At 52.9% G+C, this 57,671-nt stretch carries 43 protein-coding genes, 1 other RNA gene and 2 pseudogenes (2 of these 46 cut by a window edge); 20 read left to right on the top strand and 26 right to left on the bottom strand.

From position 1 onward, the window contains the following. Positions 1-19 carry the 5' end (the start) of a stress response membrane protein YncL gene (gene yncL / locus IEX01_RS12005; protein WP_071788503.1) on the bottom strand. 74 nt of this gene lie to the left of the window's left edge, so 19 of the gene's 93 nt are visible here — the first part of the coding sequence; it begins with the start codon at positions 17-19; its stop codon lies off the left edge, out of view. A gap of 331 nt (positions 20-350) precedes the next feature. Between yncL and IEX01_RS12010 the strand changes: the two are divergent. Then, positions 351-2,176 (top strand): annotated as a pseudogene (locus IEX01_RS12010) (glycoside hydrolase family 15 protein). Between the two features lie 36 nt (positions 2,177-2,212). On the opposite strand, the gene IEX01_RS12015 reads toward IEX01_RS12010, so the two are convergent. After that, on the bottom strand, positions 2,213-4,180 hold the full coding sequence (locus IEX01_RS12015) for a PhoX family protein (protein WP_188723902.1): 1,968 nt from the start codon (positions 4,178-4,180) through the stop codon (positions 2,213-2,215). Between the two features lie 392 nt (positions 4,181-4,572). Between IEX01_RS12015 and IEX01_RS12020 the strand changes: the two genes are divergently transcribed. Next, positions 4,573-5,103: a type IV secretion protein Rhs gene (locus tag IEX01_RS12020; RefSeq protein WP_188723903.1), complete on the top strand. Its 531-nt coding sequence runs from the start codon at positions 4,573-4,575 to the stop codon at positions 5,101-5,103. A 2-nt stretch (positions 5,104-5,105) separates the two neighbouring features. Further along, complete coding sequence (locus tag IEX01_RS12025; RefSeq protein WP_188723904.1) at positions 5,106-5,546, top strand: putative T6SS immunity periplasmic lipoprotein; 441 nt, start codon at positions 5,106-5,108, stop codon at positions 5,544-5,546. Between the two features lie 49 nt (positions 5,547-5,595). Here IEX01_RS12025 and IEX01_RS12030 read toward each other — a convergent pair whose 3' ends face one another. Beyond that, positions 5,596-5,922, bottom strand: coding sequence for a hypothetical protein (locus IEX01_RS12030; protein ID WP_188723905.1), 327 nt, complete (start codon positions 5,920-5,922; stop codon positions 5,596-5,598). A gap of 511 nt (positions 5,923-6,433) precedes the next feature. Here IEX01_RS12030 and IEX01_RS12035 point away from each other — a divergent pair. Then, the gene (locus tag IEX01_RS12035) at positions 6,434-6,910 is read left to right on the top strand and encodes a GNAT family N-acetyltransferase (protein ID WP_188723906.1); all 477 of its coding nucleotides are present in this window, start codon (positions 6,434-6,436) and stop codon (positions 6,908-6,910) included. 64 nt (positions 6,911-6,974) lie between these two features. Here the strand turns inward: IEX01_RS12035 and IEX01_RS12040 are convergent, their stop codons facing one another. From IEX01_RS12040 to IEX01_RS12060, 5 genes are all read right to left on the bottom strand, one after another. Continuing rightward, positions 6,975-7,514: a hypothetical protein gene (locus IEX01_RS12040; protein WP_308423947.1), complete on the bottom strand. Its 540-nt coding sequence runs from the start codon at positions 7,512-7,514 to the stop codon at positions 6,975-6,977. 406 nt (positions 7,515-7,920) lie between these two features. Next, positions 7,921-8,832, bottom strand: a complete 912-nt coding sequence (locus IEX01_RS12045) for a hypothetical protein (protein WP_188723907.1) — start codon at positions 8,830-8,832, stop codon at positions 7,921-7,923. Positions 8,833-8,877: 45 nt separating this feature from the next. Further along, the gene (locus IEX01_RS12050; RefSeq protein WP_188723908.1) at positions 8,878-12,729 is read right to left on the bottom strand and encodes a hypothetical protein; all 3,852 of its coding nucleotides are present in this window, start codon (positions 12,727-12,729) and stop codon (positions 8,878-8,880) included. A gap of 435 nt (positions 12,730-13,164) precedes the next feature. Continuing rightward, positions 13,165-16,479 (bottom strand): NERD domain-containing protein, encoded by a 3,315-nt coding sequence (locus IEX01_RS12055; RefSeq protein WP_188723909.1) that lies wholly within the window; start codon positions 16,477-16,479, stop codon positions 13,165-13,167. Continuing rightward, the gene (locus IEX01_RS12060; RefSeq protein WP_188723910.1) at positions 16,476-17,264 is read right to left on the bottom strand and encodes an AbiJ-NTD4 domain-containing protein; all 789 of its coding nucleotides are present in this window, start codon (positions 17,262-17,264) and stop codon (positions 16,476-16,478) included. The genes IEX01_RS12055 and IEX01_RS12060 overlap by 4 nt, the downstream gene beginning before the upstream one ends. A 521-nt stretch (positions 17,265-17,785) precedes the next feature. Here IEX01_RS12060 and IEX01_RS12065 point away from each other — a divergent pair. Both IEX01_RS12065 and IEX01_RS12070 read left to right on the top strand, forming a co-directional pair. Further along, complete coding sequence (locus IEX01_RS12065; RefSeq protein ID WP_188723911.1) at positions 17,786-18,640, top strand: hypothetical protein; 855 nt, start codon at positions 17,786-17,788, stop codon at positions 18,638-18,640. Further along, positions 18,633-21,923, top strand: a complete 3,291-nt coding sequence (locus IEX01_RS12070; RefSeq protein WP_188723912.1) for a DEAD/DEAH box helicase — start codon at positions 18,633-18,635, stop codon at positions 21,921-21,923. Before IEX01_RS12065 ends, IEX01_RS12070 begins: the two co-directional genes overlap by 8 nt. Positions 21,924-22,320: 397 nt before the next feature. Here IEX01_RS12070 and IEX01_RS12075 read toward each other — a convergent pair whose 3' ends face one another. The 8 genes from IEX01_RS12075 to IEX01_RS12110 form a co-directional block, all read right to left on the bottom strand. Further along, on the bottom strand, positions 22,321-23,685 hold the full coding sequence (locus tag IEX01_RS12075; RefSeq protein WP_308423948.1) for an integrase domain-containing protein: 1,365 nt from the start codon (positions 23,683-23,685) through the stop codon (positions 22,321-22,323). Beyond that, positions 23,682-23,903 carry a ParE family toxin-like protein gene (locus tag IEX01_RS12080; protein ID WP_188723913.1) on the bottom strand — a complete coding sequence of 74 codons (222 nt, stop codon included), beginning with the start codon at positions 23,901-23,903 and terminating at the stop codon, positions 23,682-23,684. Before IEX01_RS12080 ends, IEX01_RS12075 begins: the two co-directional genes overlap by 4 nt. After that, complete coding sequence (locus IEX01_RS12085) at positions 23,900-24,259, bottom strand: hypothetical protein (protein WP_188723914.1); 360 nt, start codon at positions 24,257-24,259, stop codon at positions 23,900-23,902. Before IEX01_RS12085 ends, IEX01_RS12080 begins: the two co-directional genes overlap by 4 nt. Next, positions 24,260-24,484, bottom strand: a complete 225-nt coding sequence (locus tag IEX01_RS12090) for a hypothetical protein (RefSeq protein WP_024557625.1) — start codon at positions 24,482-24,484, stop codon at positions 24,260-24,262. It abuts the gene before it with no gap. 175 nt (positions 24,485-24,659) lie between these two features. Continuing rightward, positions 24,660-24,845 carry a hypothetical protein gene (locus tag IEX01_RS12095; protein WP_188723915.1) on the bottom strand — a complete coding sequence of 62 codons (186 nt, stop codon included), beginning with the start codon at positions 24,843-24,845 and terminating at the stop codon, positions 24,660-24,662. Next, a complete protein-coding gene (locus IEX01_RS12100) occupies positions 24,845-25,039 on the bottom strand; it encodes a hypothetical protein (RefSeq protein ID WP_188723916.1) in 195 nt (64 codons plus the stop codon). The genes IEX01_RS12095 and IEX01_RS12100 overlap by 1 nt, the downstream gene beginning before the upstream one ends. Further along, on the bottom strand, positions 25,029-25,334 hold the full coding sequence (locus IEX01_RS12105) for a hypothetical protein (protein WP_188723917.1): 306 nt from the start codon (positions 25,332-25,334) through the stop codon (positions 25,029-25,031). Before IEX01_RS12105 ends, IEX01_RS12100 begins: the two co-directional genes overlap by 11 nt. A gap of 174 nt (positions 25,335-25,508) precedes the next feature. After that, positions 25,509-26,141, bottom strand: coding sequence for a LexA family protein (locus IEX01_RS12110; protein ID WP_188723918.1), 633 nt, complete (start codon positions 26,139-26,141; stop codon positions 25,509-25,511). 105 nt (positions 26,142-26,246) lie between these two features. Here IEX01_RS12110 and IEX01_RS12115 point away from each other — a divergent pair, with 105 nt between their 5' ends. From IEX01_RS12115 to IEX01_RS12130, 5 genes and pseudogenes are all read left to right on the top strand, one after another. Continuing rightward, positions 26,247-26,441, top strand: coding sequence for a helix-turn-helix transcriptional regulator (locus IEX01_RS12115; RefSeq protein ID WP_308423949.1), 195 nt, complete (start codon positions 26,247-26,249; stop codon positions 26,439-26,441). Continuing rightward, positions 26,431-26,730: a hypothetical protein gene (locus IEX01_RS21570; protein WP_229701841.1), complete on the top strand. Its 300-nt coding sequence runs from the start codon at positions 26,431-26,433 to the stop codon at positions 26,728-26,730. The genes IEX01_RS12115 and IEX01_RS21570 overlap by 11 nt, the downstream gene beginning before the upstream one ends. Before the next feature lie 476 nt (positions 26,731-27,206). After that, on the top strand, positions 27,207-28,769 hold the full coding sequence (locus tag IEX01_RS12120) for a DEAD/DEAH box helicase (RefSeq protein WP_505675362.1): 1,563 nt from the start codon (positions 27,207-27,209) through the stop codon (positions 28,767-28,769). Then, positions 28,766-29,734: a toprim domain-containing protein gene (locus IEX01_RS12125; RefSeq protein ID WP_188723921.1), complete on the top strand. Its 969-nt coding sequence runs from the start codon at positions 28,766-28,768 to the stop codon at positions 29,732-29,734. Before IEX01_RS12120 ends, IEX01_RS12125 begins: the two co-directional genes overlap by 4 nt. Beyond that, positions 29,734-29,988: pseudogene (locus IEX01_RS12130) on the top strand (helix-turn-helix domain-containing protein); the annotation flags it as partial. The gene IEX01_RS12125 and the pseudogene IEX01_RS12130, both read left to right, overlap by 1 nt. Positions 29,989-30,256: 268 nt before the next feature. On the opposite strand, the gene IEX01_RS12135 reads toward IEX01_RS12130, so the two are convergent. From IEX01_RS12135 to IEX01_RS12145, 3 genes are read right to left on the bottom strand one after another with little or no spacing between them, the layout of a single operon-like run. Further along, on the bottom strand, positions 30,257-31,687 hold the full coding sequence (locus tag IEX01_RS12135; RefSeq protein ID WP_105532156.1) for a glucosyltransferase domain-containing protein: 1,431 nt from the start codon (positions 31,685-31,687) through the stop codon (positions 30,257-30,259). 1 nt (position 31,688) lies between these two features. Continuing rightward, positions 31,689-32,600: a glycosyltransferase family 2 protein gene (locus IEX01_RS12140; RefSeq protein ID WP_171964950.1), complete on the bottom strand. Its 912-nt coding sequence runs from the start codon at positions 32,598-32,600 to the stop codon at positions 31,689-31,691. Next, the gene (locus tag IEX01_RS12145) at positions 32,597-32,959 is read right to left on the bottom strand and encodes a GtrA family protein (RefSeq protein ID WP_188723169.1); all 363 of its coding nucleotides are present in this window, start codon (positions 32,957-32,959) and stop codon (positions 32,597-32,599) included. Before IEX01_RS12145 ends, IEX01_RS12140 begins: the two co-directional genes overlap by 4 nt. A gap of 755 nt (positions 32,960-33,714) precedes the next feature. Here IEX01_RS12145 and IEX01_RS12150 point away from each other — a divergent pair. Both IEX01_RS12150 and IEX01_RS12155 read left to right on the top strand, forming a co-directional pair. After that, positions 33,715-35,451 (top strand): FliC/FljB family flagellin, encoded by a 1,737-nt coding sequence (locus IEX01_RS12150; protein WP_188723922.1) that lies wholly within the window; start codon positions 33,715-33,717, stop codon positions 35,449-35,451. 89 nt (positions 35,452-35,540) lie between these two features. Beyond that, positions 35,541-36,071, top strand: a complete 531-nt coding sequence (locus IEX01_RS12155) for a phase 1 flagellin transcriptional repressor (RefSeq protein ID WP_188723923.1) — start codon at positions 35,541-35,543, stop codon at positions 36,069-36,071. A gap of 241 nt (positions 36,072-36,312) precedes the next feature. Here the strand turns inward: IEX01_RS12155 and IEX01_RS12160 are convergent, their stop codons facing one another. The 3 genes from IEX01_RS12160 to ssrA form a co-directional block, all read right to left on the bottom strand. After that, positions 36,313-36,588, bottom strand: a complete 276-nt coding sequence (locus tag IEX01_RS12160) for a hypothetical protein (RefSeq protein WP_188723924.1) — start codon at positions 36,586-36,588, stop codon at positions 36,313-36,315. After that, a complete protein-coding gene (locus IEX01_RS12165) occupies positions 36,585-36,824 on the bottom strand; it encodes a DinI family protein (RefSeq protein ID WP_188723925.1) in 240 nt (79 codons plus the stop codon). Before IEX01_RS12165 ends, IEX01_RS12160 begins: the two co-directional genes overlap by 4 nt. A gap of 259 nt (positions 36,825-37,083) precedes the next feature. Beyond that, positions 37,084-37,411: a transfer-messenger RNA gene (ssrA, locus tag IEX01_RS12170) on the bottom strand. A gap of 115 nt (positions 37,412-37,526) precedes the next feature. On the opposite strand from ssrA, the gene IEX01_RS12175 reads away from it, so the two are divergent. The 4 genes from IEX01_RS12175 to IEX01_RS12190 all read left to right on the top strand — a co-directional run bounded on the left by IEX01_RS12175 (position 37,527) and on the right by IEX01_RS12190 (position 52,052). Further along, on the top strand, positions 37,527-47,264 hold the full coding sequence (locus IEX01_RS12175; protein ID WP_229701842.1) for an Ig-like domain-containing protein: 9,738 nt from the start codon (positions 37,527-37,529) through the stop codon (positions 47,262-47,264). A 149-nt stretch (positions 47,265-47,413) separates the two neighbouring features. Next, complete coding sequence (locus IEX01_RS12180; protein ID WP_229701848.1) at positions 47,414-48,712, top strand: TolC family outer membrane protein; 1,299 nt, start codon at positions 47,414-47,416, stop codon at positions 48,710-48,712. 25 nt (positions 48,713-48,737) lie between these two features. Further along, the gene (locus IEX01_RS12185) at positions 48,738-50,873 is read left to right on the top strand and encodes a type I secretion system permease/ATPase (protein WP_188723927.1); all 2,136 of its coding nucleotides are present in this window, start codon (positions 48,738-48,740) and stop codon (positions 50,871-50,873) included. A gap of 9 nt (positions 50,874-50,882) precedes the next feature. After that, on the top strand, positions 50,883-52,052 hold the full coding sequence (locus IEX01_RS12190) for an HlyD family type I secretion periplasmic adaptor subunit (protein ID WP_188723928.1): 1,170 nt from the start codon (positions 50,883-50,885) through the stop codon (positions 52,050-52,052). 277 nt (positions 52,053-52,329) lie between these two features. Here the strand turns inward: IEX01_RS12190 and smpB are convergent, their stop codons facing one another. Next, positions 52,330-52,812, bottom strand: a complete 483-nt coding sequence (gene smpB, locus IEX01_RS12195) for an SsrA-binding protein SmpB (protein WP_024559497.1) — start codon at positions 52,810-52,812, stop codon at positions 52,330-52,332. Positions 52,813-52,962: 150 nt separating this feature from the next. Between smpB and IEX01_RS12200 the strand changes: the two genes are divergently transcribed. Then, positions 52,963-53,400 carry a type II toxin-antitoxin system RatA family toxin gene (locus tag IEX01_RS12200; protein ID WP_024559496.1) on the top strand — a complete coding sequence of 146 codons (438 nt, stop codon included), beginning with the start codon at positions 52,963-52,965 and terminating at the stop codon, positions 53,398-53,400. Next, positions 53,390-53,689 (top strand): RnfH family protein, encoded by a 300-nt coding sequence (locus IEX01_RS12205; protein WP_188723929.1) that lies wholly within the window; start codon positions 53,390-53,392, stop codon positions 53,687-53,689. The genes IEX01_RS12200 and IEX01_RS12205 overlap by 11 nt, the downstream gene beginning before the upstream one ends. A 152-nt stretch (positions 53,690-53,841) precedes the next feature. Here the strand turns inward: IEX01_RS12205 and bamE are convergent, their stop codons facing one another. The 3 genes from bamE to nadK all read right to left on the bottom strand — a co-directional run bounded on the left by bamE (position 53,842) and on the right by nadK (position 57,055). Further along, complete coding sequence (gene bamE, locus IEX01_RS12210) at positions 53,842-54,186, bottom strand: outer membrane protein assembly factor BamE (RefSeq protein ID WP_024554293.1); 345 nt, start codon at positions 54,184-54,186, stop codon at positions 53,842-53,844. Positions 54,187-54,428: 242 nt separating this feature from the next. Further along, positions 54,429-56,090, bottom strand: a complete 1,662-nt coding sequence (gene recN / locus IEX01_RS12215) for a DNA repair protein RecN (protein WP_188723930.1) — start codon at positions 56,088-56,090, stop codon at positions 54,429-54,431. An 86-nt stretch (positions 56,091-56,176) separates the two neighbouring features. Next, positions 56,177-57,055, bottom strand: coding sequence for an NAD(+) kinase (gene nadK / locus IEX01_RS12220; RefSeq protein WP_024559493.1), 879 nt, complete (start codon positions 57,053-57,055; stop codon positions 56,177-56,179). Between the two features lie 122 nt (positions 57,056-57,177). Here nadK and grpE point away from each other — a divergent pair, with 122 nt between their 5' ends. Continuing rightward, a protein-coding gene (grpE, locus tag IEX01_RS12225; RefSeq protein WP_024559492.1) for a nucleotide exchange factor GrpE crosses the window boundary here: on the top strand, positions 57,178-57,671 show its 5' portion. It continues 94 nt past the right edge of the window; 494 of the gene's 588 nt are visible here — the first part of the coding sequence; its start codon is at positions 57,178-57,180; its stop codon lies beyond the right edge, outside the window.

The following is a 57,671-nucleotide window of genomic DNA, read 5'->3' on the forward strand; positions in this document are numbered from 1 at the left end:
TTTTGCTGGAGACGTTCATTTTGCGAACCTGTAACAAATAAAGGTGAATGTAAAAATGCGATAAAAGATAAACGATCAAAAAGTCAGCCAATAACTACCACCAAAGGTAGTTGAAACCGCACAAGATGCAAAAAAATTAGCAGGATAATTAACTGACATCATTAATATTGTAAAAAAGCTAATTTTTACAGCAGGTTATTTCGATTCCTCCCCGCCAGGGCGGTTCCCGCTTTTTCTCTACCTCAGTGATAGCGATCACAGATGTACTATGCTGAAAACGTACCGCTTCACTGTCTTTCCACTGTCTGAAGGACAACGGATTACTTTTGTCACCAGGGAACCCGTCACACGTGAAAAATAAAACCTATCGATCTCCCGCCAGAGAAGACGGCTACGCTGAGCTTGGCGATTACGCCGCGATTGGCGAGGGCCGCTCGGTCGCCTTAATCGCCCCGGATGGCGCCATCGACTGGTGGTGCGTGCCTGACCTGGATTCACCGCCGCTGTTTGACCGTATCCTGGATGCAAACCTGGGCGGTTTTTTTAAGCTGGCGCCGGAAGAGGAGTGGGAGATGTCCCGCAGCTACCGCGACGACAGCAACGTGCTGGAAACGCGCTATACCACCGCCTCCGGCGAAGTGCTGATCACCGAGTCGATTAACAGCACCTTCGCCGGGCGTTTACCGTGGAGCGAGCTGGCGCGTCGGGTTGAAGGAATAAAAGGCGAAGTGCGGCTGCGCCTTGAGATGAAACTCGGCACCCAGGCGGAGAAACTCTCGCCGTGGCTCGACAGGGTGCAAAAGAAGCCTGTTTTTCACGCAGGCGACCTGATGGTGATGCCGCGCTTTTCCGATGAGGTAGTTATCGACCGCAGCGACGATGAAGGCCTTGTCGCTACGCTCACCACGTCGCCCGGCTCGCGCGCCGTGGTGGGGCTGGTGGCGACGGAAAAAGAGCCGCTGGCGGTACCGCCCGTCGGGAAAATCGACCAGCGCATCGAGACCAGCCATGCCCCTGGTGCGACTGGGTCAACAACCTCACCTGGGAAGGGCCGTTTCCAGAACATATTAAACGCTCTGCGCTGGCGCTGAAGTTTCTCTGGTACGCGCCGACCGGGGCGCTGGCCGCCTCCGCCACCTGTTCGCTGCCGGAAGGCCTCGGTAAGGAAAAAAACTACGACTACCGCTACGCCTGGGTGCGCGACGCCTGCTTGATCATTAAATCGTTCGTTTACCTCGGCGCGCTGGAGGACTGTAAAGCCGCGTTCTCGTGGCTCACCTCCACCATCATCCGCCACGACGCCGAGCTGCGCGCCTGCTACACATTGCAGGGCGATTTTGTGCCCGCAGAGCGCTACCCGGAGCTGGAGGGCTACCGGGGCTCGAAGCCGGTGCGGGTCGGCAACAACGCCCGCACCCAGCAGCAGCTCAGCATGTATGGCGATCTCCTCGCCACCGCCCGGCTCTTTATTGAGGTCGGCCACGTGCTGGATCTCGCCACATCGCGCCTGCTGGGCCACCTGGCGAACCGCTGCGCGGACTCCTGGCGCCAACGCGATTCCGGCATCTGGGAACTGCCCGAAGAGCAGCACTACACCCATTCGAAAATGGCCTGCTGGCTGGCGCTTGACCAGGCGGTGGCACTGGCGGAAGGCGGGCACATCGAGCCGACGTGGAAAGGGCGCTGGGAGCGCGAGCGCGACCGCATCCGCGATTGGGTGGAGGAGCACTGCTGGAGCGAGTCCCGCCAGGCTTATACTTTTTACCCGGGCAGCGAGCGGCTCGACGCCGCCATTACGCTCACGCATTACTATGGCAGCCGGGTCAACCGCAAGCGCATGCTCGCCACGCTGGAGGCGATTTATCAGGAGCTGGGCCACAACAGCCCGATGCTCTACCGCTATTCCGGTGTGGAAGTGGAAGAGAGCACCTTCGTCGCCTGCGCTTTCTGGCGCGTCGAGGCGCTGGCGGAGCTGAAAAAAACCGGGCAGGCGCAGAAAGATATGCAGGAGATCCTGGACACCCTCTGCAACACCGGCAATATCCAGATCTTCAACGAGATGTACGACACCCGCACGCAGAGCTGGCGCGGCAACATGCCGCTTGGGCTGAGCCACCTGGCGTTTATCTGCGCGGCCAATGCGCTTTCAGATAACAACCCCGGCCACCGCGTATAAAAAAGAGGCCCGCAGGCCTCTTTTTTTCAGGGTGCGTCAGGTGCCGATGATGCCGCCGTCGGCTTTAGTGATAACCACGGTTGAGGAGCGCGGACGACCCGCTTTATCGCCATCCGGCCAGCTGGAGACCGCCGTCGGGTTCGCCGGGTCGGTGAGATCGTCCCCGCCTTCGCCCGGGTGCTGGATGTTAATAAACAGCGTGCGGTTATCCGGCGTAAAGGCGATGCCGGTGATTTCGCAGCCGCGCGGGCCAGTCAGGAAACGGCGGTACTCGTTGGTGCCGGGAATGGTCGCCACCATCTGGTTGTTGCCCATCCCTTCGTACGCTTTTTTGTTGATGGTGCTGGAGGAGACGTCGGTCTGGATCCAGAGCACGCCGCGCGGGTCGAAGGAGAGGCCGTCAGGGCTGCCGAACGCCGCGCCTTTCATCGAGCCTTTCGCTTTTTCGTCCTCGCCGTCGGTGCGGCCCGCCATCACCAGAATGTCGCACGTAAAGCGCGGCGCGGCCGGGTCACTGTTCTCTTCCACCCAGTGCATGATGTGGCCGAAGACGTTGTTGGCGCGCGGGTTGGCGGCATCGACCGGCGCTTTGCCCTCTTTGCCGCGGTCGCTGTTGTTGGTCAATGTGCAGTAGACGCTGCCTGCGGCGTGCGGGTCCACGGCTATCCACTCCGGGCGGTCCATCTTCGTGGCGCCCACCACGTCCGCCGCCATGCGGGTTTTGATAAGCAGGTCGCCCTGGTTTGCGAAGCCGTTACTGCTGTCGAGGCCGCCCTCGCCGTGCACCAGCGGCAGCCATACGCCGCTGCCGTCGTCGTTAAACTTCGCCACATACAGCGTGCCGGACTCCAGCAGCGACAGGTTTGCTTCGCGGTTCGCCGGGTCATATTTTTTGTCCGACACGAACTTATAGATGTATTCGAACTTCTGGTCGTCGCCCATATAGACCACCACGCGGTTATCCGGCGCGATGGTTACCGCCGCGCCTTCATGCTTGATGCGGCCCAGCGCGGTGTGCTTGCGCGGCGTCGAGTTCGGGTTATACGGGTCTATCTCCACTACCCAGCCGAAGCGGTTCGGCTCGTTCGGCGTTTTGTCGACGTTGAAGCGCTCGTCCACTTCGTTCCAGCGGTATGAGTCGTCGCTGTCGCTGATGCCGTAGCGTTTTTCCAGCGCGTTCATCTCGCCTTTTTTCACAAAAATATCGGACCAGTTCTCCTCACAGGTGAGGTAGGTGCCCCACGGCGTGTGGCCGTTGGCGCAGTTCTGCATGGTGCCGAGCACCACTTCGCCTTTGCTGTCGGCGGCGGTTTTCATCAGGTCGTTGTGGCGGGCCGGGCCGCTTAGCTGCATTGGGGTGTTGACGGTAATGCGGCGGGCGAACGCGGAGGGGCGCACCACTTCCCACTGCTGGCCGTTTTTCTTCACTTCGATAACCGACACGCCCATGGCGTTCTGGCCTTTGCGCGCTTTGTCGGCGCTCCAGTTCGCCACGCCGTCTTTGAACAGCATGCCGTTGTCGATGTATTCATGGTTCATCGCCAGCAGGCCGTGGTCGGCGCTTTCGCCGCCCTGCGGCAGGCTGAACCACGCCATGCCGTCGTGATGCATGCCCGCCTGCGCGGCCTGCTCTTCGGTGGTGTTACTGCCATCTTTTTTAAACGCAGGCAGGTTGCCCTTAAGGCCCACCGCGTCGCCCCAGCGGTAGAACGGACGCGCGATGTATCCTTCCGGGACGATCACGGTGTCTTCTGAAGAGACCGGGATGCTGGTAAAGCCCAGCGAGACCGCTTTCGCGATTTTTGACGGGCTGGCGCCGCTGGCGGCCAGGGCGTTTTCAGACTTCAGCAACAGAGGGAAGGAGACGGCGGCGCCCGCCACCACGCCGAGCTGTAAAAAGCGGCGGCGGGAAAGAAAGGCGTCGGCAACGTCCGAGAACACCGGGTTGCTGCTGCGGTTGCTGATCTCTTCACTGTGTTCTTTTTTGATTAATGGTCTGCTCATAGTGGCTTCCTGTCATGTGCTGCCAGAGGGGCATTCGAAGAACGTAAGCCAGTGTAGGGGTGGATTGTTACACTTTTATAACAAGTGGGGTGAATGGGGAAGATAAGGGTACAAAGCAGATATATTTATCAGTTACTCGGTTATTTCACGATAAATTCCCATATGTCATTTTTTAACCTTTTGTAGTTTTAAATAATATTGGAGGCTTTTTAATGGTCGAGGTAATTATAAAGCCATCCTGATTGTTAACCTGGCAATAACACCGTTTTACCGGGAGTTTAAGATATTATTTATCGTTTCAGTGTTGGTTTGTTTTTATTAATAATCAGAACGTCGTTAAAATTAAAGGGAGGAAAGCTACTTTATTAATAATGCTTTTAACAGGAACCGTTATGCGGCAGGAAAAGGAAGGCACGCTACGACTGCTCACGCCTGGAGAGCTCCGTTTAGCAAGAAGCGTTTTTGGCAACGCTATCACTTACCCTAAGGTATGGATTCATCATGGAAGTTATTTTCCTTTGGGGCTACAAGGAAAAAACACCTCAATGGCGCCCGATGGTGAGATATATTTCAGGAACTGGTATGCAAGCGATTTTTCCATTCAACCTGCGGACTATCAACACACTTTTATTCACGAGATGGGGCATGTCTGGCAGCGAGAGCGTGGCATGCATGTTATGCTCAGAGGCTTGCTAAGTTGGGGGGCTAACTATCACTACCGGCTTGATAACCGACTTCTCTGGCAATACCCTATGGAGCAGCAAGCACAAGTCATTGCGGATTATTTTGTTTTAAGTAAATTTGGATACCGGATTTGGTTAGTATTACGCGGTAATAGAATGGTAACGCTGGATGGCGATCTCAGGGAAGAGGTGATAAGGCCTCTTTATCTGAGAGCATTGTCAGGGTTCCCGGGGAGATAAATATGAAAAGTGGAATTTACAATATAATTCGGGCCGCTCTGGGTTTGTCACTGGTTGTTACGCTTACCGGTTGCCCTGGTTATGGCGACATCATGGTGCCAGTGGAGACGACCAGCGTGACCATAAACAATGATAATGTTTGCTTTTTTGTAGCGAACCAAAGGGATTATCAACCCATTATCATAGCCATTAACCCCAGGGGTATTCCCTTGAAAGCCCAGTCGTTTACCGACAGACCAAACCTTAAAGTCAGTGAAGGGCAGTTATGTATTCCTCCCTCATTTTATCGATTCGAGAATGGCAGGCAGTACGTTGCTGACTATGTACTAACACCCAATGGCGTCGATGCTAGAGATAAGTTCGTTGCGCGACGCGTTGTTGTGGCTTTCGAAATTGCAGATGGGCAGGCGCATCTTCTCAAGCTAAATAATGATGAATATTAACTGCCAGAATTGATAAGCTTCATTCCGGCGTTAATGTTTTAAAAAGAAGTTAGCCTTGTTTCCGTAAAAATTTAGCTGATTTCCAGGCAAGCGGCAGAGGAGTAATAGCCAGCGAAAAAATACAAAAAATGATAACGCCCAGAAAATATAACGGGCCATTAGTGTTGTTGGATGTGGCTGAGGCATAACCTGCGAAAAAGAGTAGCGCAATGCTTAACAAACAGGCGCCATACAAACGCCTTTTAAGCTCAATTAACACTATATGGAGTGTTTGGCCCTTACGATTTGGATTAGCGAGTTCGCGGCATAGCTTATCTATTTCCATGTCAGTAAAACCATTCGCCCGTAGCTTAGCTGCCATTTGATGGTCAATCATCCTGTCGCTTCCTTAATCACCTCTGACAGCAAATTATACATGCGCATTCGTTAAGGATAAAAGCGTGATGCGAAGCGAGGCATAACAGAAATTTAGGAAGATTAGAAACACGGACCTTGAGTTTATGCTCCATGCAGACCGATAACGGGCGGGCTCAGGTCGGTAGCGATCTATGGGTGAAATTCCCTTTTCTGTTTCTTAAGGAATTCAGGCATCACTTAAACAGGATTGAGTAAGCCTGAGAATCGCCAACAACAGGAAAACCCGCCAAGGGCTTTCATTTTACGGGTTTTCAAGAGCTTGATGTTGCGGATTATGTGCTGTCGCCGAATGGGTTGGATGGGGGTGACAAGTTTACCAATCGCAGCGTGACGGTAGGTTTTGAAATCGCCAATGGTCGCGCATATTTCATCAAGCTAAATAACAACGAGTATTAACCGCCAGAATCAGGGGTGCCTTATTCTGGCGTTAATGCTTAGAACTGTCTTTTTCAGCGCCACGGATGAAGATTATGTCACTGACTATTAGCTACGCCACGCTTGATGAGATTGTTAGCCTCTATCATCGCATCCCGGAATTCACATTGCCTGTAGATAACGCGGCGCTGCAACAGCGCATTGGTGCTTCTGCTGCCTGCGCGCTGATTGCTTATGTTGGCGAAAAACCAGCAGGTTTTAAGCTCGGCTATGCACTGGATAAAGACAACTTCTATAGCTGGCTTGGCGGCGTGCTGCCTGAGTACCGACGAGACGGGGTTGCGCAGGCATTGCTGGAAGCACAGGAAAACTGGGCGAAAGAGAAAGGTTATAAAAGCATATCGGTAAAGACGCGCAATAGCTTTCCGGCCATGCTGATGATGCTGGTAAAAAATGGGTATCAGGTGATTGAGCTGGAGAAGAAAGGCGAGGTGGTAGATTACCGGTTGGTGTTGAGGAAGGAGCTGGATGCAGCAAATGGTGCAGATATTCAACTGCGCTTCGGGCAGTGATAACGGGATATAGAAGCAAGCCCGCCGGTTTCACCTTTGGGCTGCCGCAAACATTCTTTATAAATTACTTTGCCTTGGCAGGAGCAGGGTTAGCAGTAACAGAAAGATATTTTTTCAGCCCCGGAGTGCGCTTCACACCACTTGGATCAGACAAGAAAGGAATACGTAAACGTAGCGACTCTGACACGTTTATTGTCCACGTTGTATCGCCAATAAATTTAAAACTAACACTGTTCCCGATAGTGGTTAACTCCTCAAAGTATCCGGAGGCGTATTCGTTACCTAAGTGAAGCGTTTCCAGAAGGCCCTGATTAGTATGTATGAGCACAATAGTTAGTGCTTCTTCGAATATCACATCGTCAGTGATGAAAAGAAGGTACCGATGGGTATCGACCTTAACAGCGGCTTCCAGCACTTGCCCTGGCACCTCTATTCCGGTGGGTTTGCCTTCAACAATAACCGCCGATTTTGCCTGAGAGAAATCCGTCGCTTCTTGGTTTTTTTCTAATGTTACCGTGCTGACTGTTTGCATCTTTAACTCCACATAAGTCCCATCTGCTAGGCCGCAAGTGCCCCACCAACAAAACCACCAATCAATACGCATACCGGTGCGCCTGGGCCACACATTAGCCCTGCTATTGCGCCAGAGGCAGCTGCGCCGGCTATTCCTGCTCCGTTGATAGCTATTTGCCGTCCTGTTTCTGAAATCTTGTTTTCAGCGGTGTATATTTCATAAACAGAAATAGCGATAGAGAGCACGATAAGACCTTTACCTGCATGCAAAAGCCGCCTCATTTGAAAATTCACCTACGGATTTGATTTTCCCGCAGATTCGATAATGCTGGCATACACCTTATAATGATGTGAGCATTATAATGTGTGTTGTAGTAATTATTTCTACACGAGGCACAGAGAAATAGGCTCAAATTTATAGGATGAACGCAGCCTCGGTGGTAGTCACAAATAATTATTTGAACAGGTCTTCTCTTTTGCAGGAAGGCCCGTTTACATTAAGGGTAAATTATATATCCCATAATCGCGCAAATTAAACGGTAATCATTAACGTAGAAGATTTCCGGATTTTCAGCACTTTGCTTACCGATAAAGAAGACGTGAGCTCTCTCTTTAGTTTTTTTATTTACTGCTTCTTTTGCTTCTTCCTGCACAGTTTCAAGCTCATTCAAAAGCATAGTCCTTTTGGCTTTTGACCAGTATCCCCACTCAACGTGTAGTTTATAGCTACGCGAGGGCTTAAACTTACCAGATTCGTCTTTTACCCATTCTCCCGAGAGCGGAATGACAATTCGGTTTTCGTCTTGCTCAAATTTCTGCCACAACAACTGTGAATAAAAAATTCGGCGCTCAGGGTAAGGCTGAACCGGATCTTTAAGTTTTTTAAACGCGGTCATGTAAGTATCGGCATCAATACTAGGGATATTTAATGACATACCACGGTCATACGGGAAGCGAATAAATGCCCTACAAATCTGGCGAATAGCATTAACCGGGCGGCGGGATTGCCGCGCTGGAGCATTTCCCTCACTGGATGCTGATGTTGTAGAACGTATTGGATTGGGTTTGTTGTTGCTACCAGTAGTGTCAGGATCAACAACAGGTCGTTGTTCAATCAGTTTTAACCCTGCGGGCATCAAACCCGGTGCGCTGTCCAGCATGTGGTGGACGCTTTTCTTGTGTCCCTGTTTAACCACTGTGCTTTCAGCATCAGCATCGCAGTTAATATGCTCTTTTCCAGGCATTTTATTAAACGAAGGTCTTTTCTTACTTCCTTTTTGCCAAGCAGAAGGATACATTTCAATCCCACATCCCCAGCATACGTAACCGTTCGTATCTACAACATCAAGTAACCAAAGATCTTCTGCCTCAATAATCTCACTGGTATATTTATCACGTGCAGATTCCATGATTTCTCCTTTAAACAGAATTCCTGTGAAGGCGGCTACTAGCCTTCATTCAAACCGTTGTTCCAATGCCTCATCTTCCAATCGCTCACGTTCTTTTTCCTTTTCAACCCAGTTAGTCAGTTTTTCATAAACAGCTCTAGCCGACTTAGAAATGTCTGCACGCTCGTGGGTGACCAACCGGCCTATCGCTTCAACCCTGGGTTGCATCACGTTCGCACGACTACCGGACCATGATGAAGGTGCTACGTGTTCGGCAAAGATCTCAAGGACGGCTCGTGGCTCGGGTGAGGCTTCTAGAAATCTCAGAGCATCATCCTGCAAGCAAATAGGACTTTGCTCCCCGTCTTTTGACCATAGATTAATACCTGAAGCGACTGAAGCCCAAACCTGAGGGTCTTTAGTGGTCGCGCACCATACAATCAAAATATCTACATCGATTTTCGCAATAGGAGACTGATGTGAATCATCATGATTGATGAAATGCAGCCGCCTCTGTTGTTGATCCTCCGTACCATCAAAAATGCGACTGAGAAATTCTTTTGGCATCCATGCAGCGGTGATACCGATAGCGTCTTCGAAAGAATAAATGTAGCCAAAATGCTCATCAACAACAGCGAAGATTGTATTCAGCCATTCTAGCTTTTCAGCCTCGTTGCCATCGAAGCGCAATGTGGCATCGATAACACGTTCCATTGCATAATCCAGATATCCGCCGAGATCGTTGTGATCTCTTTGGAACCTCTGGATTGCAGCGGATAGTCCGATTGTTCGTAGCGCAAGACCTAGTGTATCCGTAGCATCTCCTTTATCAGCTAGTTTCATACTCAGTGCTTCCAATACTACTTCATCACCATTCGGTTTACTCAGCAGCCTTTGAGCAAGCTCGAGAACCCTGCTTTCTGGCAAATTAGAGAATTGCTCACCCCACAGAATTGCCCCATACATATGGGGCCGTATGTCAGAGTCATCCAGAAGCGACATGCAACGATCCAGATCGATTTCAGTAAACGCCTGCCAAGGATGTAGGTTGACTAATTCGAATCGAAGTTCGGAATGTTGTGCGCACTGATCGAGCAGTTCCTGCGCTAATGCTTTATCGATAGAATTCGTCTCTTCTATGAAACCTCGAATAACAGAAAAATCACTTTGAGATTTATGCTGTAGATTCATTTGAGTGATGAGTTTCTGCCAATAAACTCGTAGGTCAGGTGCTCCTTTAGCTAAGCCTTTACCGAATTCGACGCGATAGGGCATCCCATCTCGTAAGAATAAATTAGGGCCTAACTCATCAAGTTCATGCATGGATACTGCAAAGTCTTGCCCTAACTGGAACGCTTTTGCGTTAAGTATTTCCTTTATTTTTATGAATTTGTTAGGCCCCTCACGCTCAAAATCGGCATTCAGCGCCCAAAAATCACGCCCCTTACTGAGTACATAAGCCATGACTGCCGGAACCAAGTCATTAGGCTCCAATTCTCGTTCCAATGTCACAAGTCCTTCCGGCAAAGGATCTAAATCTTCGTTGTCATTTCTTTTGGTATGGGAAAAGTATATTGTTGAGCGGACCGCTTTCCAGCCTTCACCCCAAGGACGATGGGCATGTAATTTGCGAGCCGCATCAAGTAATTTTGACCTCATTCCTTCCTGACGCCAAATCCAGCGAAATTTATTAGCTAAGATCAGCCGAGCATCGTCTTCAAGTTCGGGAACTCTTGAAGTTCCTAATCTCACCATAATGTCGATGAAGGTGATTAGCCACTCAACAAGCTCATTGTAGCTGGGCCGAAATCCATAATCTCTTGGCCGGGCACCAAACTCATTAATCCCGAATCCTGTCCACGGTGGTCCGCCGAGAGCAGTTTCAAGCATTTCGAGCCCCAGCCTTCTACGTCCGGCCATACTTGAACCAATGCATTCATTCATGACCGCAACACGTTGTTCTAAAGAGGCATGGGTACCGGATAGATAAGGTTGGAAAAACGTCTTTATCTTATTTCGAGCCGAATCATAATTATTGCTCGCGCTTTCCTGATCTGCGATACGGATTAAGAGCTTAATGCATCGTTCAAAGTACTTCGATTCATATGCAAGTAACTGCAACAATTTGATAATTGCTGTTCGTTGTGGGTTGTAGCGTGATTTAAAATGCTCAAAATGAGACGTAACAAGTGTTTCTTCGATCCGCTCAAGCAAAGCTCCCGGGGCAACTGGAGCGACATAATTCAGAATGCTTGTCGATACATCATCTAGGTCTATTATTTTTCCAAGCAGCCCTTCGGGCTGTAACCAAGCTTCAACAATCTCTTTAGCCACAGCATGGCTGTGCAATAGTCCCAACCTGTGCGCGAACGACATCAATAATCGTGGTCGATCCGGAGCTTCAAAGGTCGTCCTAAGTTGATCAATCGGAATACTATTAAGTGCAGATGCCGCCAACTTGTTAGCAATGGCATGGGGAAGGATGGCTCTCCAGTGGGATCTTTTCTGAACAACGTGACGTTCCATCAACTTCGTAACAGTTTTGAATAACTGGATTTTGGGATACCCAGAGAGCGCACCCAATATTTCCAGTTCATCGGTAGCTGCATCTGGACTAGATATCGAGAACGAATACACCAGTGACAATATTTCAGCTTGCTCCCGTAAATGGCCGTCGGGATGATTACGTTGTTCAAACAAGCGATTAAACAACTGCGCATCTGAAAGTAGGGCTAAACTCTCACCTTCCTCCACTCTTTCCGCTATAGCCAAAGCCACTCTTGCATTCCCATCTGCGAACTCTGCAATCCGACGGGCATTATTCTGACCAATAGAAGGGAAGCGACGGATAAGAAGTTGCTCTGCCACCTCTGGACCATCTGTCTCAATGTGGATGACCTCAGTTGTCTGTGGTTTGTCATCCCTAATGTCGTACTCGATCGTGATGAGACTTACTTCTTTCCCTGCGGCTGATACTTTGCTGGCAAGCGAAGCATGGAGTTCTGATGGGCAATTATCAAGGATCATAATTGCTCGTCGGCCTTCAGCGAGCAGGTTATCAAGCATTGCTGTAGCCGACGGTACTGGCTCATAGCCAGTATCAACATAAATAGCAACTGTCCGGTCAAGCGCATCTGTTCCAACAGTTTCATCGAAGAGCGCCTGAACGATTCGAGTCTTCCCAACACCAGACAATCCTGTAATACGAACAGCCTTATTCGTCGAACGGATCAGTGCTCGCATTGGGTTAATTGCTTCATCAATTTTGAGTTTTTGCCCCTTTCCCGATGGTAAAGTAATGGTTACGCCTGGGGCTGAGATTAAAGTGTCTGTAACACCTTGTGATGGATTGCTCCAGGCTCCGTAGGGTTGCCAGCCGGAATACCCTTGCCCAAGCTTTGCTTTTACCCACAGCATGACTGATGGATGTTGGCGCAACCATTGGATGAGTTTGGAGCGGTCGTAGAAATCAAGATGAAGATAACTTTCGTTAGGATCATCTTTTACAGCATCCCTCATCGCTTTGAGACGATCCTTCTTTCCTGACGGCGAGCAATCATCACCCAGGCTGACAATGATGTAACTGCCTTGCTTTCTGGCTTGTTCAGAAATGATGGGAGAAAGTGCTTTGCCGGTGCCAATTTCCCTCTCAATTGCAGCCTTAGGCATCTTATGTTTCTTTGCCTGAAAGACCGTATCAGGTCTTACAAGAAAGCCTGCTTTCAGTTGATCAACTGGAACCTGAACATGGATGTCAATTCCTCCGTCAGGGGCTGTAATTGAACCAGACCAATTTACACATGCAGGGCTATGGCCGTGCATTGCCACTTCAGCTTCTGCTAGCCGAGCTATCAGGTCTTCTAGCTGAGTATCGGAAAGCCGAAGTAATTCGTCCTTTTCAATGTCAAAGATTGCCACGCCTTCACCTTAGTAAAAAATTTTTGTCCTGGTTCTTACACTATGGATACACATTCGTGCGCCTCGCACGCTTCAAAGCAAGCTCTGTTTGAGTTTGGGGAGAAACTTGGTGAATAAATGAACCTGCCCCAATATATGCGTACAGAGGGCCTTTATCGAACTCGATATTTCACCTTTGAGAAAAGCTTGTTCAAAATAATGTATCGCCGAGCGTATCTGAATTTGTCTTGAGGAAGAGAGACCTAGATTTGAATTCACCGAAAACCGGGTAACTTCCATCTGTACTCCTGAAAAATTGATTGTGTATTAGGTTCGCTTTCGCTGATACACCGAGTAAACCTATCCACTATCAACCGCCTCTCGATAATTGTGGACAAAGAGAACCGGACTAGCGCATTGAATTTTATAATTTTTCGGCATTCAAAGCTGACGCATCTACTTCAAATAACGAATACGGTCTTCAATCTTCTGGATCGCGTTGAGTGCTTCATGACCTAGCTCCTCTTCGTCGCAAAGGCTGCGTAAACGTTGCAGGTCATCGGCGTCACCAAATTGCCCAATCACTTGAATGGAAAAGGAAGCTATGCTCGCCCGATCATTCATTAACCCGTGTTCGTGGTACGTTTTCTGCGACTCATGGTTGGTCAATGCATCGCGGCAGATAGCCAGGGCTGTTTTCGGATAGCGCGTTGCAACGTTAACTCTTGCACCATCCGTAGACAACATTCGTGATGTTGAAGACCATAGTGCTCCGGCACTTGCCGTAGCGGAGTAAGTCAGTAACGTAGTCCGCGCATTAAGAGTCTGAGGCGAGGACTCGAGTTCACTATTGTTCAGCTTGCAAGCCCAGTAAGTTAACTCCCCGCAGGCCTGCATAGCTTCATCAATATCGACAGGTGATGTCGTATTAGTAGGAAGTGGAAGGCCCAAAATCCCCATCGCTTCGTGCGCTGCAAAAAAAACTTCGACAGCATCTTGCGGCATGACCGACCTTTTGGCTGGCAACGTAAGCCATGGTTCAATAGCCTCGGAAACTGCTGGGTCACCGAATTTTGCGAGCTGACTAATTAGAGTACTGACAAACAAAACATACTCGGTACTCGCCCCTTTGAGTGACTTGAAGAGGAACTCCTGTTTCTGATCCTTGGCGAGATTGTTTATCTCTTCCCAATAAATGCTGTCATAGGGGTGATCGAACTGTCGAGAGAAGATATTCCATGCTCGCGTCTCGGACTGCGTTCCTGACTCGGAGAACACACTTTCGAGCTCCTTTAAGACCACCGCTCTGTAGTTTTCCTCTTCGGCATCTAGTCCACCTAAACCCTTAAGCGCATCCAAAATCAAAGAGTTCATAAATATGCCCAATTTGTCTATGGAATCTTCTAGTGCCAAGATCATCTTTGCCTTGACGGAATCATCCACATTATTTAAGTGGACACAAAAGTCTATCGTGTCTAGCTGGAGGTGGTAGGGCAAGCTTTTCAGATGTTTAAGAAGATTCAACACACATGGCGCTGCCCATGATTCTTGCTTCGTGAACTTGGTGATTCCGAGAATGACGTAGAATTCGCTATGCGTGCTCGCTTCCTTCCATGATTTTTTCAAAGCTTCACTAAATTTACCCCCTGGGCTATGGCGAAAACTAAGGCCGCCACTATGGACGAAGGACACAAGCTGCGAAAGCGCTATCTTACGATTAAACACATAGGCTTGGCTAAATGTCTCGTGCCGAAGTGGCACCTTTTTGGCTATTGCTTCTTCATAGAGATCACGATTGGCTTCGGCAATTTTCTCGTCCATGACGCGACATGCTGTCATGATTTGCTCTAAGTAGACACCCTGCATTAAAAGCCAGCCGATAGCGGGAAGAAAAACTTCGAATTTCGAGAGGATTGGCCGATTAACTCCAGTTTCAATTGAACAGCTATGCCATCCCTCGCCATTTAGTAGGAAGCGCAGTTCAGAAATCTCTGCGATCATTTCGGCAATTATCACATCGAGCTTTGCTTTTACAATACGTCTCGCGGTATCTCCACACTCTCCCCGCACGCAAGACTCAAGGATGCCCCGATCAGTTGTCTTCTCCAAAATATCCCTTAGCGTCGAATCGTCTTCCATCGCGCCGACAATAAGAGTCTTAGAACCAGTTAATCGTGGAGATCGTAGAAAAGCTTGCACACGCTCAGAGTCTGTGCGCGCTACACGAATCGCAGATTCCGCTATGAAGGCATAGAAAAACATTTCATGAGAGAAACTAAGTCTGTGACCGCGCTGTAGCACAAGCCGTGAGTCAAGGATCGCGTGCCGAGTTGTGTCTGTTACGCTTGTTGCATCGCAAAATCTGTCGAACTCTCGAATGGACATACTAAACGCAGTTTGAGAGATTAGTTCTTCTGCAAACCCGGAAAGAGCCCTAATTCCCGCAGTTGCGAAACTGCCTAGGCGCATCCTGGCGACCGTGTCGAATAGAACAAACGTACTTGCCCCGGCAGGCAAAGATGTGGCCGCCTGCCCAATGAGTTCCGCTTCAAGCCCAGAGAGTGCTATCTTAAGTAGGGCTTGGCAGTTCATGAAGTTTTCATCTTCTTGGCTAAGTTTTGCGATCTGTGACTTCAGTGCATGTTGCGGCGGGCGGACTTGAATCTCTTCGACGGGCAAAAGCTCTTGTCTAGCCAATGCACCTTGTGAGGTGATAACGACGCCGGCACCATAGCGTAGTGAAAACGCTTGAATACTGCGTGTCAAAGCAATTTGCAAATGCTCTGGGCATTCGTTGTAGCCATCAATAAACAGGACAATATGCCTTACAAGGAGACGACTTGCTCTCAGTACATCGCGCACGGAAGCGCCGAGTAACATAAGCTCGGCATCAATTATTTTCTGAAGCTTGCCCTCGAAGTCTTTGCCTTGTATGTGGATAGGCAGTAAACCAGCCTGCATACATTCTGTGGCGATACGTGCACTCAGCAAGGACTTTCCACATCCTGATGGCCCCCTGATCAGAAGCGCAGATCGCGATGACATCGCCTTCTTTAGAATATTTGATGCCGAAATCAGTTTGTCATCAAGGAGGTATTGGTCTTGTAACAGTCGTGCACCAGTTGGCCCATGATACTCCAAGAAAGCGGATTCATAACAAGACGCTGTTCGCTCCGATATGAGCACAGTTTCATCAATTGCTGCATCTATTCCCGATACGCCTTCAAGGTTTAAATGGGCTGCGAGTGCTTGGCATTGATCTTCACTTAGCAAGGCTCCTGATATTGAACCGAGAGCAATCTTGATCGCATCCAGTCCGCCAGATTTCACCTTGAAGTCACTCGGTGGCAATGAGGAGCCAGATGGAATCGCTGGCGTAATGGCTAATAAGGCGTTGGGATACCCGGAAAGAGTGCCGAATAACTCGACCATTGAATCACGCAATGCATTTTTGGCATCCAACGCTTGAGTGTACCCGTTGCGTAGCTTTCGGCTACCGTACGGTCCGACTTGCGTCCAGCGGCCGTTCACACCTCCCTTGATGGGCAGTGTGTATCCCTTAGCTTCAATAACGAGAGTCGTTGTGGCGGAAAAGACTGCAACATCAACCTGACGCCCGTTAACGTTGAAGTTGGCGAATATGTAGGCCCATCCAGTGCCCTTTTCTAGAATATCGCAAACGGTGACCAAGACATCGCGATCCGAGGCGTGTTCTATCCGTTCCCCGATAAATAGCCGAATGCCGTTCCCATAGTGGCGTGCTGTACTCATAAGGTTGAATTACCTGTACGACGCGCTAAATATCGACATAGCACTCCACTCACCCCGACCATCAATTCCGCTTCTTCAAACTCAGGGGGCTTTTTTTCCATGAGATGCCTGCCGAAGTTGGCGGAGTAGGCCCATGCCTTCTCTACGATCTGATCTACAGGCTTGGGAAAAAGCCCGGGATTTCGCTGGATCAATTGACCAAGCGTGTCCTTACTTCCTATAACGTCTCGCGCCACGCATTCCAGAGTAGCCATCGCATGCTGGATCGCTCCACTAATTTCAGGTTGAGGCCTGCGTGATAGATCCTGCAGAGCCTCGTGTAGCTCATATGCTGCGGTCGTGCGATGCTGCTGGGAGAGTAGTAATTGTCCTTCTTTCACTGCTATCTCGAAGGCTTCAGTACCTCGCATTTGAATCTTTTGATCGAGAAGCTGCCAACCGATGCCGACCACCCTAAAATAGCTGTTAACTTCTCCCGAAAAGTCACCGCCCTTGTAAAGAGACTTTTCAGCTAAATGCTCAATGAAATCGTAGACCTCGAACCATTCAAGCTCGTCCATCAGGATTCTGACTTCGTCATCAATATTCGGATACTCTGACCAGTTGCTCTTATCTGGAGTTTTATAAAGGATGCCGCACAACCTATGATGAAGTTCGCTGGGGGCGAAGCCAGATCGGTAGGCGATAGGCACGATCGCCGCTCTCAGCGATTCTGGAGCTTCGTGTCTGATGCTGATTTCTGCGTCAGGTCTTGAATAACCCTGTCGCCTGGAAAACGAGCCCATAGTTCCTCCTTAACCGTAGCCCCCAAGCTACCATATTCCCATTTAAATTTCTTAGCTGCTGAATCTGGTTTTCGCCGTATCCGGCTGATAATCATGCTGTTAACATTACTATCAAGCTAAGGACATTTTGTGACCTAGCATGATTTTCGCGACTCGCTGTTTGGTGCGCGTTGAGATGTTCGTCCTCGCCACACGCCTTAATTTATAGAGCAGAGTTCGAGGACGGATTTCAGCTTGGTGTGTTAGGCAAAAGTCGGTATCACGTTTTCATTCTTGGCTAGCGAATATTGTGCAAAGCGATTCGCATGGCAGAGACGCAAGGAAGTATTTCGTTTATTATATTTTTGTATTGACTTGTGGCTTTGGTTGCAAGATCGATTGGTGCAGCTACACCAAGGTGATCGGATGCAATTAAAAAGCCTGTTTTCCTTACGTAAGCATTTTGAATCAAACATGTTTTCATAAAAATTTCTCATGCTGAAATTATAATTAATTACTTCTATTGCAGGTGAAAAAATAGGATGCCAATAACCTTCAATCAGGCCTTAACTGCAGAGTGCGAGTTTTCAGAATGGACAATCAGTAATAAAAGCCGAGCTAAGCTGATTGAAGTGATTGCCTATTTATATTTACGGCAGGAAGAAAATGCTCAGAGAGTAATTGATGCTCTAGAGCCGCGACGGCGGGTTTCGAAAGGCAGGGTGGCTGAGAATGTCGTGAGAAAACTGACGGCTCCGCGTGCTGAAGACGTCGAGCTACTTCAGTCAGGAACCGAAGCACAGAAGGAGGCAGCGAGAAAGCGGATCAACACATCTATTATTCACCGGGATGGACTTCTATTTCAGCATATTTCCTGGATTGCCGCTCGGCTAGAACTTTCGGACGGCTATATGACGTCACCTCACGTTCGACAGGCGGATAAAGGCTTTGACGGTTTTATCATCGAGCTAGATGAGAGAGTGTGTGAGATCAAACGAATTGTGCTCTGTGAGGACAAGGCTTCGAAAACACCGCGCAATCTTATAACCTCTAGCGTGTGGCCTGAAATAAGAACAATTCGGAGCGGCGATCGCGATGATGAGATCCTCGCCGACCTCGTAACTTTGCTTAGGAGTGTTCCAAGTATCGACGCAGAAGAGGCTGTGGATAAAATTTTCTGGGAAGGCGCTCGCGAGTTCAGAGTTGCTGTAGCGACTGGTGAAGATCAGCGCAGAGCTGGGAATTTTTTGCATATCATAGCCGGTTTCAAAACTGCGGCTGGTGGTAAACTTGAAGCTCGCACGGCTGGTGTGTTGGCCTTCGAAGATGTGCGTACGGGTTTGGATCTTCTCGCCGGAGAGGTGGCTGCCAAAGTCGAGGAGATCGCCAATGTTTGACCCTAGTTCCCGCGCGCTCCTGCGACAGGCCCCTGATTTGCCCGGCCTCGCTCCTGAAACTCTAGACGAACTGTTGACGGCTGCACACATAGAACTAGCGACTGTACGGCTTTTGTCTCGCGAAGGCGAACCTGAGGCCATAAGCGATGTACTCGACCAGGTTCGACGCCTTGCTTCGACCTTCGAAGCCTATGTTGCACTCGATCTTCGACCAGAGCAAACGCGCGCCACGGCTTTTGTCGCCGCGAGCGCTCATCAAATATTGAGCCGCGTTCGCGAGACCGCAATGGATCGCCCAACCGTTGTTTCAAGTGATGCAATAGGATCGTCAATTTCAGCGACGCTTTTATTCCTGATTGCTGGTCGGGCAGCAGACGCAGCGGAAGTCGCTAGTCAGCTCCGGGCGAAGGGTGAACGTCGGGCAGTACGACGTTCACTGATCCTGAGCCTTCGGGAATTGGCAACTGGTAATCTCACGACATTGATAGAGCGTGATCTCGGCGAAGACACCATCGCAACGCGTGATAGCCGAGAAGTAGCCACTGACCTTCTTTTAAGGGAATGTGCTTATGTAGTTCAGGGGCTTGGACAGGAGGCGCGTGGAAGCGCTGTGCCCGACACTGATATTCGTTCAAGACTCAAGCGTGTTCTCCACCTGTCGGAGGCCTCAGAGGTAGAGATCAACGCAGCGTTGGAAGGGAAAGTTCATCACCAGTTTGCCGGTCCGCATCATTTGGCCACTTTGTTGAGCCGGCTTGTTGATGGAGTGCAGGCTGCGATGCTGATTCGCCTGCCAGCACCATCAGGTGCGCAACCGAAGACATGGGCTGACTGGCTCCTGTCTCAGACACATTCCCGTCCATTTCTGTGGATCAATCATTTAAAAGCTATCGGGACAGGATATCTGAACCGTGGCAGGTCTATGGTGATGACGTCACCGACTGGTTCGGGCAAAACTACGCTATCCGTACTAAAAATCGCAGCAACTTTATGTTCGGGTGAGAGCGTTGTTTATCTAGCTCCTACTCACGCGCTCGTCGATCAAGTCGAGACCGATCTCTCCGCACAAATCGGCGAGTTAGAGGTGGTGAGCGTCGTTGAAGACGTTGCGCTCGAAGAGCTTGGGGATAAGCTGCCACCATTCTCTGTCATGACTCCTGAACGTTGCCTTGCCCTCCTTGGTTTCGCACCTGAGCTTTTTGACAAGGTCGGTCTCCTTGTCTTCGATGAGTTTCACCTCATTAGTGCAGATGATCCCGCTACTTCATCGAAAATTAGTACACGAGCCATTGATTCGATGTTGGCACTCCTGACGTTTCTCCGCCATCGTAAGAGAGCAGATCTACTACTGCTGTCAGCTATGGTCTCTAACGGCGCAGAAATCGCACGTTGGTTGCGGTCTGTAACGGGAACGGAGGTTGAGTCGTTCGACGATCCTTGGAAGCCAACGCGACAGCTTCGTTCTTGCGTCATCTATGACCGCTCTGACGTGCGTGAGGCCGTACAAGTTGCATCAAAGGCAAAGACCAAAGCAGCAAGGAATCGGGTTCCCGCACAACCTCTTGGACTCTTTTCCCTGATTTCTGGATGGCATCCTAAAAGGCCAGAGAAGCTAGTAATACAGGCCCTCACGGATCAAAAACCGTCGCTTCTTAAAAATGTCAAAGGAAAATTGACATCAAACAGAAATGAAGTCGCTGCGCGAATCGCGGCAGACTATGCGGCCATAGGAAAGCGGGTGATCGTCTTCTGCAACGATTCCAAAGCGTGCGGGAGCGTTGCAGGCCAGATCAATGAACTACTGGCACCAGCCACCATCGCTCTGGATGCGGCGCAGGAGGAAATGCGTAAATCAGTTATTAGGGATATTGGAGCGGCCGAAGCTACATTTGACCCTATGGGGTGCAGAGCTGCAGTTCATCATGGTGACTTGCTACCATTGGAACGACGGCTGACTGAAAGCCTTTTTCGGGCTCGTAGGGATACTGATAGCGAGGACCTGGGACTTGATGTGGTTGCCGCAACATCCACAATTGCGCAGGGACTTAATCTGCCGTGTGATGTTGTGATTCTTGCTGGAACCGATAGAAGTGCGGTTGATGATCCCAGCGGGAACCCTCGTGCGGACTTACGTCCTCACGAGATACTTAATGCGCTCGGGAGGGCTGGTCGTGCGGCGTATGCCGCAACCGGCTTGGCAATCGTTGTTCCTGCAACACCTATCTGTGTGGAAATGGATAACCTCTCCCTTCCGTCGGATGGAATTATGAAGATCATTTTCTCGGAACAGGATGCATGTGAAGAGATATATGATCCGATAGAGTTACTTCTTGACCGGATCGAAATATCCGCTAATTCGGATCCTAAAGTGCAGTCAATTATCCGGCGTATGTCTGCTGTCACCACAACAGGAGAGAGCGGCTTCGACGATATCGTTTGCCGCTCATTAGGTTTTTTTCGGCGTAGGGAAACTAATGCTTTGCGAGCTGACCAGTGGCTCGAACATCGTCGAATAGCTCTCAAGGCTGCTGAGGAACAACTGGAAGACCCCCTCGTTCTCGATTGGCAACGGGAAATTGCTATCCGTAATGGTGTTCCACCAAAGCTGATTGAAAGATTGGTTGCGGCGTTTGATACAGCGCCAGTTGAAAAGACGGCGACAGAGCACTGGATCAACTGGCTACTGGATATAGTTGCTGACCATCCCTTAGATTTAACAATTTTCGTCAGACAAACAGCTCTTGAGTCCGTTTTTGGTCGTTCTTACACGAATACAACAAAACCTAGGGCTTCTTCTAAAAGAATATTGAGAGCACTCAAAACATTGGTTTCAATGTGGTGCGCAGGGCGAACACTTATCGAAATCGAGCATTGGCTCCTGGCGTTCATTCGAAAGCACGAGGGAGAGGTTAAGCAGCAAGCAAACCAATCCACTACAGCACAACGGGCCCGCCGATTTGCTATACGCATTGCGCCTGATATCGGCTTTCTCTGCGGCGTGCTTGGACAGATAGCCGCTTACAAAGCCGCTGAACAAGGCGTGCCTATGTCTCCTGTGATTGAAATGCTTCCGCAGATGGTGAGAGCCGGTGACTATGATCGTCATCATATGGCTTTAAGGCAAATGACCAAAATTGCCTCGCGAGTGGGAACCTTTGAAACGCATATCTCACTTCGTGACTTATTCAAAGCTGGAGCTTCCGCAGAAATGGATGTTGTTAGAGAGGAGGTTCAAGCCGCAATCTTGCTCCAAGCATTTACGGATTTGGATGAAGAAGAGTAGAACTACTTTTCTGAGATTGGGGAGTTAAGCCCCTCAATCTCAGATTAGAACACATTGAGTAAAGAACGGAGTGCCTCTGCTGGCAACAATAACGTTACCCTACCAGTGCCAACGCCTTCTTGACGATCTTGCGCATATACACCGAGGCAATATCGATGTTGTACCGAATGACAATTTATGAATACTGAAACTTAAAGTTGGTTTTTTATACCTAGCAAGAGCTAGAGCAGTACCTGCTCCGAATGCTGAATAAAAATGAACAGATTACTGCTTAGCGGTAAGTGTTTCGCAGGGTGAAAATAGTCAAATGTGAGGTCTTCTTTAGACACTTACTGAATGAAATATAAAGTTTATTTAGATTATCCCAAAATCTTCGTCTAATTTCCGTTCACATAAGTTATCCAACCAGCCGCATACTTTTTATTCCCCCTTCAATCATACTTCCATTATCAGCAGCTTTAACAAAATCAGCCCACCACTGCATCATCGGGCGTCTCTGCTCAAGATAATCGCTGCGGTTATAAGCACGCCGAACTTCATTCTTATCCACATGAGCGAGTGCTGCCTCAATAAAATCAGGCGGAAAGCCTTGTTCATTAAGAGCCGTACTGGCAATTGATCTCAGCCCATGCGAAACGAGCACTCCACCAAAACCTGCACGTTTTAGCGATGCGTTAATGGTCTGGCTATTCATTGGCTGATTGGGCTTGATACGGCTAGGAAAGATAAATTCTCGGTTCCCGCTTAACGGATTCATCATTTCCAGAACAGCCATTGCCTCATCTGATAAAGGAACAGTATGGTCACGGTTCATTTTCATCCGTGACGCAGGGATTTTCCATTCTCGCGCTTCCATGTCTACTTCTTCCCAACGGGCTTCAGCCGCTTCGGCAGGGCGGGTAATAGTAAGAAGTTGCCACATGAACAGGCACCGTGTCGAAAGGCTAATGTTGGCCGTTCGCATCGTCTGCATTAAATGTGGCAGTTGATCGGGACGAATACTGGGCATGTTTTTCTTCTGCGGCTTCTCGAATGCTTTGCCAATATTGACGCTGGGAACAGCATCAATCAGCCCCGTGTTTTGGGCATAGATCATGATCTCATTAATACGTTGGCACAGGCGACGAACGGTTTCCAGTGCTCCTCTGGCCTGAACCAGTTGGACGGCCTGAACCAGTGTGTGTGCTTTAATATCTGTAACGCTAATGTCGCCAATTGCAGGAAAGACATCTCTTTCAAGAGAGCGCCAGATATCTTCCGCATAGTCCTCTGTCACGCTGCCTTTCTTCACATTCCACCATCGTTCAGCCACGAGTTGAAAAGTATTGGTTTTAGCTTCAAGCGAACTGCGCAGTTGTTCTTGCTGATGTTCCTGTGGATCGATTTGTTTCGCCAGGAGAGAGCGTGACTCTGCCCGGTAGTTTCTGGCATCGGCAAGCTCCTCTTCAACGTATTTGATAAGCACGCTCTCGATCAGCTGCTGCGTTATTTCAAAAACATGCTCACCGTTTTTGAATTGGTATTTACCTTCACGAAGCCCCCAGCGTTTATCGCATTCGATAAGGTAAAGAAGGGCAGTGCTGGCGCGCACATGAGGGACAATCGTTTCAGCCCATTCCATCTGCTCCTCAGGCGTCAGGGCATCTTTATCGTATCGGCCTTCGTCCAGCATCCATTCAGGCACTGCAAAACCACTGCGTTCCTTTACATCTTTCAGCCTGGCGACCAGTTGCTTAATATTTTCTTTTCTGGAATCGTTCATCGTCTGTCTTTCGCTCCGTTATATTTTTCATGACTCATTACCTCCCAGTTTTTCCCGCCGTCTTTAAAGAGAAGCCGCCAGCGAGGATTAACTTGAAGGCTGAGATAACCTGTCCTGAGAATGCGGCGCGGTCGCAGCCGCTGGTGGCGATACTGATTGAGTAAATGCACAGCTCGTGCATGAACCCATGCTGGTACGCGAAATGCTGTTAAATTCATTCCTGCACCTCTTTGCTAATTCCCGCTTTTTTGGCGTAAGCCACCATTTCCGCTATCAGCTCATCGACCAATAACTTCCCTGTCTCGGTCAGATATTCCCCATGTCCGTTTACATCAAGGGACCGGTAATAAATATCTTTGATAGTCTCATTTCCCTTTGATGTTCCAGCCTCGCCGCGGGCGAGTAACTCAAAACGGGATAACAGACCGTCCATAACAATTTCTGTTAATTCGATAGTGGTAATGCCGCCTTTCGGTAATTTGATAACAATTGCGTTACCGCCAGTTTTGCGTAAGTGGCGCAACAGCGCTGCTTTAACGATGCGGCGGCGATAAGTGAGAATGCTATTTTCCATTTACTTACGCTCCCTCTGGGCATCTTCAATTGCGAAAACTATCTTTTCCTCTGCATCAGTCCAGGAATAAACAGAACCAGCGAGGTCGTATGCGAGCCCTAACAACCCATCCAGTTGTTGACTGTCAAAATCTTTATGATGGGTGCAAATGGTTTGCATTAATGCGTTGAGCTGTTCGGCAATTAAATTGACACTCTGGATGTCCTGCCTTTGTTGCGTTTTCATAGGTTACCGCCCGTAAGCTTTTTTCAGGTGAAGCATTGCGATATCCCAGTAGCCCAGGCGCGCGAGAATCAATGCTGATTTGAAGGCTAATTTATCTTTCATTTTTTTCACTCCATTTTTAAGGTGAGCGAATCCGCAGCGGTTAGCTGTTATTTATTCAGTTATTATTGGTGTATTATTTTTTTAGCGAGTAGAGCTTAATATCGGCTTCGTTAATTGCTTCCTCTACACCTTCCAGAAGTGTTATTACGGATGATATTAACGTTGCTTCGTAATCATCCCGAGGGCTTTCCAGCCACACACCAAGAACTGCCTCAGCTTGTTTAACCCGGTTCTTGGCGCTCAGTAGACAAATAGCCATTATTTGTCACCTCTTTGTGATTGCTCTTCAAGTAACCAGCAATACACCTCTCCCGCCAGGCGACGCGTAAGAGTTACGATGGAACTCAGCTGCGCCTTATCGATATTATCGGGATAGCTTTCAAGCATCCTCAATACTGTTTCCATAAGGCAGGATTTTTCGAGGGCTTGTTTCAGAGAAATTTCATGCGCCATGGGTGCCATCCTTTAACCCAGAAAGATATGCAGCAGACTGAGAGACTTTATTTGTTGCAATTGCTAATTCAGATAAATCAAAAATAACATCTGAGAGAGCAATTAATTTATGCGGTTCGCTTTCGCCATTATCTATCAGATTGCGCATGCCAGTACTGATAAACTGTATTGCTTCTAATAAAGAAATGGTTTTCCCATCAGCGTCAGCAGCAATGCCAGGGTAATCACATTTATCGCTCTCTTCGTAGCGGAAATCAGGAATAGTTACTATCTGATAAAATTTAGCAGTGCTCATCTTTATGCCCTTGTTGGTTAAGATGGTTAAAGAATACAGATAAAACTGTAATTATGGCAACAGATAAAGCTGTAAAATTTGGCAATTTCACATATGTAATTGTATTTTCTGAATATTTAATTATGTAAGGCGAAAAAAAACCGGCAAAAGCCGGTTTTAAATCTAAAAGGGGCGTTACCGTTTTCTGCGAAAAATCCGATGTTCAACCATCACCCCGATGATGGTTAGTGGCTGGTTATCGCTATTGATTATAGGGTAATCATCATTAAGAGGGACGAGTTCGAAATGCTGACAGCCATTCATGTCAGTGTAAGTTGGACGATATTTTTTAAAAGTAGCTTCGTTACCGCCATTTTTTGCTACTACAAACTCTCCTGGACAAGGCTCAATCTCGGGATCAACGATTATTACATCGCCATCCTTGAAATCAGGCTCCATAGAATCACCTTCGATACGAAGCCCGAAACTAAACTCAGATAAATCAGAATCAGTAAGGATGTACTCAAAGCTACCGTCAAAGGCTTCTATTGGTGGCTTTTCTGCGAGCGCTCCTGCCTGAACGTAGCTAATCAATGGAACTCTCCTGCTGTTCACCTCCGAGATCGGCTTAAATGCTCCGCCATTCATAAGCCAGTTGGCATCACAACGTAGCGCTTTCGCTATGCCAATGATGTTACGTGGCTTTAGAGTCTTTCCATCCTCAATACTTTGCCATGATTGCTGACGTATGCCGGCAAGTTCTGCTGCTTCTGTTTGGGTAAGTCCAAGCTCAATTCTTTTTTGTTTTACCCGCTCTGCCAATCCCATGCGCCTGCTCCTGTAAGTGAGTTTATTAATGCTTACAGGTTAAACTGTAATTGACAAACAGTAAATTCTGTAGAAATATACAGATAAAACTGTGAGGTGTTTATGATGAATCTCGCTCATCGAGTCAAGCAAAAACGAGCTGAGTTAAGCCTGTCCCAGACCCAGTTAGCTCAAAAGGTAGGTATGCGTCAGCAATCGTTACAGGCAATTGAGTCTGGAGAGACCAAGAGGCCACGCCTTCTTATTGAACTGGCTGCAGCGCTTGGGTGTGAAGCTCACTGGTTGCTTTATGGAGAATGATTTCTTTAAGGCAGAACTGTCGATGCCGCAAATATGTAGCCAGGCAGATTCAGAGTGGATTAAGCAGCAGCTGCTGATCCTGACCCCAGCAGCACGGCAAAAAGCAGTTCAACGATATGCAGCTGTGTACCAGGAAGCGTTAGACGCTGAGCCCGTAAGTTTCCGAAAGGAGAACCGGGCCAGGCATGAGGCAAATACCCGGCTCCGTCTTTTTGTGAAGAACCAGGGCAGGGCTTTGCAGGGGTATACCGCCGAACCGCCCCTGGCTGGAGCGCAACTGAACTCCTGATAGTTTCGGGTTTAAAGGCACCCGAGCAGATGCAGGCTTAAAGGTGCCTGTTCAGGTTAGCAATCGTCTTACCCGATTCCTCATATGTACTAGGGAAATAGTACGTTTTTATGGGGAAGAGGGAAAGGGGGGTAAGGGGGGGATTGGGTGCAGGGGTAGGAATAGGGCCTTTTCCAACAGGAGAGATCCATAGGTTAGGTAGATCTCAGTCTTAAGGGCTACACCAAAAAAAGCGACCGTATCAGCAAGGTAGTACAGAAGCTGAAGGCGCAGAGAATTGAGGAAGGTTCTTCCTGGAAGAGTGCATTTCAGGGGAGCTGATTCAGAAAGGAGGCTGGCAACCTTTGGGGAGGCCGCCAGCCATGTGAAGAGGTATCCATGAACACCACGTCACAAAATTATTATCTCATTACCGCGGGGGCAGCACAATGCAGCTGACTATCACACCGAACTTTGCACAGGAACGCGCGCTCAACATGTTGCGCCGTAACTGGAAGGCACACGACACCTTCATGGTGTACTCGCCGACCGGCAGCGGTAAAACAGGGCTGGCCGCTTTCATCGTTGCCGGGTTCGTCAGCCGTGGCATGCGAGTTCTGTTCTGCGCGCCATACACCATCCTGATTGGTCAGACAGCTAATCGCTTTGTTGAGTATGGGCTGCCCGGCGATGAGATTGGTTATATCTGGGCAGACCATCCGAATTACGATCCGGCTCGGAAAATTCAGATTGCGAGCGCCGATACACTTATTCGCCGTGTTTTCCCTGACAACATCGATCTGCTGATTATCGACGAAGCGCACCTGCGTAAAAAACGCATCCTGCAGGATATTGTTCGCCTGCGCGCTAAAGGCGTGAAAGTCATTGGCCTGTCGGGTACACCGTTCTCCCCGTTCCTGGGAAAATATTATGACCGACTCATTAAACCGACCACCATCGGCGAGCTGATTCAACGCGGTGACCTGAGTAATTACGAGTTTTACGCGCCCACCAAGCCGGATCTGAAAGGCGTTAAATCATCTCCATCACTGGAGTTCGGCAGCGATTACAACGAGGCGCAGCTGGCCGAGATTATGTGCGGCTCTACTCTGGTGGGTGATATCGTCCAAAACTGGCTGGAGCATGGCCGGGATCTGCCGACAATCGCGTTCTGCGTGAACGTAGCCCATGCCAATTTCCTGACCATCCGGTTTAACCAGGCTGGCGTAAATGCCGAGGTAATGACCGCTGATACCCCGGTGGATGAACGGCAGACCATCATTCACCGCTTTGAAACAGGCGCCACGAAAATCATCGTCAGCGTGGGCGTGCTGGTGGCCGGGTTCGACAGCGACGTTCGCTGCATCATCTACGCCAGGCCAACCAAGAGCGAAATTCGCTGGCTGCAGGCGCTCGGGCGTGGTCTGCGCACCGCACCGGGAAAAGAGTCCTGCCTCATCTTTGATCACAGCGGCACCGTTCACCGCCTGGGCTATCCGGATTCTATCGAGTATGACGATCTCCCCGGTAAATCTGACGGCATGGAGGAAAGCGCACGCCGGGCAGCTGAGGAACGCGAAGAAAAGCTGCCGCACGAATGTCCGCAATGCCACTACATGAAACCAGCTGGCGTCTATGTCTGCCCGAAGTGCGGCCATAAGCCGCTGGCAGGCGAGGACATCGACACCGACACCGGGCGCAAGCTCAAAAAGCTGGGTAAGGATAAGCCGCAGCCGACGAAGGCCGAAAAACAAGCCTGGTGGAGTCAGATCAAGTTTTACCAGAAGCAGCGCGAATCCCTGGGCAAAACACCGGTAAGTGACGGCTGGTGTAAGCACACGTTCCATGAGCGTTTCGGCGAGTGGCCACGCGGACTGAGCGACTATCCGATGGACATTACCCCCACGGTTTCGAACTTCATCAAGCACAAGCAGATTGCTTTTGCCAAGCAGCGAGAAAAGCAGCAACCGCAGCAGGACACTCAGCCGAACCCGGCGGCGCTGCAAAAGGCGCAAAAGATCGTAAGTGATATCAGACAGCAGTTAGGGAAACGAGTATGAAGACGGCAGAAGCAGCAAAGGGCCAGTGGGCCATGATTTTCGAGCATTACGGGCTGCCGCCGATCACCGGGAAGAACCACTTCAAAGGGAAGTGCCCGGTATGTGACTCGATTGGCAAATTCCGCATTGATGATCGTGATGGAGCGGGCACCTGGATCTGTACGTGCGGCAGCGGCGACGGTCTGAAACTGGTGACCACCACCCAGGGCAAACCATTCAACGAGGTTTGCCGTGAAATCGATGAACTGATCGGCAATACGTTTAGGCGTGACAAAGTTCCCGAGGCTAGTGACGCTTCCAAGTTGCGGAGAAAGGTACTCAGCAAATTCGCAAAGCTTACCCCTCTGCGTGGCACTTCAGGCGCGCAGTATCTGAACGCGCGCGGCATTTACCAGCTGCCAGCAGAAGCTATTCGCTTCAATGATAAGCAGCGCCATAACGGTCTGGTTTTCCAGTCTCTCTATTCACTGGCAACCGATGACAAAGGGGAGCTCTGTTATCTGCACCAGACGCTTCTGGACGGTTCAAAAAAAGCCGACATCGGCACCAGCGCCAAGCGCCTCAAGTCTCTGCAGGAGAATAACTATCTGGATCACGCCCGGTCTGTGGCAATCCGAATGTTTCCGGTGGCCAGCACGCTGGGCATCGCCGAGGGCATCGAAACAGCACTGTCTGCGCACCAGATTTACAAGGTGAATACCTGGGCGACCATCAACAGCGGATTCATGAAGAAATTCCGGGTGCCGGCGGGAGTCAGGCACCTGATTATTTTTGCTGATCGTGATGAGAACAGCGCTACAGGGCTGGCCGCGGCTTACGAGTGCGCCCATGCCAATCTTCTGGCAAAGAACGACCTTCAACAGGTAAGCGTCTACTGGCCGGATCACGATGACTTCAACAACATGCTCATGAACGGCGATCAGGTTCGTGAACTGGTTTTTCACAAGAAAAAGGCGGCTGCGTAATGCGTACAGATAACACCGAACATAAAGCACTTTTCACCATTCCGACGGCAGCTCATATCACTGCACCGGCGAACATCAAGCCGCTTCCTGAGCAACGGAAAATCACCGGGCATAAGCAGACGGATGCTTATCTGTGGGTGCTGGAAGTAATCCGGCTGAATGAACCGGCACACCTGGACGCAGTGGAAGAGGCCCTGAGTTCGTTCGCTAACCCCAGCTTTGTACGCTCTCTGACGGTGAACGGGTATTTACCAATCGATCAACAAGCAGCTGCCGGGCCTACTCCGATTTATTCCGTTGATAGTGGCGGCGTAGGGTCGCTTAAAGTCACGTTTATCGGTGGAGATTTGTCGCGCGACACCACCAAAACCAATAACACAGCGCCCGTTGTTAGCGGCGCTAACGCTAAGGTGGTTGTTATAAACGCTGGCGGTGAAGACTGGGTGGCAGCTAGCGGAGGAGAATTTATTAGGCTGGGGTAATTTAGTAGATATTTTCTGGGTGGAATTCCACCCAGAATTTTTAATTTTTAAAATCTATGAGTATAACTTCGTCTTTTGATCTTACATCAAAGAGTGGAGATTGAAATTTTAACTCGTAGCTAGCTAAGTTTTTAACGCTATCATTCCATTTTTCGTTGTCGCATGAACGTAAGTCAAATCCGTAGTTGTTCATGTAAAAAACCATCCATGACAAATAATTTTCAGCATATACAGGTCTAATTCCCTTCATGAAAGGGAATTTTGACGATATAAGTCCTTCGTTTTTGTTTTCTGGCATCACTCCATTTACTGCGAGGCACTTGGTGCTTTCATTCACGTACATAGAGGCTGTGTAGGCTACATTCTCGTATTTTTTTTCCATATCAGAATAAACGCCACAGAACGCAGATACTGCTGATAGAGTATAGCATATAGATATGACTGCAAAAACAGTAAATACTCTAGATAAAAATACCCCTAACTTATTTTTAATTATAAATCCGCATGATATAGATATAACAATAAGGCTGACATACGAAGCCCCAAAAGATGTATACGCTCTGGCGTAATCAGGTGCTTTATGTAATATAAGAAAAAAAGAAGGTGTCGATAAAGTAACGATTAGTGGGCATACTAATATGGCAATATTTGTTAATTTATTTTTTTTATCTATTTCATGACTAAACGCAAGAATAAAACAAAGTGCAAAGCAAGCAAGCAGAGTGCCCGCATACATGTAAAACATAAATTGTGGAATGCTAGCGTTCAAGAAGTTATAATATAGATAAAGGTTATTTATTATTTCATTGGTGCTTCCTGCTATTTTTCCGTTACTTCCTGCATAGTCTCCAGCCACAAAAAAGTTAACTATTAAAATCTTATAAGCCGCAATTGAAATAATTGCTATACATCCCACTTTTAAAAAAGAACTCAAAGAGATATGCTTTTCTTTTGCTGCTTTAACGAATATATAACAAATGCCTATAGATAAATACGCGCCAAGTGATGGCTGATAAAGGCTAAGACAGGATATGATCATGATGATTTTAATAATGGCGTCATGCCTTTTGAAGCTTTTAACAGCAGCAAGGATGGACATCACCAGAGACAAAGACATCGTTACATTGTCAAATCTATAAGCCGCGTTTGGAATGAAATTCCAGCTTATAAAAGATAAAGAAAATATGATGACGCCTTTAACCCCCAGTTCGCTTGGCGCAGATTTGACCGTTGAATAAGATAATAAAATTATAGATAAGATGTATGTATATGGATAAAGGTCAGTCAGCTGACCACCAAAGGAAATACCTTTAAATATAAGCTCCGCTAATGGCCGACCATCCACAGACCAATAGAAGTAACCTAAATTTAGTCTGCTAAGGTCGTCAAAATATTTAGGCCCCAGCAATATAAAAGGTAAAAAGAACAGCAAAGCAAGAGCTGTTGAAGTTACATTTATGCGGTTGTTCATGTCAATCCTTAATAATATACTTTGGTCTTTTTTTAGTTTCTATGTAAATTCTACCGACATATTCACCCATAATGCCAATGCCGATAAGCTGAACCCCCCCAAGGAATAGCACCGAAACAATGACGGAGGGGTATCCTTTAACTGGGTTACCAAAAATTAGCGTATCTAATATCATCCAGCCGCCATACAGGAAAGACATTGCCGACACGAAAAGTCCAATATATGTCCACACCCGAAGAGGGAAAGTCGAGAAGCTTGTTATCCCTTCAAGTGCCAGGTTCCACAACTTCCAACCATTAAATTTAGTGTTGCCAGCCACACGTTCTGCGCGTATGTATTCGACTACATCAGTTTTGCCACCAACCCATGAAAGTACGCCCTTCATGAATAAGTTGCGCTCAGGCAGTTGCTTGATGTTCTCTACCACCTCTCGACTCATGAGCCGGAAATCACCAACATTCTCTTCAATCTGTGGATTGCTGATTTTGTTGTGCAGCTTATAGAACATTTCGGCGCTCTTGCGCTTCAGTCGCCCATCTGTCGATCTGTCAGTGCGTTTAGCTAAAACGACATCTGCGCCAGCCCGCCAGCGTTCTATCAGCTGCGGGATGACCTCAATCGGGTCCTGCAAATCTACATCAATTGGAATAACCGCGTCGCCGGTTGCGTGGTCTAGGCCTGCGAAAAGGGCTGGTTCTTTCCCGAAGTTGCGAGTAAAGGACAAAGGCACGACTAACGGATCTGACACAGCCAGCGCGTTGATAATTGACTCTGTAGCGTCCTTACTTCCGTCATTGATGAATACGATTTCCACCTCAAACGATTTAAGAAGCTCATATTCCCTGACGGTTTTATAGAAAATAGGGATAGTGTCTTCTTCATTGAAGACAGGAACCACAAGTGAAATCTTCATTTCGCTTCCCTGAAGACGATGTATTTCGAATAGATAAACCCGCACACCAGGCTTATAGCTGAGAACACGACCAGTGTCACAACTGGCGGGAGAGAGCATTTATCAGCAGCCCATCCAACAGCTGCGCTAAGCGACCCCATGAAGCCCACGTAAAGCATGTAGCGCGTAGTCGTGGTAGATCTGTTAAAGGTGAATCGAGCATTAGCGAAGAAACTGAAACTAACTGCCACAACGAACCCGGCGAAGTTACCGAGAGCCTGTCCTGTGTGGAATACATAGATGCAAACAGCGAATACCACCCAATGAATGAGCGTGTTGATAACGCCTATAGACGTGTACTTGGCGAATGACTTTAACATTATGGAAATCAGTGAATTCGGAAAGGACAGAAGTGTAGCATTACAACGGATATTGATCGACACAACCAAAAATAAGACACCCGTTCCGGCTGTTTTTTGCTGTCTGTAGGCAGCCCACTTCGAAGGGCTTTCTTTCACAAGCGTCTTGATCTCCCTCCTCGATAAAACTACTGTATATCCAAACAGTATAATTTTATTGGGAGGGGATATGCCGCGCAGAGAAGATATTGAAACGGCCTTCAGAGCCGCAATGGAGATAGAGAAGAGCTTCACGCTGTCAACTGGATGTGGACGCTGAAAGAGGTGAACCGATGGATAAAGCTGAGTTCAGAACATGAGCGACAACTGCGGGAGAAATAGCAGCAAAATCAGCCTGAGGATTCAGCAAGTCAAAGCGCTGAAGCAGAGGGAAGAGAATAATTTGAAAAAAAGCCCGCACGGGCGCGGGCGTCAATCCCTTAGGTTTTTTATTTGATATCCCGCGTTCAGGACGCAGGTGTATAACATATCGGTAACATAAGACTTTTCTTTAATAAAACCTTTTTCGATACAAACATTTTTCAGTAGGTGAGTGGCTGATGAGGGCATCATTGATGAATATAGATTTTGTTTAGACGTTGATTGACTATGATTTTTCTAATTAAAACAAATAAATAAAGTTTTTTATGGTTTTTTTATAAAGTTTCAAAATGACCTGACGATAACTTGTAGTGACACAGGCACGCCTGGCGTAATAAACCTAAAAGGAAAATTTTATGGCACAAGTTATCAACACTAACAGCCTGTCGCTGTTGACCCAAAATAACCTGAACAAATCCCAGTCTTCCCTTAGCTCCGCTATTGAGCGTTTGTCTTCCGGTCTGCGTATCAACAGCGCAAAAGACGATGCCGCTGGCCAGGCGATTGCTAACCGCTTCACCTCTAACATCAAAGGTCTGACTCAGGCTTCCCGTAACGCCAACGATGGTATCTCCATCGCACAGACCACTGAAGGTGCGCTTTCTGAAATCAACAACAACTTACAGCGTGTTCGTGAACTGTCTGTTCAGGCTACCAATGGCACCAACTCACAATCTGACCTGGACTCCATCCAAGCAGAAATCACCCAACGTCTGGGTGAAATTGACCGCGTATCCGGTCAGACTCAGTTCAACGGGGTAAAAGTGCTGGCTTCTGATAGCTCTATGAAAATTCAGGTTGGCGCTAACGATGGTGAAACTATTACTATCGACCTGAAAGAAATTACCTCCAGCACTCTGGGCCTGAATGGTTTTAATGTGAATGGTAAAGGTACTATTGCGAATAAAGCCGCAACAGTAAGTGATTTGAATGCGGCAGGGAGCGGTGCGGCTCAAGCTGATGGCTACTATGACATTAAAACCAGTAATACAGCACTGACCGTCAAAGATACCCTTGGTAAAATGAATGACGGTGATACGGTCGCTGTTGGTGGCACAACGTATACTTATAATGCAAAAGATGGCAATTTCAATACGTTAAAAACAATTACCGCTACTGATACTGCTGATCGCACTGCATTTCTGAATAAGCTTAAAGCTGATCCTGGTAAATCTGAAGCTGGAAAATGGACAACAAGCACAGGAACAGTGAATTTTGACGTAGATTCTAGCGGCAAAATTACTATTGGTGGTGAGGCTGCTTTCGTTGATAAAGACGGTAACCTAACCACTAACTCTTCTAACGCAACAGCGGCTACAACAACGACGCTTGTTAATACAGCGACTAACGCTCAAGCAAATGGCGGCACCTTAACATTCAAAGGCGTTGAATATAGCTTGGCTAAAGGCGCTGTCGGTACGGATGGCAATGCTGGAACATCAGATGATGTTAGCGGTAAGATCACTTACACTGATTCGGTAAGTAAAGATGTTGTGCTGGCGGCAACGAATGTTGCTGCTACTGATTCGACGGTAACTTTGAAATCAGGAGTGCTCAATTCAACCTTAACTTTTACAGCTGGTAAATCTGCGGATACTTACATTGATAACGCTGGTGATATTACTAAAACCAAAGATTACACAATTTCTTATGCAGTTGACAAAGATACTGGGGCTGTAACTGTTGCTGATTATGCTGCAACAAATAGTGCCGGTGCTGCTATTACTGATAATAAATATAAACCTGAAGCTGGCGCTGCTGTTTATCTGGATAGTAATGGTAAACTTACTACTGAGACTACTAGCTCTGGCACTGCAACTAACGATCCGCTGGCTGCACTGGACAAAGCTCTGGCACAGGTTGACGCACTACGTTCCGACTTGGGTGCTGTGCAGAACCGTTTCGATTCTGCCATCACCAACCTTGGCAACACCGTAAACAATCTGTCTTCTGCTCGTAGCCGTATCGAAGATGCTGACTACGCGACTGAAGTATCTAACATGTCCCGTGCTCAGATCCTGCAACAGGCTGGTACTTCAGTTCTGGCGCAGGCTAACCAGACTACTCAAAGCGTACTGTCTCTGCTGCGTTAATTCGATATATTTTGATAAACCCCGCTTCGGTGGGGTTTTTTATATATAAATTTTGTTTATCGTAATGATTTAGTTGTAGGTATTGCTTAATGGTTAACGACATAACATACGGACGGGAAGCGGAAGTTTGGCCTCGCGATTATTCCCTTTTATCCAGGAGGCTTCAATTTCTTCGGTTTAATGCCGTTCCGGTCAAAATGGTAAGTTGCAACGGGTTATCAATCATTGGATACGTTGCAAAGTTTTATCCCGAAGAAAATATTATCTACGCCTCAAGCCGACCTAAAGGCACGAAGCGGATAAAAATTTCGATGGAGTACATCGCATCGTTAGAAGAGTTGCCCGCTGATTCAGACGTTAAACCGTATGTGATTGAACCTGAGCAATTCAACGCTTCCGTTACCGAACCTACCCGTAGAGACTTTTTTTCCATCTGCAATAAATGCTTTCAGCAGGGCGTAGGCATAAGAGTTCTGATGGCTGATGGTCGTACTGTTGAGGGGAAAACAACCGGCGTTAACGCTTGTCAGGTTGGAGTAATCAGACCTAATGGCAATCACATACAGATTATGTTCGATTGGGTAATGCGCATAACATCATCGGATTTTGTGGAAAAATAAAATTTTATTAGTTGATTCATTCCCCATCGCAGCATCTCCGACCCTCATCTTTAGTAGAAAGGTTTATATCGACGCGATTTTCAGAACTGCTTGTTGTCAGGTAACTTAGCAGGTAAGGATCGCCGGATGATGAAGTGCCGATGATGTTGGTGGCGCTATGCCACCTCACCACCAGCCAAGCATTAGTGACGTGCATTATTACCCGGCATTTTCATAGTAAACGCTTATGTTGCGAATGGAGTCATTGAACCAATCTGATCGTAGGATGGGTCAATCCCGCATCAATATTATCAGCGCACTCGAGTAATGCATGAGCCAACTCTCTTGCCATATCAGCACGAATGCTCAGGTGTATATCGGGGAATAGCTGAGGATCATCAACGTAGTCTGTCAGTGAGTCTTTCATCTCCAGATCGAGAACTATTATCTTACCAGCTGCACTGTACACCATGGCAAAGTCAGTAAGCTCTGGCATGTGGCCAACGTTTGATTTATACATTTTTTCATCTTTTATCATTCGCTCACCAGCCACATATCGCACTCTTCAAACATCTCCTCAAGCATACGGTTCAGCTTCTCCCGATCGCTTTTGCTGGCATTACTGTTTAGTCCGTTCGCCTGCATAGGCTTAACCTTGACCTCAGCGGAAGGGAAAATCAGATGAACCCGGCGTGTAAGTTCTTCAAGTATGATCTCTTGTGCGCCGGGCAAGCCCTCTACATTACGCTTGTCATAAACCAGTTCAACGAACATAACCGCCTCCAATATGCCTGTGATTTTATACAGTATTTATACTGTGAAAATTTGCACTGTCAAGGCGCGAAAAGGTGAGAGGAATTGTTACTCTAAGTTACAAATAGAAAAACCCCAGACCGTGAAATCTGGGGTTCTTTTAAAATGCACGTGCATTTCACGTGCATATTTTTGTCTTTTCTCGGTCTGCCTGCTGTCTGGTCAGTGTCCGCAAGTGGCTGTTTTTATTGCCGCTGTCCGGTTGCAGTCCTATCAAAAGTGGTGGAGCTGGCGGGAGTTGAACCCGCGTCCGAAATTCCTACATCCTCGGTACTACATGCTTAGTCTGGTCTTTACATTCGCCTGGCAGCTGCGGACAGACACGCCACTACCAGACTAGCCTGATTAGTTTTAACGCTTCAACCCCAGGCAGGGCATCCGCGCGATCTCTTTTGGGTTTGACCTCTCTTGATCCCCGTCCTAAGAGCGGAGGCTAGGGAGAGAGGGCTCTGAGCAGGACTATGTTTTTGCGGTTTTTTTACGAGGCCTACCGCACCTCGGCATGCACCTTGGGTTTCGCGAATCCCGTCGAATCCAGAATCAGCCCCAGAAGTGTAACGCTAAGTATAGCAGAAACCGCAGGCGCCACGCCAGTCCATATCGCTACGACTTTCAGGGTCGCAGAGCGTAACGGTAGACGCCAGCAACAACTGGCGCGTTGACGTGCCGGTGACCGTCTTGCAGGCGCTGAGCGAAGGGGTGAACACGCTCCAGGTGAGCGTGACCGACACCTTCAACCAGTCTGTCACCATTCCTTATCCAGTAACGGTAGACACCACCACCGACGCGGTGGCGATCAGCATTATCTCTGCCGATGATTATCTGAACCGCGTAGAGGCGGGTTCGCCGCTGATTATCCAGGGCACCAGCGCCGGCCTGCCGGTCGGCACCGCGGTGACGGTGACTTTCAATAACGCCACCTATAACGCGACCGTTGACGCCAGCGGCAACTGGCAGACGGAAATCCCGTCCGCAGCCCTGCTGGCTATCACCACCGATGGCGCTTATACCGTGCAGGCGACGGCGCAGCTCCCGGACGGCACGGTTACCGATCTCCACACCCTGAATGTCTTAATTAATAACCTGCCGGAAGTGACTTCAGCGCCGCTCTTCGGCGACGGCGTGCTTAGCGCTGGCGAAGCCGGACAGGATCAGGTCATCACCGGCACAACCGGCAACGCGGGGGCAGGGCAGAGCGTGAGCGTCACGCTGGGCGGCCAGGTTTACCAGGGCACGGTAGACAGCGAAGGCAACTGGAGCGTAACGGTGCCATCGGGCGCGCTGAGCGGCCTGACCGAAGCGCAGTCGCCGGTGCCGGTGCTGGTTTCCGTCACCGATGCGGCAGGCAACGCCGATACGCTGGATACCCAGTTCACCGTTGACGTTACGCCGCCGCAGGTTAGCGTCAGCGCGTTTGCCGGTGACGATTTCCTGAACATCGCCGAAGCGGGCGTGGAGCAGACGCTGACAGGCGTTGCGGCAGGGGCGGAAGTCGGTTCGCCTGTGGTGGTGACTATCAACGGCGCAACCCTGAACGGAACGGTGACGGGCGCAGGCGGTGAATGGACGGTGACGGTGCCAGCGGAAGTGTTGCAGTCGCTGCCGAACGGCCAGGCGGTCTTTAACGTGACCGCGAGCGACGCCGCAGGCAACAGCGCCACCACCACGCATACTATCAGCGTGGCGGCGGATGCGACTCGTCCGCCGCTCCTTACCATTAACCCGGTGACCAACAACAACATCATCGACGCCGCTGAGCGCGACGCGGGCGTGACGCTGACCGGCACCACGCTTAACGTACAGGCGGGCCAGCAGGTTACCGTCACGCTTGGGCCGCTGCTGTCCTGGAGCGGCGTGGTCGACGCCGACGGCAACTGGGCGGTCACTGTTCCGGCGAGCGCGCTGGCGGGGCTTAATAATGGCAGCTATACGCTGGCCGCTTCCGTTACCGACGCGGCGGGCAACCCGGCAACCGACAGCCGTGATTTCACCGTTAACACCGATCTCAGCGCTATCGTTGTCACGCCGCTGACCGGCGACGACAGCGTAGGGCTTGGCGATATCGCCAGCGGTTTGACTATCAGCGGCGCGACGGTAAACGTTGAGCCGCAAAGCCAGATTATCGTCACGCTGAACGGCAAACAGTACACCGCCACGGTACAGGAGGGCGGCGCCTGGAGCGTTATTGTGCCGCAGACGGACGCCGCGCTTATCAGCGACGGCACCATCACCCTCAGCGCGTCAACCGTGGATGCGGCAGGCAATGCGGTCTCCACCACCCATGATTTCACGCTGATCACCACCGCGCTGCCGGTCGTCACCTTGAACACGCCGTTTACCGATGGGGTGCTGAGCGCTGCGGAAGCGAACGCAGGCGGTACGCTTGGCGGCTCTACCGGCGTGACAGGGGCAGGCCAGACGGTCACTGTGCTTATCGGTCAGACAGAATACCCGGCGACGGTGGACGCCAGCGGCAACTGGTCGCTGACGCTTGCGCCGCAAGTGCTTCAGGCGCTCGGCGACGGCACGCTGCCGCTGACCATCACCGCGACCGACGTCGCAGGCAACCAGAACGTGCTGCAAAGTTCGCTGGTGGTCGATAAAACCGCGCCGGCGCTCACCATCAACGACCTGACCGATGACAACATCGTTAACGGCATTGAAGTGACGCAGCCGCTGCAAATCACCGGCACGGCGACCTATGACCCGGCGAACCCGCAGCAGGTGGTCGTGCAGGTCAACGGCCAGACTTATACCGGGCTGGTGCTGAGCGACAACACCTGGAGCGTCACGCTGCCTGCGGGCGCGCTGAGCGGGGCGATTGACGGGCCGGTCGCGGTGACCGCGACGGTCACCGATTTCGCCGGCAACAGCACGACCGAGACCGTCAGCTTTACGCTCGACGCTTCGCCGCTGAACGCCCCTGTGCTGCAAATCGCCCCTGTCACTGGCGACGATTTCCTGAACGCCGCTGAAGTGGGCGTGGCCTTCACCCTTACCGGCACCACCGAGCGGGTGGAAGCCGGGCAGATCGTTCGCGTTACGATCAACGGCCAGACCTACGAAGGCGCGGTGCAGGAAGGCGGCGCGTGGAGCGTAGAAATTCCGGCCTCCGCCACCACCGGCATTCCTGACGGTTCGCTGCCGATAAGCGTGACGGTGACCGATCTTGCCGGCAACCCGATCACCGTCGATCGTCCGGTGAACGTCGTGGCGCAGCCAGGATCGCTGCCGCAACTGACGGTGGATGTTGTCGCGCAGGACGATGTGATCAACGCTGCCGAGCGCGGCGCGGATCTCACCCTCACCGGCACCTCGCAGAACCTCGCGGCTGGTACGCCGGTTACCGTCACCTTCAACGACGTTACCTATAACACCACTACCGACGCAAACGGGCTGTGGAGCGTGCTCATTCCCGCCTCTGCGCTGGCAGGGCTTACCGACGGCGTAACCTACACCATCACCGTCACGGCCACTGACGCGGCGCAGAATCCGGCGGTGACAACCCAGGATGTGCTGGCCGATTTCAGCGGCCCGGCTATCGCTATCACTCCGGGCAACGTCTTTGACGATGGCCTGCTGAACGTGGCCGAATCGGCGGTGGATCAGCTGCTTACCGGCACCACCGCGCCGGGCGCGAACGTCGTGCTGCTGGTGGACGGCCAGCCGATTACCACTGCGGTTGTGGCGAACGAAGAGGGCAACTGGACGCTGGTCATCCCGGCGGCGCAGTTGCAGGCGCTATCAGGCGACGGCGTGGTATTAACCGTGCAGGCGACGGATGCCCAGGGCAACGTCAGCACGTCGCCGATAACGGTGAATGTAGGCAACGATGTGCTGCCGACGCTGACCTTTAACCCCATTTCCGGCGACAACGTGGTTAACACCCCTGAAGCGTCCGATGTCTTCCTGATTACGGGTACCTCGACCGGCCTGGCGGTAGGGACCCCCGTCACGCTGACCATCGGCGGCCAGACCTATACCGGAGCGGTGACCGCCGGGAATACCTGGAGCGTGAACGTGGGCGCGGACGGCAGCGCGCTGCTCTCGGCGCTTGGCAGCGGGCAGTTTACCGCGACGGTCTCCGCCGCTGACGCCTACGCTAACCCGGCCACCAGCAGCGTGACGCTGGAACTGGTGCTGGAAACGCCGACGGCCACGCTGCCGGAAACGCTCTTTACGGATGATTTCCTGAACGCCGCCGAAGCGGGGGCAGGCCAGACGCTGACCGGCTCGACCGGCCTTGCCGGGCCGGGGCAGACGGTGTCGGTTTCCATTGACGGCGGCGCGCCGATTGTCGGCACGGTCGACAATACCGGCTTCTGGTCAGTGGCGCTGACGCCAGAGGTGCTGGCGGCGCTTGCCGACGGCGACCATTCGCTGACCGTGACCGTCGCCGACCGCGCGGGCAACACCGACACCAGCGAGCCGCAGGGCTTCACCAGCTTCGTAACCGCGCTGCCGCAGCCTGCGCTGACGGCGCCGCTCTTTGGCGACGATGTGCTGACCGTGGCGGAAGCGACGGGCGATTATACCTTTACAATCAATACCGGCGTGACGGACCCGAACCGTCCGCTGACCGTAACGGCGACGCTCAACAACGGCACGCCGGTTACCGCCACCTCGAATGGCGACGGCATCTGGAGCGTCACTATTCCGGCGGCGCAGCTTGCGGCACTGCCGGACGGCGAAATTCCGCTGAATATTGTGGTGACCGACGCCGCAGGCAACAGCGTCAGCCTGCCGGAGAGCTTTACTGCCGTAATCAACAACGTGCCGGATGTCACCGTTAACCCGGTGTTTGGCGACCAGGTGCTGACTAACGCGGAAGCCAGTGCGGCGGCGGGGCAAACTATTACCGGCAATACCGGGGCGACAGGCGCCGGGCAGACTGTCACCGTCACGCTCACGGTGAATGCGATTACCTGGACGGGCACCGCGCAGGCCGGGGCTAACGGCGACTGGGCCGTCACCATCCCCTCTGAAGTGCTGGCGTCTCTGCCTTCCGGCACCACACCGACCATTACCGTGACGGCGCAGGATGCGGCAGGCAACAGCGATACCGCTGAGCCCGTCACCTTCGCCGTTGAAACCACGCTGCCGACGCCGACCATTGACCCGCTCTTTGGCGGCGACAATATCCTCAACATCGCGGAAGCGGCAAGCGACACGGTCATCAGCGGAACGACGGGCGTAACAGGGCCAAACCAGTACGTGACTGTCACCCTGAACGTTAACGGCACAACCTATGTGGCGAGCGTGGACGCCAGCGGCGCCTGGCGCGTGCCGCTGCCTGCCGGTTCGCTGCAGGGCCTTGAGAACGGCGCGCAGGTGCCAGTGATTGTGACGGCGCAGGATCAGTACGGCAACAGCACCACCCTTGAGCCCACGCCGTCGTTCCTGGTGGCCTTTACGCCGCCGACCGTGACGCTGGACCCGGCGCTGACGCCAGCGCTGGCGGACGGCTATCTCAACATTGCCGAAGTGGACAGCGCGCTGACGCTTACCGGGGCTTACACCACGCCAGTCAATACGCAAACGCCGGTTATCACCGTCACCATTGGCGGGCGGGATTTCCCGGCAACCGTCGTCAATGGCACCTGGAGCGTAACGCTTGCGCCTGGCGCGCTGGACGGTATCCCGAACGGCCCGCAGAACATTACCGTCAACATAACCGATGCGGCGGCTAATACCGGCGTGAGCATTACGCCTGTCACCGTCGCCCTGGCTGAGCCTACCATTACGGTCAACGCGCCGTTTGGCGACGGCGAGCTGGACTGGGTGGAAAGCCAGCAGGGGCAAACCATTACCGGCTCCACCACGAGTGTGGATGTGGGCCAGACGGTAACAGTGACGCTCTCCGGCCAGACCTTCACCACCACGGTGCAGCCGGGCGGAACCTGGGCGGTGGCGCTGACCCCGGCGCAGCTCGCCACGCTGCTTAACAGCCCGGAAAGCGGTTCGCTGGTCGCGACCGTTACGGACGCGGCGGGCAACCCGGCCGCCAGCGCGCCGGTCGCCGTCACCTATGATCCTGTGCGTCCTGATTTCAGCGTGAGCATCGACCCCATCACCGGCGACGGCTTCATTAACGCAGGCGAACTTGGCGCCGGGATTATTACGGTTACCGGCAGAAGCACCGGCTTTGAAGGAGGGACGCTGGCGGTATCGCTGAACGGCGCGCTGCTGGACAACGTCACGGTTAACGCCGACGGCACCTGGGCTATCGACGTAGCAGCCAGCAGTTTCCCGACGGAGGGCGCTTACACCCTGACCGCGACGGGCATCGATCCTTCTGAGGCGGAAATTGCCGGTACGGCCGCCGTCACCGTCGATGTTACCGCGCCGCAGGGGTTAGGCATCAACGTGGTGGCGGGGGACGATCTCCTCACTCCCGCAGAAACCGGCGAGCCGCTGGTGATAAGCGGTCAGGTGAACGCGGCTGAAGCGGGCCGCCTGGTTACCGTCAACCTTAACGGCGTGAACTACTACACCACGGTGAACGGCGACGGCACCTGGAGTGCGACGGTGCCGCAGAGCGCGGTGGACGCGCTGGCAAGCGGCAATTACGTGGTGACGGCAACCGTAACCGATGCCGCAGGCAACGTATCAACGGCGGAGCGTCCGCTGACGGTGGATGTGGACGCGCCGCTGCTGACGGTGGATGCGCTTGGCGTTCCGGCGGTGCTGAACACGGTGAACGCCGCGGGCGGCCTGCTGCTCTCTGGTACGGGCGAGCCGGGCGAGACGGTCAACATCGTCCTCGGACCGCTCTCCACCACCGCGACCGTGGATGAGTTCGGCAACTGGACCTACACCTTCCCGCAACTCGATCTCACGACGCTGACCGACGGCGCGCAGGTCATTCAAATCTCCTCCACCGATGCGGCGGGCAACACCTCCACCAACCGTGTGGCGCTTAACGTGGCGCTCAACCAGGGGCCGGGCGTGCTGGTCGACGATCTGTTCGGCGGCGACGGCATTCTGAACGTGGCCGAGTCGCTGGTCACTCAGGTGCTGACGGGCCGGGTGGATGGCGACTATCGCGGCGCGACGGTTACCGCGTCCATTATCGGCACTGACGTGAATATTCCGCTCGCGCCGGTACTGGCCGGGGACGGCTCTTTCACCATCGACCTGCCGCCGAGCCTCTGGCAGGGGCTGATTGACCAGACGCTGCAACTGAACATCGGCGTAACGGATGCTTTCGGCAATACCAGAAATGAGATTGTCGACTTCAACCTGGCGCTGAGCGACCTGCCGGTGGTGGGCAATGTGCTGGTCGGCCTCGATAACATTATTAATATCAACGACCTCGCCAGCGGCGCGGGCCAGGTGGTAAGCGGCACGCTCAGCAACGCGGCTGACGTGACGTCGGTGGTGGTTAACGTCGCGGGCCAGACGCTGAATGCGGTGGTGGACGCGGCGACCGGCGCCTGGACCGCTACGCTGCCGACGACGCTGCTAAACGCGCTGCCGGCGGGCGACACCGCGTTGCAGGTGCAGGTGACGGATACGGCGGGTAACGTGCTGAATACCGGCGCGAGCTTCACGCTTGCCAACGTGGCGCCGACGATCGCGCTCGCCCCGCTGTTTGGCAACGGCGTGCTCAGCGTGCCGGAGCTATTGAATGGCGTGATTAGCGGTACTTCTACCGGCCTGAACGGTCAGAGCCTGACCGTGCGCATCGGTGACACCGAGGCGATCAATGTGGTGGTCGGGCCGGATGGCGCCTGGTCCGCTAACCTCCCGGCGGCGGTGCAGAATGCGCTCCAGGCGCTGGGCAGCGGCAATGTGGCGGTGAGCGTGACGGTGGCGGACGCCTATGGCAACGGGGCAACAGCGGGCGCCAGCCTGACGCTCAGCCTGATTGAACCGGTGCTGAACACCGTCTCGGTCTTTACTGACAACCTGCTCAACGCCGCCGACGCGCTGGTCAGCCAGACCATCACCGGCTCCGTGGGCCAGGCGGCGGCAGGCTCGCTTGTCGCAGTGCAGATAGGCAACCAGACCTTCAACGGGACGGTAGGCAGCAATGGGCTCTTCTCGATTCAGGTTTCGCCGTCGCAACTGGCCAACCTGACGGACGGCAGCCTCGCAAGTCTTATCACCATCACTACGCCGGAAGGCAACAGCTCGACCACCGAAGGCCCGCTGGTGAATATTGGCATCGGCACGCTGCCGACGGTGGCTATCACTTCGCTGCTGGGCGGCGCGGATGGCTTCCTGAACGCGGCGGAAGCCGCGGCGGGGCAGGTTATCAGCGGGACGACGAACCTTGCCAGCGGCACGGTACAGGTGCTGGTCAACGGCACTGAACTGCTGGCGCCGGTGGTGAATGGCGTCTGGTCGGTCGCCGTGCCTGCCTCGCTGTTGCAGAACCTGACTAACGGCGCAGTGACCGTCACGGCGCAGGCGGTCGACGCAGTCGGCAACGTGGCGAGCAGCGGCACGCAGGTGGTGAACGCCATTATTCAGAACCTGCCGCAAATCGCGCTCAACCCGGTGTTTGGCGACAACAACCTGAGCCTTGCCGATCTGCTGAATCCGCAGGTGCTGAGCGGTACCGCCACTAACCTCGCGGCGGGAACGCAAATCAACGTGGCGCTGGGGCCGTTAAACCTCACCACGACGGTGGCGGCGGACGGCACCTGGCGCGTGCCGGTCGGCGCCAGCCTGCTCCAGACGCTGACCGATGGTCTGCTGAACGTCTCGGTAACGGCGGTTGACCCGGCGGGCAACCCGGCAAGGGCCACCGGCGGGGTGAGCGTGAATATCGGCGCGCTGCCGACGCTCGCTATCACGTCGCTGTTTGGCGATAACGGGCTGAACGCCAGCGATATTCTCAACGCGCAGGTGATCACCGGCACCAGCACCAACGCAGTCGGCTCGCTGGTGAACGTCTCGCTTGGCGGCAAGAACTACACCGCCACGGTGGGCAGCGACGGCAACTGGCAGGTTACTGTGCCGAAAACGGACCTCAGCGGGCTGCTCGACGGCACGCTGACGGTCAACGCGTCGGTGGTGAACCCGGCGGGCAACAGCTCCACGACCAGCGGGCTGCTGAACGTGATTACCCACTCGCTGCCGTCGATTTCGCTGACCTCACTGTTTGGTAACGACAAATACCTGAACGTCAGCGAAGCGACCTCAGGCCAGGTGCTGAGCGGGAAAATCAGCGGCGCGGCGGACGGCGCTTCCGTGGTGGTGAACCTTGGCGGCGCTAACTACAACGCGACCGTAAACAGCGACGGCACCTGGTCGCTGCCGGTGGCCAGTTCAGTGCTTCAGGGGCTGACCAACGGCGCGCTGAAAGTGGGTGTGACGGTCACCGATAAAGTGGGCAACACCAATACCACCAGCTCTGACGTGACGGTGAAACTGACCACCCCGACGCTTACCTTTAACCCGCTTTCTTCGCTGAACCTGGTTTCGCTGCTGACCAATGGACTGACGCTGCGCGGCGGCTCCACCAACCTCGCGCAGGGCTCGGTGGTGCATCTGTCGCTGCTCAACGGCACGGTCAACACCACGGCTATCACCGATGCTAACGGCAACTGGAGCACCACACTGGGGCTTGGGCTGAACATCCTGCAACTGCTGTCGCTCTCCAGCGTGCTGAACATCTACGCCACGGACGTGGCGGGCAACACCGGCTACCTGAATGTCGGGCTTGGCGGCAACATCATCTCCACGACGCCGCCTGCGGGCGTAAGCACGCTCTCGGCAGAGTCGGACGCGGCCGCCTTCTCACTGCTTAGCGCGAGCGATGAAAACAGCAGCCTGGCGGGCGACGACAGCCAGCAGACCGGAAACGAGAACCTGCTTGCCAGCGCCAGCGCGGTGCGCGATGACACGCAAAGCGCTGCGGTGACGACGGAAAGCGCGACGGTCGCCACAACGGAGGCGGACGGCGCTTACACCATCGGCGGCCTCAGCATCGACCTTGCGGACGGCACGTCGGTAAGCGGCGAGACAGTGCAGGGCAGCGCGGGCAACGACACCATCCACCTCGCCTCGCTGGGCTTTACCCAGATAGACGGCGGCGCGGGCACCGATACCCTGGTGCTGGATGGCGTCAACCTGCTGCTCAACCTGACGGAACTGGCGGGCAAAGTGCAGCACGTTGAGATAGTCGACCTTGGCAAATCGGGCACCAACGGCCTGACGCTGGATGTGCATCAGGCGCTTACGGTTACCGACAAGCCGGAAGACGATCTGGTGGTGAAAGGCAGCGCGGGCGATCAGGTGAACCTGATCAACGGCGCCGGGGATGTCTGGGAGGTGAGCGGGCAGCGGGAAGTGGACGGCGTGCAGTTCGACGTTTACCACAACAGCTCGCAGACCACGACGCTTGGCGATGTGCTTATCCAGCAAGGGATCCACGTTAATCACGTGTAATGCAACAGGGCCTCAGGGAGGAGGCCTTCATCTTTATTTTAACAATATCACCACGACGCCCAGGCGGGCATAACTAAGGTGGAACCATGAAGCAAACCGAAGCGCGCCACAGGCGGCTGGGGCTTTCCGTGTGCCTTGCGGCGGCCCTGATGGGAGTAAACCTGAACGTTTATGGAGAGGAGGCGTTTCAGTGGCAGACAGCGCCAGGCGAACAGCTCCAGGCGCAGCTATCTATAAAGGAGGCGATACTGCGCGCCTTCGCCCGCAACCCGAAAATCGCCCAGGCGGCGGCGCAAATCCGCGTTGGCAAGGCCAACCTTGAAGAAGCCGAAAGCGCCTGGTTTCCACAAATCTCTTTGCAGGGAAACGTCGGGCGCAGCCATCGCACCGACTCGGCAGGCTCGCTCAACAGCAACGCGGCGGGCGGCGTTAACCTCAAACAGCTTCTCTACGATTTTGGCAAAACCGGCGGCAGCATCGATGAGCAGGAAAACCTCACCGAAGCTTACCGCTACGGCCTTTACGACACCCTCAACCAGGTCGGCATGCAAACCCTGCAGGCCTATTTACAGGTAAAACGCTATCAGGCGCTGGCGCAGGCGGCGCAGCGCAACCTTGATTCGCTTCAGAGCGTGCAGGAGATGGCGAACCTGCGCTCGGAGGCGGGCTTAAGCACCCAGTCGGACGTATTGCAGGCGCAAACCCGCATCGCCGGCATGAACGCAAGCCTTGAGCAATACCGCGCGCAGACCCGCTCCGCACAGGCGGCGCTGAGCGTGCTGACTGGCGTGGTCTCCGACAATCTGCCGGACCTGCCGGAAGATCTCATGCGCCAGAACATTTCGCTGAAATCTCTTCCTTACGAGCAGAACAACGCGGTGCGCGCCGCCCAGGCGAAACAGCTCGCCGCCGAGCAGCGCATTCGCCAGGCGCAGGCCCAGCACTGGCCGACGGTCTCCGTGCAGGCGGGACGCACCCGTTACCAGAACGACAACGGCGACTACTGGGACGACGAAGTGCAGCTGGTGGTGGATGCGCCCATTTATCAGGGCGGGGCGGTCAGCGCCCGCGTCGACGCCGCCGAAGGTGACCGCGCCAGCGCCCGCGCCGACGTGGAGGCGAGCAAGCTCGACATTAACCAGCGCGCCGCCACCGCCTGGGCGGATCTCACCGGCGCGCAGCAGCGCCAGCAGGCGGGCGAGCAGCAGCTTAACAGCGCCGAACGGGCGCGGGGCGTTTATCGCGACGAATATCGTCTGAGCAAGCGCAGCCTTAACGACCTGCTGAGCATTGAACAGGATGTGTTTCAGGCCGACACCTCGTCGATTACCGCCCGCTACGATGCCTGGGATGCGGCGGTGCGCTACGCCGGCGCCGTGGACAACCTGCTCGACATGCTCGGCATTGAACGCACCCGGATGACCGGCGATACCCTGCCGACGCTCTGAGCGCTGGCTACACAAGGAGTTTTTGATGTCCCAGACCCCGGATACAGAAAGCTGGACCCGCGCCATGGCGCGCGCGGCGGGCCGTTTCGGCCTTCCCGCCGATGCCCCGGCGGCGCGCCAGCAGATGCGCTGGTTTGAAAATCTGCCGCTGGCCTCGCGGCTTGACCGGCTGGCGGGCCTGATGGGCCTGCAGGTGAAACTCACCGACCTTGATAATATGCGCTGGAACAGCCAGACCCTGCCCGTGATAGTCCAGCTGGAAGCGGGCGGGCTGATGCTGATTGAAGATATCGACGCCGACGGCCTCGCCAGCTACTGGTTGAGCGAAGGGGGCGACCTGGTGCGCGAGGAGCCGCTGGAGGCGCTGCTTACGCGCATTAAGCCGGAAATCGTGCTGCTCGGCATCGCCGCCCGCGGGCGCGATTCCCGCATTGATGACTTCGCCCGCCCCTGGGAGCCGCACTGGTTCTGGCGCCACTTTCGCCATGCCGGGCGCAAGCTTGCGGAAATCTCGCTGGCTTCGGTTATCGGCAACGTGCTGGCGCTGGCGGGCATTCTCTTCTCAATGCAGGTTTATGACCGCGTTATTCCGGCGCAGTCTTTCCCCACGCTGTGGGTGCTCTTTTTTGGCGTGCTGCTGGCGGCGCTGCTGGAGTTTTTTATCCGTCTCGCTCGCACGCATGTTTCCGACATCATGGGCAAGCATATCGACCTTAACGTCTCCTCGCTCTTTTTCGCCCGGGCGCTGGCGATTAAAAACGACGCGCGGCCAAAATCCACCGGATCGTTTATTTCGCAGCTTCGCGAGATAGACCAGGTGCGCGAGCTGCTCACCTCCACCACCGTGGGTGCGGCGATGGATATTCCTTTCGTGCTGCTGTTCCTCGGCATTATGGCGCTGGTGGGCGGGCCGCTGGTGGCGATTCCGCTTATCGCCATTCCGCTTATCGTCATTCCCGGCATTCTGGTGCAGTGGCCGATGGCGAAGCTCGCCAAAGAGGGGATGCGCGAAAGCGCGATTCGCAACGCGGTGCTGGTGGAGTCTATCGAAGGGGTGGAGGACATCAAGGCGCTGCAGGCGGAGCCCTATTTTCAGCGCCAGTGGGAGCACACCCACAGCGTGGGTGCGAACATCGGCATGAAACAGCGCGTCTGGGGCGCTCGCCTGAGCGGCTGGGCCTCCACGGTGCAGCAGATAACCTACGCCGGGATGCTGGTGTTCGGCAGCTATCTGGTGCTCGACGGGCAGATAACCACCGGTACGCTGGTGGCCTGCAGCCTGCTCTCTTCCCGCACCCTTGCGCCGCTGATGCAGCTCACCATGGTTTTCTCTCGCTGGCAGCACGCCAAAACCGCGATGGAAGGGCTTAACGAGCTGCTGAAAAAGCCGCTCGATCGCGATGCGCAAAGAAAAATGGCGCACTGCCTGGTGCTGGCCGGGCACTATCAGTTTCAGGATGTGCAGTACAGCTACGATGCAGAGAAGGGGGATCAGGCGCTCTGGATCCCAAACCTTGAGATCAAACCCGGCGAGCGGGTGGCGATCCTCGGCAAAGTCGGCGCCGGCAAATCAACCCTGCTGAAAGTGCTTTCCGGGCAGGCGCAGGCGAGCAAAGGCAAAGTCATTATCGATGGCGTCGATCTGGCGCATATCGACCCCACCGACGTGCGCCGCCAGGTGGGTTTTTTATCGCAAGAGTCGCGGCTCTTTTTCGGCACGCTGCGTCAGAACCTGATGCTCGGCCACCCGAACGCTACGGAGAGCGAGCTGCTGCAGGCGCTGCGCATCAGCGGTGCGCTCTCGATGGTGCAGAAAGACGCGGCCAGCCTCGACAGGCTTATCAACGAAGGCGGGCGCGGCCTTTCCGGCGGCCAGCGGCAGATGGTGCTATTGAGCCGCCTGATTGTGCGTAATCCGCAAATTGTCCTGCTGGATGAACCCACGGCCTCGATGGACGAACAGCTGGAGGCGTATGTTATTCGCCAGCTTCATCAGTGGCTGACGGGCCGCACGCTGGTGCTGGTGACGCACCGTCCGGCGCTGCTTTCGCTGGTGGACCGCATTGTGGTGGTGGAGCACGGCAAAGTGGTGGCTGACGGCCCGCGCGACGCCATTCTTAACCAGGCAAAACGCAACAGCAACGTAGCTTCGGTGGCGTAAGGAGGAACGATGAGCCAACTGACCATTCAGGAAGAGCTGGCGCGCCAGAGCCGCTTTTACTCTTCCGTTATCTGGCTGACGCTGCTGGGGCTGGTGCTCTTCGTCGTCTGGGCGTGGTTCGCCACGCTGGACGAGGTGACGGTGGGCTCCGGCAAGGTGACGCCGGCGAGCCGCGCGCAGGTTATCGAGAGCCTGGACGGCGGCATCGTCAACGCACTGCTGGTGCATGAGGGCGACATTGTCGAGCGCGGGCAGATGCTGGCGCGGCTTGACCCGACACGCTTTCAGTCGAACTTTGGCGAAGCGTCGGCGCGGGTGCGGGCGCTGCGGGCTTCCAGCGAGCGGCTGCGCTCGGAGCTGACCGGCGAGCCGCTGAAATTCAGCGCCGAGTCGATGAAGGAGCCGGAACTGGTGGCGCGTGAGCGTCAGCTTTACGAGTCGCGCCGACGCAATCTCAACGAGACGCTGGCTAACCTGAACAAAACCTATGGCCTGGTGATGGATGAACTGCGCATGACCCAGCCGCTGGTGGCGAAAGGGGCGGCAAGCCAGGTGGAGGTGATCCGCCTGCAGCGCCAGGCGGCGGAGCTGAAAGGAAAGATGGACGATGCCCGCAACGAGTTTGCGGTGCGGGCGCGGGAGGAGCAGGTGAAAACCAACGCCGACCTTGACGCGCAGCTCCAGGTGCTGGCGGGTAAAGAGGATCAGGTGACCCGGGCGACAATTTTCTCCCCGGTGCGCGGGGTGGTGAAAGATATTCAGGTCACGACCGTAGGCGGCGTATTGCAGCCCGGCGGCAAGCTGATGGAGATCGTGCCGCTGGAAGATAAGCTGCTTATCGAAACGCGCATTAACCCGCGGGATATTGCCTACATTCGCCCGGGCCTGCCCGCAACGGTGAAGGTGTCGGCCTATGACTCCTCTATTTACGGCACGCTGGACGGCACCGTGGAGATGGTATCGCCGGACACCATTCAGGATGAGGTTAAGCGCGACCAGTTTTACTACCGGGTTTACATTCGTACTAAAAGCGCGGAGCTGCGCAACCGCAACGGTAAGGCATTCCCGATCCTCCCCGGCATGGTGGCGGATGTGGATATCAAAACCGGCCAGAAAACGGTGCTCGATTACCTGATAAAACCGCTGAACAAAGTGAAAGAGGCATTGCGGGAGCGGTAAGTTTTGCGTCACCTTCCTCCTCAATGGGAAGAGGGGGACCGGCTGGCACTTATGGCGAGAGGGCCGGTTTGCTTATGTCAGAGCCCGGCTTTTCTCTCTTGCTCCCCTGGAGAGGGAACCGGGGTGAGGGCTGATGGTATGTCTCACTTCTTCAATTTACGGGCAAGCGGGGCTTGTGTGAGGCTTCCTGCAAGCAGGATTCATCTGCGACACCAGCGCATAACACGCCCATAAAAAAACCGGCTTTCGCCGGTTTTTTACTGCCAGAAGCGCAGGCTTATCGCCCGGCGTTTTTCATGATGCGCGCTTTATCCAGCTGCCATTCGCGCTCTTTCAGGTCCGAGCGTTTGTCGTGCTGTTTCTTCCCTTTCGCCACGCCAATCTTCACTTTGCACCAGGCGTTCTTCCAGTAGAGGGAGAGCGCGACGATGGTGTAGCCTTCGCGGTTAATTTGGCCGTACAGGGTATCCAGCTCGCGCTGGTTCAGCAGCAGTTTACGGGTGCGCGTTGGGTCGCAAACCACGTGGGAGGAGGCGACGCTGAGCGGCGTAAAGTTGGCGCCGAACAGGTAGGCTTCGCCATCTCTCATGATGACATAGCTGTCGCCGATGTTCGCTTTGCCAGCGCGCAGGGATTTAACTTCCCACCCCTGAAGGGCGAGACCCGCTTCGTATTCGTCTTCGATGAAATATTCATGGCGGGCGCGCTTATTGAGCGCAATCGTGGCTGAGCCGGGTTTGTGTGCTTTTTTCTTCGTCATAGTGCTGCTCAGTATAGGTAATTCGGTAAAAAAAGGCACCCCATCCGGTGGGGGCGGCAAACGGCTATCTTAGCATGCCTGACGGCGAGTTTTTGTTTAACCGGTGATAAATGTTATTATTTGTAGGTTGTATGACTTACGGGAATCGCTATGCCACAAATTAGTCGTACTGCTCTGGTGCCTTACAGCGCTGCGCAGATGTATCAGTTAGTGAACGACGTGAAATCCTACCCGGAGTTTCTCCCCGGATGCGTGGGAAGTCGCGTGCTGGAAGCCACGCCTGGCCAGATGACGGCGGCGGTGGATGTCTCTAAAGCGGGCATCAGCAAAACGTTCACCACCCGCAATACGCTGACCAGTAACCAGAGCATTCTGATGCAGCTGGTGGACGGCCCATTCAAGAAGCTGATGGGTGGCTGGAAGTTCACCGAGCTGACCGAAAGCGCCTGCCAGATAGAGTTTCATCTCGACTTCGAGTTTACTAATAAGCTCATCGAGCTTGCCTTCGGCCGCGTCTTCAAAGAACTCGCTTCTAACATGGTGCAAGCGTTCACTAACCGCGCCAAAGAGGTTTACCGTGCCGGCTGAGATCCGCGTTGAGGTCGTTTATGCGCTGCCGGAAAAACAGTATCTGCGTAAGCTGACGCTGGAAGAGGGGGCGACCATCGAGCAGGCTATTCAGGCTTCCGGCCTGCTGGAGCTGCGAGAGGATATCGATCTCAAAAAGAACAAAATAGGGATCTACAGCCGCCCGGCGAAGCTAACAGACACGCTGAACGATGGCGATCGGGTGGAGATTTACCGGCCGCTGATTGCGGACCCGAAAGAGTTGCGCCGCAAGCGCGCAGAAAAGTCGGCGCAAAATAAGCCTGATTAAGCGTTACGCCGCTGATTAGCGCTTTCCCGACGGGTTCGCCACTCGCGAGAAAGCCGCGCTGGCACGCCAGGTCGGAAACAAGCTTCAGGCTAAAGGTGAGTAAAAGAAAAGGTGCCCTCAGGCACCTTTTTTGTTTTCCGGCGAGAAGGCGCTTAGCGCTGCCCGTCCAGCTTCGGCTTATTGTCGATATTGGTCAGTACGCCGTTGCTGTTGAAGGTCAGCGTCAGGGTCTGCTGAGTGACGGTTTCATGCCCTGGCTGCTGGCGGAAAATGTAGTACCAGGTGTTGCTGCCGAACGGGTCGCTCATCATCGGCGTGCCCAGAGCATAAGCAACCTGCTGTTGCGTCATACCGATACGGACTTTAGAAACGTCGGTTGGGGTCAGATAGTTCCCCTGGTTGATATCGGGGCGGTAAACCACTCGCTCCAGAGTGGAACAGCCTGCGGTCAACATCAGAAGGACCGCTGCGGCAGCAGTCAGCGTTTTACAGCGCATAGTGAGTAGATTCCTTTTCGGGCCCGAGCAGCACGCGGCTCATACATAATTTGCCGATGATAATAAACCTTCCGTCAGTTTAAAACCTTAAGGCGCTTCACTATGACCCTGACGGTGAAAAAAAGTTGAGGTAATTTCGCCGTAAACGCGGTCTGAAGATACGGTTTGCTCTTTTTTTAAGCGAAACCCGGCAGGTTGCTGCCGGGTTTATGTTCAGAAAGGGCGTTTTTATCAGAAAGTGATTAGGCCGCCAGCAACTCTTTGGCGTTCGCCAGCGTGTTGCGGGTTACTTCGCTGCCGCCCAGCAGTCGAGCCAGCTCCTGCAGACGCGCGCGTTTGTCGAGCGGCTGCATATGGGTTTCGGTCATGGCGCCATCGGTCTCTTTGCTGACAAAGAAGTGATGGTGGCCACAGCCCGCAACCTGCGGCAGGTGGGTCACGCACATTACCTGCGTCGATTCGCCGAGCTGGCGCAGCAGCTTGCCGACGACCGCTGCGGTCGGCCCGCTGATGCCGACATCCACTTCATCGAAAATCAGCGCCGGGGTTTCCATCTTACGCGCCGTGATCACCTGAATGGCCAACGCGATACGGGAAAGCTCACCGCCCGAGGCGACTTTCGCCAGCGGTTGCAGCGGCTGGCCGGGGTTGGTGGAGACGCGGAAATCGATGCGATCCGCCCCTTCCGCCGTCAGGTGGTTTTCTTCAAAAGCCACGTCGATGGTCAGCTTGCCGTGCGGCATAGAAAGTGAGTGCATACTTTCGGTAATCAGCCCGCTCAGTTCGCGCGCGTAGGCGACGCGGCTTTCGTGAAGCTGACGCGCCACCTTTATCGCCTGCTGATGATGGTTGTTTACGGCAAGCATTAACGTCTCCAGACAATCCGCCTGGTCATCCAGCTGTTGCTGCTCATCCAGCAGCTTCTGGTGGAAGGCCGGCAGCTCTTCCGGCGCAATGTGGTGTTTGCGCGCCAGGTTAATCTGACGTGAAATGCGCTGCTCCAGCTCGTACAGACGGTTAGGGTCGAGATCCAGACGGTCGCAGTAATGGCGCAGCTCGTCGCTCGCTTCCGTTATCTGGATCGCCGCTTCTTCCAGCATGTCGAGCACGCCGGAAAGTTTCTCGTCCATACCAATAAGCTCGGTAACCAGATTGCGCACGCTGTAAAGCTGGCTTTGCAGATTGGCGTCTTCGCCATCGGCAAGCAGGTGCAACGCCTGCTGGCTGGTGGAAAGCAGCTGGCCGCTGTTGGCGAGGCGTTTATACTCTTCGTCGATCTGCTCGAACTCCCCCGCCTGCGGGTTAAAGTCGTTCAGCTCTTTCAACTGATAATGCAGCAGTTCCGCACGGGCGGCGCGCTCCTGGCTCAGCTGTTGATGCAGCGCTAAATCGCGGCAGCTCTGGTGCCACTGACGATAGGCGGCGGACATCTGCTGCGTCAGCGCCATCTCGCCGGCGTAGCCGTCCAGCAGGGTTTTCTGATGCTCAGGTTTAAGCAGGAGCTGGTGGGCATGCTGGCCGTGAATCTGGATAAGCAGTTGACCGAGTTCGCGCAGCTGCGACAGCGGCACGGCGGTGCCGTTAATAAAGCCGCGGGAGCGGCCGTCGCTGCTGATCGCACGGCGAAGCAAACACTCACTACCATCTTCCAGCTGGTTCTCTTCCAGCCAGCGCAGCGCGGCAGGCGTATCCTTCAGCGAGAAGCGCGCGCACAAATCGGCGCGGCTGGCGCCCTGACGCACCATGTCCGCTTCCGCACGACCGCCAAGGCACAGCCCCAGCGCGTCAATCGCGATGGATTTCCCTGCGCCGGTTTCGCCGGTGATCGCCGTCATGCCAGACTGAAAATCGATTTCCAGTTCGCGTACGATTGCGAAATTACTGATGGTAAGTTGAGCCAGCATAGCCACCTTCCTGTATAAAACAACAGAGCTGTATTTGCGTACAGTATAAACTGGTTTTATATACAGTAAAGTGGCTCGGGCTCGTTTCAGAATAATTTTTTTGACCAGCCGAGCTTAGAACTTAACGTATTGAAATAGCTGTAGTCTTTTGGATGAATTAAATTCAGGTGGTAGTCGCAACGCCGGATAAAAACATCTTCGCCTTCCTGTATGGGCAAGGCTATCTGGCTGTCGCAGCTGATTTCAAGGTCGCTGCGCATATTGGAAAAGCGCAGGCGGATAGTGCTGCTGCTGTTGATGACCAGCGGGCGCGCAGAGAGCGTATGCGGAAACATTGGCACCAGCGTAATGGCATCCAGCGAGGGCGTGAGGATAGGACCGCCCGCTGAGAGCGAATAGGCGGTTGAACCGGTTGGCGTAGAGATTATCAGGCCGTCGGAGCGCTGGGAGAAGGCGAACTTTTCATCAATGTAGACTTCAAACTCGATCATGTGCGCCACTTTACCCGGGTGCAGCACCACTTCGTTAATGGCGGTGCTAATGCGTTTCGGACAGTGTTGCTGGCACACCTGCGCTTCCAGCAAAAACCGTTTTTCGCTGATATAGCGCCCTTCAAGCACATCCGCCAGCTGCTGCTGAGCGTTGTCCGGGTCTAAGTCGGTAAGAAAACCTAGGTTGCCGCGGTTGATGCCGATAACTTTGATGTCGTAGCGCGCCAGCACGCGGGCCGCGCCTAACATATTGCCGTCGCCGCCCACCACAACCGCAAGGTCCGCCAGCAGCCCGATTTCCGCCAGCGTGCCGGTTTTCACATTATGCAGGTTGAGTTCCTGGGCGATTTGCTGTTCAACGATAACGTCATACCCTTTTTCACAAAGCCAGCGCCAGAGCATCTCATGCGTGGTGAGCGCGGTGGGGTGACGCGGATGTCCGACAATACCTATGCATTTAAAAGGGGTATTCATTATCGTGAAGGTCCTTAGTGACGGAGGGCATGACAATCTGTCGTGTTCCCTTGAAACCGGCAAACTGATCCCCATAATAAGCGAAGTTAGCGATATGAATGCAAAAAAACGCGGAGAATTTCATGAGTAGTAAAGAACAGAAAACGCCTGACGGGCAAGCCCCGGAAGAAATCATCACGGAACAGCATGACGAGGTGGAGACGGTGGAATCCGCTGAAGCGGCTGAGCAGGTGGATCCGCGCGATGAACAGATTGCTAATCTGGAGGCCCAGTTAGCAGAAGTTCAGAATCGCGAGCGCGAGAACGTACTGCGCGCAAAAGCTGAGATGGAAAACCTGCGTCGTCGTACCGAGCAGGACATCGAGAAAGCGCATAAATTCGCGCTGGAGAAGTTCGTGAACGAGCTGCTGCCGGTTATCGACAGCCTCGACCGCGCGCTGGAAGTGGCGGATAAAAACAATACCGATATGGCCGCCATGGTCGAAGGTATTGAGCTGACCATGAAATCCATGCTCGACGTGGTGCGTAAGTTCGGCGTGGAAGTGATTGCCGAAACTAACGTGCCGCTGGATCCGAACGTTCACCAGGCTATCGCCATGGTGGACGCGGAAGGCGT

Origin of the sequence: Franconibacter daqui, assembly GCF_014644275.1 — a bacterium.
GTDB classification, from domain to species: domain Bacteria; phylum Pseudomonadota; class Gammaproteobacteria; order Enterobacterales; family Enterobacteriaceae; genus Franconibacter; species Franconibacter pulveris.

Bases quoted from the DNA above. Each gene is read 5' to 3' on its own strand.
- IEX01_RS12190 (WP_188723928.1), top strand. From the start codon at position 50,883: ATGAGCCAACTGACCATTCAGGAAGAGCTGGCGCGCCAGAGCCGCTTT.
- IEX01_RS12135 (WP_105532156.1), bottom strand. From the start codon at position 31,687: ATGAACAACCGCATAAATGTAACTTCAACAGCTCTTGCTTTGCTGTTC.
- IEX01_RS12120 (WP_505675362.1), top strand. From the start codon at position 27,207: ATGTTGCGCCGTAACTGGAAGGCACACGACACCTTCATGGTGTACTCG.
- IEX01_RS12160 (WP_188723924.1), bottom strand. From the start codon at position 36,588: ATGATAAAAGATGAAAAAATGTATAAATCAAACGTTGGCCACATGCCA.
- IEX01_RS21570 (WP_229701841.1), top strand. From the start codon at position 26,431: ATGGAGAATGATTTCTTTAAGGCAGAACTGTCGATGCCGCAAATATGT.
- IEX01_RS12075 (WP_308423948.1), bottom strand. From the start codon at position 23,685: ATGAACGATTCCAGAAAAGAAAATATTAAGCAACTGGTCGCCAGGCTG.
- IEX01_RS12125 (WP_188723921.1), top strand. From the start codon at position 28,766: ATGAAGACGGCAGAAGCAGCAAAGGGCCAGTGGGCCATGATTTTCGAG.
- IEX01_RS12100 (WP_188723916.1), bottom strand. From the start codon at position 25,039: ATGGCGCATGAAATTTCTCTGAAACAAGCCCTCGAAAAATCCTGCCTT.
- IEX01_RS12080 (WP_188723913.1), bottom strand. From the start codon at position 23,903: ATGAATTTAACAGCATTTCGCGTACCAGCATGGGTTCATGCACGAGCT.
- IEX01_RS12035 (WP_188723906.1), top strand. From the start codon at position 6,434: ATGTCACTGACTATTAGCTACGCCACGCTTGATGAGATTGTTAGCCTC.
- IEX01_RS12150 (WP_188723922.1), top strand. From the start codon at position 33,715: ATGGCACAAGTTATCAACACTAACAGCCTGTCGCTGTTGACCCAAAAT.
- IEX01_RS12025 (WP_188723904.1), top strand. From the start codon at position 5,106: ATGAAAAGTGGAATTTACAATATAATTCGGGCCGCTCTGGGTTTGTCA.
- IEX01_RS12030 (WP_188723905.1), bottom strand. From the start codon at position 5,922: ATGATTGACCATCAAATGGCAGCTAAGCTACGGGCGAATGGTTTTACT.
- bamE (WP_024554293.1), bottom strand. From the start codon at position 54,186: ATGCGCTGTAAAACGCTGACTGCTGCCGCAGCGGTCCTTCTGATGTTG.
- IEX01_RS12055 (WP_188723909.1), bottom strand. From the start codon at position 16,479: ATGAGTACAGCACGCCACTATGGGAACGGCATTCGGCTATTTATCGGG.
- IEX01_RS12180 (WP_229701848.1), top strand. From the start codon at position 47,414: ATGGGAGTAAACCTGAACGTTTATGGAGAGGAGGCGTTTCAGTGGCAG.
- IEX01_RS12065 (WP_188723911.1), top strand. From the start codon at position 17,786: ATGCCAATAACCTTCAATCAGGCCTTAACTGCAGAGTGCGAGTTTTCA.
- IEX01_RS12020 (WP_188723903.1), top strand. From the start codon at position 4,573: ATGCGGCAGGAAAAGGAAGGCACGCTACGACTGCTCACGCCTGGAGAG.
- recN (WP_188723930.1), bottom strand. From the start codon at position 56,090: ATGCTGGCTCAACTTACCATCAGTAATTTCGCAATCGTACGCGAACTG.
- IEX01_RS12165 (WP_188723925.1), bottom strand. From the start codon at position 36,824: ATGTTCGTTGAACTGGTTTATGACAAGCGTAATGTAGAGGGCTTGCCC.
- IEX01_RS12015 (WP_188723902.1), bottom strand. From the start codon at position 4,180: ATGAGCAGACCATTAATCAAAAAAGAACACAGTGAAGAGATCAGCAAC.
- IEX01_RS12070 (WP_188723912.1), top strand. From the start codon at position 18,633: ATGTTTGACCCTAGTTCCCGCGCGCTCCTGCGACAGGCCCCTGATTTG.
- IEX01_RS12040 (WP_308423947.1), bottom strand. From the start codon at position 7,514: ATGCGTATTGATTGGTGGTTTTGTTGGTGGGGCACTTGCGGCCTAGCA.
- IEX01_RS12145 (WP_188723169.1), bottom strand. From the start codon at position 32,959: ATGTTAAAGTCATTCGCCAAGTACACGTCTATAGGCGTTATCAACACG.
- IEX01_RS12140 (WP_171964950.1), bottom strand. From the start codon at position 32,600: ATGAAGATTTCACTTGTGGTTCCTGTCTTCAATGAAGAAGACACTATC.
- IEX01_RS12110 (WP_188723918.1), bottom strand. From the start codon at position 26,141: ATGGGATTGGCAGAGCGGGTAAAACAAAAAAGAATTGAGCTTGGACTT.
- IEX01_RS12200 (WP_024559496.1), top strand. From the start codon at position 52,963: ATGCCACAAATTAGTCGTACTGCTCTGGTGCCTTACAGCGCTGCGCAG.
- IEX01_RS12155 (WP_188723923.1), top strand. From the start codon at position 35,541: ATGGTTAACGACATAACATACGGACGGGAAGCGGAAGTTTGGCCTCGC.
- IEX01_RS12095 (WP_188723915.1), bottom strand. From the start codon at position 24,845: ATGGCTATTTGTCTACTGAGCGCCAAGAACCGGGTTAAACAAGCTGAG.
- IEX01_RS12045 (WP_188723907.1), bottom strand. From the start codon at position 8,832: ATGGAATCTGCACGTGATAAATATACCAGTGAGATTATTGAGGCAGAA.
- IEX01_RS12090 (WP_024557625.1), bottom strand. From the start codon at position 24,484: ATGAAAACGCAACAAAGGCAGGACATCCAGAGTGTCAATTTAATTGCC.
- smpB (WP_024559497.1), bottom strand. From the start codon at position 52,812: ATGACGAAGAAAAAAGCACACAAACCCGGCTCAGCCACGATTGCGCTC.
- IEX01_RS12115 (WP_308423949.1), top strand. From the start codon at position 26,247: ATGAATCTCGCTCATCGAGTCAAGCAAAAACGAGCTGAGTTAAGCCTG.
- IEX01_RS12105 (WP_188723917.1), bottom strand. From the start codon at position 25,334: ATGAGCACTGCTAAATTTTATCAGATAGTAACTATTCCTGATTTCCGC.
- nadK (WP_024559493.1), bottom strand. From the start codon at position 57,055: ATGAATACCCCTTTTAAATGCATAGGTATTGTCGGACATCCGCGTCAC.
- IEX01_RS12185 (WP_188723927.1), top strand. From the start codon at position 48,738: ATGTCCCAGACCCCGGATACAGAAAGCTGGACCCGCGCCATGGCGCGC.
- IEX01_RS12085 (WP_188723914.1), bottom strand. From the start codon at position 24,259: ATGGAAAATAGCATTCTCACTTATCGCCGCCGCATCGTTAAAGCAGCG.
- IEX01_RS12060 (WP_188723910.1), bottom strand. From the start codon at position 17,264: ATGGGCTCGTTTTCCAGGCGACAGGGTTATTCAAGACCTGACGCAGAA.